This is a genomic window from Phaeobacter sp. CC-HEC084 (genome assembly GCF_059429255.1).
This window is the reverse complement of record NZ_JCAIJQ010000009.1, coordinates 673,560-731,230: the sequence shown is the minus strand read 5'-3', so window position 1 is coordinate 731,230 and position 57,671 is coordinate 673,560. Positions and strand designations below refer to the sequence as shown.

Sequence of the window (57,671 nt, the reverse complement as noted above, 5' to 3'; positions counted from 1 at the left end):
GCAGAACCTGTTGAAGAAAACCGGCCTCAAGGCGAGCGATTTCGACGTGATCGAATCCAACGAAGCCTTTGCCGCGCAGGCGCTGGCGGTGAACAAGGAGCTGGGCCTTGATCCGGCCAAGGTGAACCCCAACGGCGGTGCCATCGCACTGGGCCACCCGGTTGGCGCCACCGGCGCGCTGATCACCATCAAGACGCTGTATGAACTGGAGCGCACCGGCGGCAAGCTGGGCCTCATCACCATGTGCATCGGCGGCGGTCAGGGCATCGCCCTGGCGATCGAACGTCTCTGATAAGCGATAACTGGCGCGTGTGGCAGGTCCACGCGCGCCGGGTTTCAGGGGGCAGACCTCCAACAGGAGGGCAAATCCGCGCGGGAGACCTTGTTATTGCTTGCCGAGGTTTGCCTGCAAATACTGTTGTGCTGCTTTGGTCGTTTCTGCTGATATTGATTTACCTCAACTACAAAACCATGTGGCGCGCCTAGTCTCCGAGTCCGGTAGACGCGATGGAGCGGTGTTTTGATAGGTGCACTTTCGAACAGGGTTTTGAGGGCTTTATCGATGTTCGCGGCGTCCCTCTGTGTCGGTTGTGACCAAGAGACCGCTGGCGCAGCGGGATTGACCGCGTCAAATGTTCTGGTCACCCCCTTGGTCTACCCAGTAGCGGCTACAGCGCAGTTGGGTAGAAACCAAGAGAACACTGTTCAACCCGTTCTCGTCACGACTGGTGATGGAAAGGTTCTCTCGCCAAGTTTCGAAGGAACGCCTGAAGCTGAATTCCGGACTTCAAGAAGAACGGTTATTTGTTCAGGAGAGATCCCGTATTTTCGCGGTGCTGACGTCCACGATGGTTTTATCTCCTGCAGTGGCGGAAAAAGAGCGCAAGCGAAGCTTTTTTCTCACTACGGTAAGCAACTGGTTCTGGACATTGGTCCGGCGAATGTTGCTGTCAGGGAACTTAATAGACCTCAAGCCGCATATCCGATTTATGCGCTGGGGGAGGTCGAATTCCGTTGCAAAGGCAACTACTCCAGCTCATCTGGTCGCGCAGCGCCATTTATGGTCGGCTGCGGTTCTAGGTTCAGCGAGGGGGTGGGAGCCGTTTCGCTTCAGGCCAAGGACGGAAAGCGAAAACACTTGACGGTTTGGGTCGACGCCCCCCTCTGATCTTCGACCAGCTGCAGATTGTGGGCATCTTCACGGCCCTATGGTTTCGGCTTTTTGCGTGACTTGCCGGAGCCGACCGTGTTCAGAGAACAAGCGCCAACAGCCCCACACACAGACCACCTGCACCGGCCCCGATAATCGCCGGTGCAAGCCAGCCCCAGGAGCTGCGCGGGTGCGCCTCTGTGTCCTGCACCTGCGCGACAAGCGCTCGTTCCACCAGCGCGGGCAGGCGCGGTCCAAAGCGAGCCATCACCCGGGCAGTGCTGAGCAGATCCGACGCGACAGCGCGCGGGCCGATGGATTTCTTGATGTAATCCTCGACCACGGGACGGGCGGCTTCCCAGATGTTAATATGCGGATCCAGCGAACGGGCGACACCTTCAACAACGACCATGGTGCGTTGCAAAAGGATCAGCTCGGTTCGGGTTTCCATGCCGAACCGCTCGGTCACCTCGAACAGATAATTCAGCAGGCGGCCCATGGAGATATGGCTGGCATCCATGCCAAAGATCGGCTCGCCTACCGCGCGCAGTGCGCGGGCGAATTCATCCACGTCTCGGTCGGCGGGGACATAGCCGGCTTCGAAATGCACCTCGGCGACACGTTTGTAATCGCGCTTGATGAAGCCAAACAGGATTTCGGCGTAGACCCGGCGGGTGTATTCGTCGATATGCCCCATGATCCCGAAATCATAGGCGATGATATCGCCATTGGCGGCGACCTTCAGATTGCCCTGGTGCATGTCGGCGTGGAAGAAGCCATCGCGCAGGGCGTGTTGCAGGAACAGGGTCAGCACCCGTGCACCCAGCACCTGCCTGTCGTGGCCTGCCGCATCGATGGCGTCATTGTCGCCCAGCGGCACACCATCGGCCCAGCCCAGCGTCATCACCCGGCGCGCCGAGTGGTTCCATTGAACCGGCGGCAGGGTAAAGCCCTCGTCCTGTCCCGTGTTGGCGGCAAATTCCGAGGCGGCGGCGCTTTCCAGACGCAGGTCCAGCTCACCCTGTACCACGCCGTCGAAATGTTCGATCACATCCATGGGGCGCAGGCGCCGGGCGCCAGGGGCGAAAAGGTCGACGATGCGCGCGGCGAAATAGAAGGCGTCCACGTCTTTGCGGAAGGCGCGTTCAATTCCGGGGCGCAGCACCTTTACGGCGACGTATTCTCCGGTATCTGCCAGCCGCGCCCGATGTACCTGCGCGATCGAGGCGGCGGCAATCGGCTCGCTGAACTCGGAAAAGACCTCATCCACCGGTCGGCCCAGCTCTTTTGCCACTTCTGCCATCGCAACTTCGCGCGGGAAGGGGGGCAATTTGTCCTGGAGGACTCGCAGCTGCTGGGCCAGATCATCGCCCACCACATCGGGGCGGGTGGACAGGACCTGTCCGAACTTGATGTAGGCCGGTCCCAGCGCGGTCAGAGCGCGGGTCGCGGCGGGCATCTGTGGATCGCCCTTGTAGCCCAGCCATTTGAATGGCCAGCCAAGGGTATGCGCCAGGATGCGCAGCGGCTTTGGCGCTTCAAAGGCGTCCAGTACCACGTTCATGGCGCCGGTACGCTCCAACGTGGCGCCGGTGCGGATCAGGCGGATAATGTTGTGGGGACCGCGCATGGATCAGATCTTCCAGCCGGAGTGCAGCGCCGCGATGCCCAGCGACAGGTTGCGGTATTTGGCGTTTGCGAACCCGGCGTCCTTCACCATTTGCAGGAAGGTCTCTTGGTCGGGGAATTTGCGGATCGATTCGACCAGATACTGATAGCTGTCGTAGTCATTGGCGATCAGCTTGCCCATCCGGGGGATGACGTTGAAGCTGTATAGATCATAAAGCTTCTGCATGCCGTCATTCGGGAGCTGCGAGAATTCCAGCACCATCAGGCGGCCACCGGGTTTCAACACGCGGTAGGCCTCCTCCAGTGCCTTTTGCGGGCGGGTGACGTTCCGGATCCCGAAGGAGATCGTGTAGACGTCAAAGGTATTGTCCTTGAACGGCAGCGCCATGGCATCGCCTGTGACCCAATCCAGGCTGTCGGCCATCTGGGCGGCTTCTGCGCGCATACGGCCTTCCTCCAGCATTGGCTGGGTCAGGTCCAGCACGGTGGAATGCCCGTGCCCGGCGCGTTTCAGGAAGCGGAAGGAAATGTCGCCGGTGCCGCCTGCCACGTCCAGAAGACGCTGACCGGGGCGCGGCGCCAGCCAGTCCATCATCGCATCCTTCCAGATGCGGTGGATGCCGACGCTCATCACGTCGTTCATCACGTCGTATTTCGAGGCAACAGAGTTGAAGACGCCCTGCACGCGGCCCGCCTTTTCCCGCTCGGGAACGGTTTCAAAGCCGAAATGGGTTGTGGTGTCGTTTGTATCGCTCATGCGGCTTGCCGTTTTCCTAGGTTCGTCCCAGTTATAGGGCGCTTGCGGTCGGGCACAATGCGGCCCATGCATCTAAAGTGTCAGGAGCGATGTAATGCCAGAATTGCCAGAGGTCGAGACGGTGCGCCAAGGTTTGGCGCCTGCAATGGAAGGCGCGGTGATAACGCGGGCCGCAGTGAACCGCCCGGATCTGCGCTGGCCCTTCCCCGATCGCATGGCGGAGAGGTTGACCGGAGCCCGGGTCAATGCACTGAGACGCCGGTCGAAATACATCCTGGCCGACCTCGATACGGGGGAGACCCTGCTGGTGCATCTGGGCATGTCGGGCCGCATGACGGTGTCGGGGGATCCGCTGGGGCGTTTCGTGCATGAACATCCGCAGGCCCAGAAGCACGACCATGTGGTGCTGGACATGGACAATGGCGCGCGCATCACCTTCAACGACCCGCGCCGGTTTGGGGCGATGGATCTCTTGGAGACCTCCACGGCAGAGCAGCACAAGCTGCTGTCGGTGCTGGGGCCTGAGCCGCTTGGCAATGATTTCCACGAAGATCACCTGACCGCTGCCTTCAAAGGACGCAACACGCCGGTGAAATCGGCGCTTCTGGATCAGGGAATCATCGCCGGTCTGGGCAATATCTACGTCTGCGAAACGCTGTTCCGAGCCGGGATCTCGCCCAAAAGAAAGGCAGGGCAGATTGCCGCGCCGCGCGTGGCGGCGCTGGTGCCGATCATCCGCACCGTGTTGGAAGATGCCATTCGCGCCGGTGGCTCCTCGCTGAAAGATTTCCGACAAGCCAATGGAGAACTTGGATATTTTCAGCATACCTTTGATGTCTACGGCCGCGAGGGAGAGCCGTGTCGGCGGGAGGGATGCGGCGGAACCATTGCGAGAATCACCCAATCCGGGCGATCGTCTTTCTACTGTGGCAAGTGCCAAAGATAGCTTGAACGAGATATGTCTCGTGATAATGACTCGTTTCTGAACGGAACAATCGAAAGCGATACCCATGGCCTATGAGACGATCAACGTCGAAGTGAAGGACCACGTTTGCCTCATCAAGCTGAACCGACCCGAAGCGTTGAACGCGCTCAATCAAGAGCTGCTGACTGAACTCTGCGCCGCCCTGGAAGAGGCCGACGCCAGCGACAAGGTGCGCTGCATCGTTCTGACCGGTTCGGAAAAGGCATTCGCCGCAGGCGCCGACATCAAAGAGATGTCTTCGATGAGCTTCACCGAGGTGTTCTCAACCAATCTCTTTGCTTTTGTGAACGATCGCATCACGGCCGTGCGCAAGCCGATCATTGCCGCGGTATCCGGCTATGCGCTGGGCGGTGGCTGCGAGCTGGCGATGCTCTGCGATTTCATCATCGCGGCAGATTCGGCCAAGTTCGGTCAGCCCGAAATCAACCTCGGCGTCATCGCCGGTATCGGCGGTACCCAGCGTCTGACGCGTTTCGTGGGCAAATCCAAATCCATGGACATGAACCTGACTGGTCGTTTCATGACCGCCGAAGAAGCTGAGCGCGCCGGTCTGGTGTCGCGCGTTGTGCCCGGCAAGAAGCTGATCGAAGAAGCGATGGGCGCAGCCCAGAAGATCGCCGAGAAATCCCTGCTGACCGCGATGGCCGTCAAGGAAACCGTGAACCGCTCTTACGAGCTGCCGCTGAGCGAAGGCATGCTGTTCGAGCGCCGCGTCTTCCATTCGATGTTCGCCACCGAAGATCAGAAAGAAGGCATGGCGGCCTTCCTTGAAAAGCGCGAAGCGCAGTTCCGGGACAAGTAAGCCAGCCGTACCGATATGAATGCGAAAGGGCAGGCGCGGCCTGCCCTTTCTTTTTGAAAACCGGCCTCGTGTCTATTGGCCTTGCCAAGGTTCGGCAGCCTCTGTATAGACCTCCGCCATACATGCGCGTGCAGCCCGCCTAGGCTAGAATCACACCGGTGGTCGGATCCGGGTTCGGCTGGCATTGCGTCTATTGAAAAACACGAACTCGATACAAAGGTCAGACACCATGGCAAATTCGCCCCAGGCAAAGAAACGCGCCCGTCAGAACGAAAAGCGTTTTGCTGTAAACAAAGCCCGTCGTTCGCGCATCCGTACCTTCTTGCGTAAAGTTGAAGAAGCAATCGCATCCGGCGACAAAGAGGCAGCAACCGCAGCTCTGCGCGCAGCCCAGCCCGAACTGATGCGCGGCGTGACCAAAGGCGTCTACCACAAGAACACCGCCTCGCGGAAAGTGTCCCGCCTGGCCGCCCGCGTCAAAGCGCTGGGTTAAATCTTAAGAAATCTGAAATCTGCCATTGGTGGGTTTTTTACGGAAGGCATCGCGATTTGCGGTGCCTTTCTTTTTTGATCGCTTCTTAAGCCAGTGCTGCAGGCGCGAGAGATTCTTTGCGGCCAAAGCACGAGTCAACATCATAGTTTCGTTGCCGCTTCCCCCCACAAATTGCTACCACTAATACAGCGATTCACTCGCTGGGGGACAGGCTGCTCGCGGTGATCTTAACGGGCATTAAGATCACTTCCAGGGCTCAGATATATTGCGGTCATGCCAGATCGCAGTGGTCTGATACCAGAGCCGTGCCAGATGATCTGGCACATGGTCTTGTTTCGATTTTGGTGCATATCGACTCAACGCGTGTTGTGCGGCGGTCGAAGGATTTTGTGTGTGTTTCAGGATCCGTACCGCCCGACATGGGTACTGCGTCTGGTCTGACCGGCACGCACCGAATGTCCTGTGTGTGAACGCGCCTCCGGACGGGGAGGCTTGATGAAACGATAGGTCGAAAATGGCCGCTGCTTTTGGGGACGCGTGAGGCGTAGCATGACGGAAGAAAAATGGGGACAGCTCAGACAACGATTGCTCAAGACAGTCGGTCAAAACAATTTCACCACCTGGATCGAGCCGCTTGAATTCAGTTCGGTCGATGAAGGCGTCGCGGTCTTTCATGTGCCGACGAACTTCATGGGGAACTATGTCAGCCAGAACTTTGCAGATCTGATTCTGCACGAGCTCAGCATGTCCGGTGAATCGGTACAGCGGCTTGCGTTTAAGGTGGCTGCCAACTCACCTGCCCGCCCGGTGCGGCAGACGGAACGGGCCGCTGAACCCTTTGCCGAAATGGCCGAGGCGAGTACTGTTCAGGCGGGCGCTGCTGCGCGGACCGAGGATGCGGCTGCGTCGTCTTCGTTGTCGCGTGACGGGTTGGATGCCTTGCAGGCGGCACCGCTGGATCCGCGGTTTACCTTTGACAGCTTTGTTGTCGGCAAACCGAACGAGCTGGCCCATGCCGCTGCGCGCCGCGTGGCCGAGGGTGGTCCGGTGACCTTCAATCCGCTGGTGCTCTATGGCGGTGTTGGCCTGGGTAAAACCCACCTGATGCACGCCATCGCCTGGGAGCTGAAAGAACAGAATCCGCAGCTGAACGTGCTTTATCTGTCGGCGGAACAGTTCATGTACCGCTTTGTGCAGGCGCTGCGCGAACGCAAGATGATGGACTTCAAACACCTGTTCCGCTCGGTCGACGTGCTGATGGTGGATGACGTGCAATTCATCGCGGGCAAGGATTCCACGCAGGAAGAATTCTTCCATACCTTCAATGCGCTGGTGGACCAGAACAAGCAGATCATCATTTCGGCGGACCGTGCCCCGGGTGAGATCAAGGATCTTGAGGACCGCGTGAAATCGCGTCTGCAATGTGGTCTGGTGGTGGATCTGCACCCCACCGATTACGAACTGCGTCTCGGCATCCTTCAGACCAAGGTGCAGCAGCACCGCGAAACCTATCCGGGCCTTGAAATCGCTGATGGCGTGCTCGAATTCCTGGCGCATCGCATCTCGACCAACGTGCGTGTTCTCGAAGGCGCTCTGACCCGTCTCTTCGCCTTTGCCTCGCTCGTTGGGCGCGAGATCGACATGGATCTGACACAGGACTGTCTGGCCGATGTGCTGCGCGCCTCGGAGCGTAAAATCACCGTCGAAGAGATCCAGCGCAAGGTGTCGGAATACTACAACATCCGTATGTCGGACATCATCGGCCCCAAGCGCCTGCGTTCCTATGCGCGGCCGCGGCAGGTGGCGATGTATCTGTGCAAGCAGCTGACCAGCCGGTCGCTGCCGGAAATCGGCCGCCGTTTTGGCGGGCGCGACCACACAACCGTGATGCATGGTGTCAAACGGATTGAAGAGCTGAAGACGACCGACGGCCAGATCGCCGAAGACGTCGAAATGCTGCGCCGCTCCCTGGAGGCGTAAGCGCGATCCGACCGAGACGTGACAATGCGGCCCCGGAAATCCGGGGCCGTTTTTCCATGCAGGACCGGGATGCCATTTGTATGCCAGCGGGCAACGTTTGACGGTGTTCTGCGCCCTGCCGATCACAGGCCCCTTGACGCTGCCTCCTTTCCCTTGGAGAAGTCGATAAAAAGCCTTGTATGGCAGGGGTAAACCGCTAATTTGCTTATCCCGGCCACTGCCTGAGGCAAGACAAAAAGGACAAGGGACATGAAGATCAGCATCGAACGCGGCACGCTTCTCAAGGCTGTGGCCCAGGCACAATCGGTCGTAGAGCGGCGTAACACCATTCCGATCCTCGCCAATGTGCTGATCGAAGCCGAGGGCGATACCGCCCAGTTCCGCGCCACCGATCTGGACATCGAAGTGGTCGATAAGGCCCCCGCGCAGGTTGAGCGCGCCGGAGCGACCACCGTGGCTGCGACCACCCTGCATGAAATTGTGCGCAAACTGCCCGATGGCGCGCTCGTGACCCTGACTGCCGATGCCGCCACAGGCCGCCTGACGGTCGAGGCAGGCCGGTCGAACTTCTCGCTGGCGACTCTGCCGCGCGAAGATTTCCCGGTAATGGCCTCGTCCGAGTATCATTCGAATTTCACCGCCAACGCGGCCATGCTGCGTCGCCTGTTCGACAAGTCGAAATTTGCGATTTCGACCGAAGAGACGCGCTACTACCTGAACGGTGTCTACATGCATGTGGCCGACAGCTCCGAAGGCGGCAAGGCGCTGCGCTGCGTGGCGACCGATGGTCACCGTCTGGCGCGGATCGATGCGCCGCTGCCGATGGGCGCCGAGGATATGCCGGGCGTGATCGTGCCGCGTAAAACCGTAGGTGAGCTGCGCAAGCTGCTGGACGATGACGAGATGGACATCGCCGTTTCGGTCTCCGAAACCAAGGTCCGCTTTGCCACGCCGAACATCACCCTGACCTCTAAGGTAATCGACGGCACCTTCCCGGATTACACCCGCGTCATTCCGGTGGGGAACACCCGCCGTCTGGAAGTGGATGCAGCCGAATTCGCCAAGGCTGTGGACCGGGTCGCCACTGTCTCTTCGGAACGTTCCCGCGCGGTCAAGCTGCAGCTGGAAGAAGATCGCCTGATCCTGTCGGTCAACGCGCCCGACAGCGGCGCCGCCGAGGAAGAGCTGGCGGTTGCCTACAGCGACGAGCGCCTGGAAATCGGCTTTAACGCCAAGTATCTGTTGGAGATCGCCAGCCAGGTGGATCGGGAAAACGCGGTGTTCCTGTTCAACTCTTCCGGCGATCCGACCCTGATGCGCGAAGGCAATGACGAAAGCGCGGTTTACGTCGTCATGCCGATGCGCGTCTGACGGCACGGATCCGGCGCTACGGACCCGGCATAGGGTTCTCACTATCAGGAAAGGGGCGCCCTAAGTGCTTGCCCTGACAGAGTTGACAATGTCTCACTTCCGCTCGCATTTGCGGGCGGAACTGCATTTGGATGGGCGGCCCGTGGCGCTGTTCGGGCCGAATGGGGCGGGTAAGACCAATATCCTTGAGGCGGTATCGCTGTTTTCCCCGGGCCGCGGCCTGCGCCGCGCCAGCGCTGCGGAAATGACCCGCCGCCCCGAGGCGCTGGGGTGGAAATTGAAGGCGACTCTGCAGGCCCCCACACAGTCCTACGAGGTGGAAACCTGGTCCGAAGGCGGCAACGCCCGGCAGGTCAGGATCGACAACAAGGCCTCCAACCAGATCGCACTGGGGCAGATCTGCCGGGTGGTCTGGCTGATCCCTGCGATGGACCGCCTGTGGATTGAAGCCGCCGAGGGCCGTCGCCGGTTTCTGGATCGCATCGTGCTCAGTTTTGACCCCTCTCATGCCGAGGCGACGCTGGCCTACGAAAAGGCGATGCGCGAACGCAACCGCCTGCTGAAAGACCAGAACCGCGATCCGGCCTGGTACCGGGTGTTGGAAACGCAGATGGCCGAGACCGGCCACCGCATCAGCGCCGCGCGGATTGCGGCGGTGTCGCTGCTGCAAGAGGCGCAGGCGGCCGCCGAAACCGCCTTTCCCGTGGCTGAACTGGAGCTGATCCAGACCGAAGGCACCATGCCCGCAAGCGCAGAGGACCTGCGCGAGGCGCTGGCCGAAAGCCGGTTCCGTGATCTGGCGGCGGGGCGCACGCTGGTCGGCCCCCATCGTACCGATCTGATCGGAACCTATGCGGCCAAGGGCGTACCGGCCCGCGATTGTTCCACCGGAGAGCAGAAGGCGCTGCTGGTCTCGCTGATCCTTGCCAATGCCCGTGCGCTTGCGGGGCGCGAAGGGGCGCCGCCGATCGTGTTGTTGGACGAGGTCGCAGCGCATCTGGACGCGGCCCGCCGCGCCGCGCTTTATGATGAGATCTGTGCGCTGGGGGCGCAGGCCTGGATGACGGGGACCGAGGCAGAGCTGTTTGCAGAAATGGGTGGTCGCGCCCAGATGCTGGAAATCACCGAGGGCGCAGGCGGATCAAAGGTAGAGGTGCGGTCATGACCCTGTCGATCTGGGATCTGGTGCTTTATGCGGGCGGGCTGTTCGTTCTGTTCCTCACCCCGGGTCCGGTCTGGCTGGCGCTGCTGGCGCGGGCGGTGTCCGGCGGGTTTCATGCTGCCTGGCCGCTGGCGCTGGGAGTGGCTTGCGGCGATATCCTGTGGCCGCTGGTAGCGGTGGCGGGCATGTCCTGGCTGGTGTCCGAATTTGCAGGCATCATGACCGTCCTGCGCTGGGTCGCCTGCCTGATGTTCCTGTTCATGGGCATCACCCTGATCCGCCACGCGGGCGCGCGTATTCAGGAAAACAGCGCTTTACTCCGCCCCGGCACCTGGGCTGGGTTCATGGCCGGGATTGCCGTTATTCTGGGCAATCCCAAAGCGATCCTGTTCTACATGGGGCTGCTGCCGGGGTTCTTTGACCTTTCCGCAGTCACGAAGGTGGATGTGGCAGTGATCGTGACGCTGTCTTTTTTTGTGCCACTGATGGGCAACCTGATTCTGGCGGCGCTGGTGCACCGGTTGCGGGCGCTGCTGTCGTCGCCATCAGCCCTGAAGAAGGTCAATCTGGTGTCCGGCGGCCTCTTGATCTGCGTCGGGCTGATCATTCCCTTTTCCTGATAGCTTGTTGGCTCAGGGTGGTCAGGCTTGCGGCGCCAGCCAGGCCTCCAGAAATGGGCGCAGCGCGTCCAGTGGGGTCTGTTCGTTGGGACTGGACATGCAGAACCAGATCGCGATCACCTGATTGAGAAAGGCCTGAATGCCTTCGGCCAGGAATTGCGCCGGGTAATCGTCGCGCACCAGTCCTGCCTGTTGCAGCTGCGCGATCCAATCGCCCCAGATGGCGATCTGGCGGTAGAAGCCTTCGGTCACCACCTCATCCGTTTCGGTGCCGGTGGATCCTGAATAACGCAGCAGCAGATCAAAGATCACCCGGTCTCCGGCCACATACTCCAGCAGAGGTGCGATACGTTCCAGCAGGGCCTCGCGGCTGTCTGGCGCCTCCTTTTCCTCCATCTGGTCAAGATGGCGCATCACCTCGGCCCCGATCAGCACCGCGAGCAGTCCGTCCTTGTCTCGGAAGTGGGAAAACAGCGTGCCCTTGGCCACGCCTGCGCGGTTTACAACGTCTTCAACCTTGAGACCGCTGTAACCTTCGGTCGCAACAAGCTCGGCTGTGACCTCCAGCAGTTTGGCACGGGTTTCAAGTCGGCGTTTCTGGGGCTGTCGCGGCATCTGCGTCCTCATCAAGGAAATGTGACCCTGGTCAATTTAAATATTGACCAGGGTCATTTATTGAGTCAATAAACTGACCAAGGTCAATTTAGTTGTAGGAAGTGTCAGATGTCCACCAAGAAAATCATCGTCCTGAATGGTCACCCCGGTGAAACCTCGCTGTCGAAATCGCTGTGCGATACCTATGCCACCTCGGCCAAGGCCAAGGGTCACGCGGTGCGCTTTCACGATATCTCTGCCATGCAGTTCGACATGGATTACGGGCAGGGCGGTTATAAGAACCCCAAGCCGCTGGAGCCGGATCTGGAAGCCTTCCTTGCAGATCTGGAGTGGGCCGATCACGTGGTGGTGGCAACGCCGCTGTGGTGGGGTGCGATCCCGGCCAAGCTGAAAGGCGTCTTTGATCGCGCGCTACTGCCCGGTCGGACTTTCGACACGCGCAACCCGAACATGATGGGAGTTCCGGCACCGATGCTGACCGGCAAGACCGCCCGGGTGCTGCTGACATCGGACACGCCCCCACTGCTGCTGAAGCTGATTTACAGCAATGCGATCAAGAAAATCATCAGCCGTCAGATCCTTGGCTTTGTCGGTGTGAAGCCGACCCGGTTCTCCTCCTTTGCGCCTGCCACGGATGCCAAGGGCAAGAAGGTCGAGGGGTGGCTGCAAAAAGTCGCCGGTCTGGGGGCAAAAGCCGCTTGAATCCAAGAATAAAAGGGGCGCGTGCGCGTGACATTCCCCCCCGGACTGCGTATAAAATCTGAAAGCAAAAACAGGAACGCGCGAATGTCCGGAAACGAGCACGCCCCCGCCGAATACGGTGCGGATTCCATCAAAGTTCTCAAAGGCTTGGAGGCGGTTCGCAAACGCCCTGGCATGTATATCGGGGACACCGACGATGGATCGGGCCTGCACCATATGGTGTATGAGGTCGTCGACAATGGCATCGACGAGGCACTGGCGGGCCACGCGGACGCCGTGACGGTGAAAATTCACGCCGATTCCAGTGTTTCTGTCAGCGACAACGGTCGCGGCATTCCGGTGGATATCCACGCTGAAGAAGGGGTCTCGGCGGCTGAGGTCATCATGACCCAGCTGCACGCGGGCGGCAAATTCGATAGCAACTCCTACAAGGTCTCTGGCGGTCTGCACGGCGTGGGTGTTTCGGTTGTGAACGCCCTGTCCGACTGGCTGGAGCTGCGCATCTGGCGCAATGGCAAGGAGCACATCGCGCGGTTCGAGCGCGGCGACACGGCCAAGCACCTTGAGGTCGTGGGCGACTGCGGTGACCGTACCGGCACCGAGGTCCGCTTCCTGGCGTCGACCGACACGTTCTCGAACCTCGAATACTCCTTTGAAACGCTGGAAAAGCGTCTGCGGGAACTTGCCTTCCTCAACTCTGGTGTGCGGATCATCCTGATCGATGAACGCCCGGCCGAGCGGCTTGAGACAGAGCTGTTCTACGAAGGCGGTGTGAAGGAATTCGTCAAGTACCTCGACCGGTCGAAAAGCCCGGTCATGGATGCCCCGATCTATATCGTGGGTGAAAAGGACGACATCGGCGTCGAAGTGGCGATGTGGTGGAACGACAGCTACCATGAAACCGTGCTGCCCTTTACAAACAACATTCCACAGCGCGATGGCGGTACCCATGTGGCGGGCTTCCGCGGTGCGCTGACGCGGACCATCAACAACTACGCGCAATCTTCCGGGATCGCCAAGAAGGAGAAGGTCTCATTCACTGGTGACGACGCCCGCGAAGGTCTGACCTGTGTGTTGTCGGTCAAGGTGCCTGATCCCAAGTTCTCCTCTCAGACCAAAGACAAACTGGTCTCCTCCGAGGTTCGCCCGGTGGTGGAAAGCCTGGTGAACGAGAAACTGGCCGAGTGGTTCGAGGAAAACCCGACCCAGGCCAAGGAAATCGTCGGCAAGATCATCGAAGCCGCCCTGGCCCGCGAAGCCGCCCGCAAGGCGCGCGAACTGACCCGGCGCAAGACGGCGATGGATGTGAACTTCCTTGCCGGCAAGCTGAAGGACTGTTCCGAGAAAGACCCCTCGAAAACCGAAGTCTTCCTCGTCGAGGGTGACTCCGCTGGGGGTTCTGCTCAGACGGGTCGAGACCGCCAGACGCAGGCAATCCTGCCCCTGCGCGGTAAGATTCTGAACGTGGAGCGCGCGCGCTTCGACCGGATGCTGGGAAGCCAGGAAATCGGTAACCTTGTGATGGCGCTTGGCACCGGTATTGGCCGGGATGAGTTCGACATCTCCAAACTACGCTACCACAAGATCGTCATCATGACCGATGCGGACGTGGACGGCGCCCATATCCGGACGCTTCTGCTGACCTTCTTCTATCGCCAGATGCCCGAGCTGATCGAGGGCGGCTATCTCTATATCGCCCAGCCGCCGCTTTATAAGGTGGCCCGTGGCAAATCCGAGGTCTACCTGAAGGATCAGGCGGCGCTGGATGACTACCTGATCCACCAAGGCGTTGAAGGCGCTGTTCTGAAACTGGGATCGGGCGAGGAGATCGTCGGGCAGGATCTGGCCCGCGTGGTGGATGAGGCGCGTCAGCTGCGTCGTGTCATCGATGCCTTCCCGACCCATTACCCCCGCCATATTCTGGAGCAGGCTGCCGTTGCAGGTGCCTTTGTTCCCGGCGCGGTGGATGCCGACCTGCAGGGCGTTGCCGACAGGGTTGCTAAGCGGCTCGACCTGATTGCACTGGAGTATGAAAAGGGCTGGCAGGGGCGCATCACCCAGGATCACGGTATCCGTCTGGCCCGCATCCTGCGCGGCGTTGAGGAGGTCCGCACGCTGGATGGTCCGATGCTGCGTTCGGGTGAGGCGCGCAAGACCGGCAGCTTTACCCAAAGCCTGCAGGAGATCTACGGCCAGACCGCGACGCTGGTGCGCAAAGAGCGCAGCCAGCTGATCCACGGTCCGCTGGAGCTGTTGAAGGCGATTCTGGAAGAGGGTGAAAAAGGCCTGTCGCTGCAGCGCTACAAGGGACTGGGCGAGATGAACCCGGATCAGCTGTGGGAAACTACGCTGGACCCGGACGCCCGCACCCTGTTGCAGGTGCGCGTAGACGACATGGTCGAGGCCGACGATCTGTTCACCAAGCTGATGGGTGATGTGGTCGAACCGCGCCGCGAATTCATCCAGAAAAACGCGCTGAGCGTGGAAAACTTGGATTTCTGATCCACAGAATTGCGTTCCGTCAGCCGGTCTATATGTCGGCTGACGAAGCCCGCGTGTCGCAGGGTGGGCGATCAGCTGATTTCGATCAGCTGGTTTGTCGCTTTTTCGATGCTCAGCTGCTGGGCAATCCAGGCCGCAAACATCTTGATCAGCTCCAGATCGCTGCTCTCAAAGGGCGTGCGCGGTTCTGATGAGGTGAAGTTGACCGTGCCGAACCGTTCGCCATCGACCACTAACGGTACCCCGATATAGGTTTCAAGAACAAACAGACTGTAACAGGGGTGGGGTGCGTCTCCGACCTCCTGCGCCGAGCTGCAGGCAATCGGGCCATTGGCCTCCATCGCGCGTGCGCAGCAGCAATCGGCGATCTTGAACCGGCTGCCGCGTTCGATTTCCGCGATCTGGGAATAGCTGTAGAGCACGGTGTAGTCTTCGCCGTGAACCCAGCTAACCAAAGCCGAATCCGTTTGAAAATGGGCGCAACCCATTTTGAGAATTTCACGGATCTTTTCATTGGTCTCAAGCTCTTGATCCGAAGAAACCCGATAGAGCCTAGCGAGCAATTCGTCAAAAGCGCGCGGTTTTGAAATGTCGCGGGTAATACCGAAATACCCCAAAACGACGCCACGGGAATCGCGAATTGGGCCGCCTGTTGTTTCGCCTAAAAAGGTTTTTCCATTTGATCGCAAATAGTTGCTTTCGTAATTATGTTGCTCTGCGGATCCGGATGGATTGAAATGTGCCGCGCCTGCGGACAGGTAGCCTTCTTCAGTTGGGTAAAGAATGGTGGTGCTGTGGCCGACCATCTGATCGATGGTGTGGCCAAACATGCTTAACGCGGCATTGTTGGCCCAGACGATGCGGCGGTTTTCATCCGCTACGATGACGGCTTCGGGCAGGTCGCGGAACAGGCTGGGGATCGATACTTTTCCAAGTTTAATATTGGCCGCTTCCTCTGGACGGTGCAGCAGCTCGGCTGAGCAATTGATCATCGAAATCACCTCATCTCAACATTTCTAAAATTGACTGTGCAAAATGGCACAAGCACCAGCGATCGAGCTTTGAAATACGCAAGCCTTGATAGGAGTCGCTGGCTACAATTAAATAAAATGAAAAAGTCGTGAAGAGAATGCAAGATTAAAATTCCACCAAGAGCGGTATCGTGGAGGAAACTATTCTGCTTTAAGGCTTATTTCTGAAGGTTTACAGAACGGTCCACCTTAAAGGGCAATCGTGCCCAGATGATCCGCCCCGCGCGCCCGGGCCAGTTGCATTTGCTTCTGCCGCTCCCGGAACCGGGCTTTGTCGGCCTCGCTGGTCTCATTGATGCACATATGACAGGAGACCCCGGCCTCGTACTCGGGGCGCGACTTGTCCTCGGGCAGCAGCGGGCGACGACAGCCGTGGCACAGCTCATGCGGACCTTCCTTCAGCCCGTGCCCGACAGAGACACGGTTGTCGAAGACAAAGCACTCCCCCTGCCAGCTGCTGTCCTGTTCCGGAACCTCTTCCAGATAGCGCAGGATGCCGCCTTTCAGGTGGTAGACATCCTCTACGCCCTGACCCAGCAGGAAATTGGTGGACTTCTCGCAGCGGATCCCGCCGGTGCAGAACATCGCAACCCGCTTGTTGTGGAAACGGTCCTTGTTGGCCTCCCACCAGGCGGGGAATTCCCGGAAACTGCTGGTTTCGGGGTCGATCGCGCCTTCGAAGGTGCCGATCGCCACCTCGTAGTCATTGCGGGTGTCGATCACCACCACATCGTCTGAGCGGATCAGATCGTTCCAGTCTTCCGGCTCGACGTAGTTGCCGACGCGGGCCTTGGGGTCCACATCGGGCTGGCCCATGGTCACGATCTCTTTTTTCAGACGGACTTTCATCCGTCCAAAGGGCGCATCGGTGGCGGTCGCTTCTTTCCACTCCAGATCGCTGCATCCGGGCAGGGCGCGGATATGCGCCAGCACGGCGTCGATCCCGGCGCGCGGACCGGCAATGGTGCCGTTGATCCCCTCACGCGCCAGCAACAGAGAGCCTTTGACCTCCTGTGCGAGGCAGAGATCCAGCAACGGCCCCCGCAAAGCGTCGGGGTCGGAAAAGCGGGTGAAGTGATACAGGGCAGCGATGGTGTACATAGCCAGCCCTTTACACCAGAGTCTGAAAATCCTGCAAGATGGGCTGTCGTGACGGCCCGGCTTTTCAGCGTGGTAATTGGTCGCGTTGCCGATCAGGCAGCATGTCGGAATGCTTCGTCCCGCAGTGGGCGCGGGGATTGACGCAACAGATGCTGCGCCCTACGCCTTGTGAAACGAGACAGGATAGTTTCATGCCCAGTGCTTTGATCGTTATAGATGTTCAGAATGACTTTTGCTCTGGTGGTGCGCTTGCAGTGGCCGGCGGCGAAGAGGTCACCGCCCCGATCAACGCCATGATGGATCGCTATGATGCGGTCATCCTGACCCAGGACTGGCACCCGGCGGGACACTCCTCCTTTGCCTCCAGCCATCCGGGCGAAGCTGCCTTCGGCGTGGTCGAGATGCCTTATGGACCGCAGGTTCTGTGGCCCGATCACTGTGTGCAGGGTACCCCCGGCGCTGCCTTTCACAAGGATCTGCGGCAGGACGGGGATCTGATCATCCGTAAAGGGTTTCGTGCGGCAGTGGACAGCTATTCGGCCTTTTTCGAGAACGACAAGACCACGCCGACCGGGCTTGAAGGATACCTGCGCAATCGGGACTTGATGGATCTGACGCTGGTAGGCCTGGCAACGGATTTCTGCGTTGCCTTCTCGGCGCTGGATGCCGCGCGGCTGGGATTTGATGTCCGGGTTGATCTCTCGGCCTGCCGGGCCATCGATCTGGAGGGATCGCTCAATACAGCCTTGAAGGACATGCAGGAGGCGGGTGTCCATTTGGGCCAGGGACCTGCTTAGTGTTTCTTAAAGGGAGTTTCGTTAATTCAAAGAGCGGATTGACACGCGCAAGGATAGACGATGAATGAGCAGCGCATGTCTGGTAATGGACCGCTGACAAGCCACTACCAGAAGTATAGCTCGGCCGGCTTGTTTGATCGCTATTCCAGAGGGCGCATCAAGGGTTTCAAGTCGCGCCTTGTGTTTGCGGTGCTGGTGTCCCTTGCGCTGGCCTATCTCATCTTGCCTGCCGTTGCTCTTCTCAGCTTTCTGGCGTCGATGCTCCCCGACCTTTTGGACTGCTGGTATCTGCATCAGGCCCGCAATCGCCTGCGCCGGGATGCCGCCGCTGAAAAACGGGTGCGGAGCGTCAGTTCCGCGACCGCAGCCCTTCACGGGATTGGCGTTGCCATCGCTGCCACGGCGCCGCTCTGGTCCGTTTATGTGGATGCAGGGTCGCCGGAGTTTTCGGAGCGGCATGACCAGCTGTTTTCCATTGCCCTGCTGACCAGTGCGGCGATCAACGCAGGCTTGCTGTTTCCCTTCCACCGGATCGCGGTGTTCTTCCGTCTGGCGATCTATACGGCGACGCCTATCCTTATACTTATCGTGCGGGGGCCGGTGCTGCGCGGTAGCAGCACGGACACGCAGCTTCATTTCGCCGGGCTTTTGGTATTCTTTGGCTCGCTGATTTGGCTGCTGACCTTTACCACGCGCGGTTTCCACCGCACCCGCAGCAGCCTGCTGGCCCAGGCCCTTCAGCGGCAGGAGTTGGAGACCGCCTATCAGCGCCTTTATGCGCAGCAACTTGAGACCCAGCGGCTGGCGCTGGTGGCCCGTCACGCCAATGACAGTGTCATGCTGATGGACAAGACCGGCAATATCATCTGGGTCAACGATGCCTTCACGCGGATCACGGGATGGCGCGCGGAAGAGGCGATCGGCCGTCAGCCCGGCGATCTTCTGAACCACCCGGACACCGACCCGGCGAGCCTTGACGTCATTGTCGAAGGGCGCAAGAGGGAGGAGCCCTTCAGGGTACAGGTGCTGAACCAGCGGCGGGACGGGAAAACGCTTTGGCTGGAGACCAATCAGGTGCCGATGCGGGACGATACCGGCGCCGTCACCACCTATATCGCGGTAGAACGCGATATCACCGAGTCCAAGGAATACGCCGCCAAGCTGGAAAAGGCCCGCCTCGCCGCCGAGGAAGGCGCGCGGGCAAAATCCGAATTCCTTGCCACCATGAGCCACGAAATCCGCACCCCCATGAACGGGGTGATCGGCATGGCGCAGCTGCTCGAAGACACCGACCTGGATGAAGATCAGAAGCTCTATGCGGATACCATCCTTAGCTCGGCCCGGACGTTGCTGGATCTGATCAACGATGTCCTTGACCTGTCCAAGCTGAACTCGGGCGAGGTGTCCCTTGATGCCGTGGATTTCAATGCCCGCCGCTGCTGCGAAAACACCCTGCGCCTGCTGAAGTCGCAGGCCGATGCCAAGGGGTTGAAGCTGGTCTTTGAATGCGAGGACACTGTCCCGGCATTGCTGAATGGTGATGACCGCAAGCTCGGCCAGATCCTGACGAACCTCATCGGCAACGCCATCAAGTTCACCGAGACCGGTCAGGTCAAGGTCACGCTGCTGGCGGAGAACAGTGATACCGGCCGGGATGTGACCATCCATGTCGCCGATACCGGGATCGGGATCAGCAAGGACATGCTGAGCAAGATCTTCGAACGGTTTTCCCAGGCTGACGCCGCCATCAGCCGCCGCTTTGGCGGCACCGGCCTCGGGCTTGCCATCTCGCGTCGCCTCGCAGTGGCCATGGGCGGGGAAATCACCGTCGCGTCTGAGCCGGGGCAGGGATCCTGTTTCACCGTGCGCCTGCCCTTCCAGGAAGCGAAAGATCCTGCCGCCGCTGCCCAGCAGGCCTGTGGCGCCTCCGTTGTTGACGAAGAGGTGCCCGCGGCGCTGAACGGATTGCGTCTGCTGGTGGCGGAGGACAACAAGGTCAATCAGATCCTGGTCCAGAAGTTCCTCAAGGATTTCCCGGTGGAGATCGAACTGGCCGAGGATGGCGCCAGAGCGCTGGAACTGACCCAGTCTTTTCAGCCCGATATCATCCTGATGGATATGAGCATGCCGGTCATGGACGGTCTCGAAGCGACCCGGGCAATCCGGGCGTTGCAGATCCGCCAGCCGGTGATCATCGCCCTGACGGCCAACGCCTTTGACACCGACAAGGCCGATTGCCTGGCGGCGGGCATGGACGAATTCCTCACCAAACCGATCAACCGCAAACAATTGATCGATGTCCTGCTGACCCACGGGGGCCACAGACACAACCTGCGCGCAGGCTGATTTCCTTGCTCCGGGCGTGGGCCTGCCCTATCACGTTGTGAAACAACGGAGCGAGGCCGCCGGTGGATATTGCAACCCGCGTCTACAATCACAAATGGAAGATCGATCCGATCATCCGGTCATTGATTGATACTGATTTTTACAAGCTGCTGATGTGCCAGTCGGTGTTCCGCAGCAAGCCGGACACCCAAGTCACCTTTTCGCTGATCAACCGGTCTTCGCAGGTGCCGCTGGCCCGGCTCATCGACGAGGGCGAGCTGCGCGAACAACTGGATCACATCCGGTCGCTGTCGCTGTCCCGCGGCGAAAGCACCTTCCTGCGCGGCAACACCTTCTACGGCAAACGCCAGATGTTCCGCCCCGATTTCATGGAGTGGTTCGAAGGCCTGCGTCTGCCGCCCTATCATCTGGAGCGCAAGGGTGATCAGTACGAGCTGACCTTCGAAGGCAAATGGCACGAGGTCATGCTGTGGGAGATCCCGGCGCTGGCGGTGCTGATGGAGCTGCGTTCGCGCGCGGTTCTGAACGACATGGGCCGGTTCGAATTGCAGGTCCTTTATGCCCGCGCCATGACCCGCGTCTGGGAAAAGATCGAAGCCCTGCGCAAGATCGACGGGCTGTCGATTGCCGATTTCGGCACCCGGCGGCGGCACGGCTTCCTGTGGCAGGACTGGTGCGTGCAGGCGATGATGGAGGGGCTGGGACCGAAGTTCACCGGGACCTCCAATTGCCTCATCGCCATGCGTCGCGAGGTTGAGGCGATCGGCACCAATGCGCATGAGCTGCCGATGGTCTATTCCGCCCTCGCCGAAACGGATGAGGATCTGGCCCGCGCGCCCTATGATGTGCTGTCGGATTGGCATGATGAACACGACGGCAACCTGCGCATCATCCTGCCCGACACCTATGGCACCAAGGGGTTCCTGGAGCACGCGCCGGACTGGCTGGCGGGTTGGACCGGGATCCGCATCGACAGCGGCGATCCCGCTGCGGGCGCCGAGGTCGCGATCAAATGGTGGCAGGACCGCGGGGAGGATCCGAAACAGAAACGGGTGATCTTCTCGGATGGTCTCGACGTGGACAAGATCGCCGAGCTGCACGGGCAGTTCGCGGGCCGGGTCAAGGTGTCCTTCGGCTGGGGCACCTTGCTGACCAATGATTTCCGCGGGCTGGTGCCGGATGACGCGTTGGCGCCGTTCTCGCTGGTGTGCAAGGCGGTCAGCGCCAATGGCCGCCCCACGGTGAAACTGTCGGACAATCCCGAAAAGGCGATGGGACCGGCGGATGAAGTTGCCCGTTACAAGCGGGTATTCGGCGTGGGCGAACAGGAACGCATCGACGTCATCGTCTGAAGCGCTTCTAACGGAGGCGGTGGCTCCCGCGCGGAAGGCTCGCATGGAACATGCAAGTCTTCCCCTTGGGCCCCGCAGGCCGCGCCGAAGGCGCGGCCTGCGGCCTCGCGATGCGCAAAGCGCAGCGCAAAACCTCTTCAGTTGGGCTGTGTCAGCCGTGATAGGCAGCGACGGTTTTCAGCTGGGAGAAGCCATAAAGCGCTTCAAAGCCTTTCTCTCGGCCATGGCCGGATTTGCCGACACCGCCAAAGGGCAGCTCCACACCGCCCCCGGCGCCATAGTTGTTGAGGAAGACCTGACCCGCACGCAGCTTCTTTGCCAGCCGCATCTGGCGGGCGCCATCGCTGCTCCAGACGCTGGCCACGAGGCCGTAGTCGGTGGAATTTGCGATCTCTACGGCTTCCTCTTCGGTGTCAAAGGGGATCATCACCTGCACCGGGCCAAAGATTTCATCCCGCGCCAGCGCGTGATCGGCGGGCACATCGGCAAACAGGGTCGGGCGCACATAGGCACCGTCCTCGGGCGCGCCGTCCACGATCACCCCCTGCGCGGCCACTGTCAGATCCGCGCCCTTGGCCAGGAAGCCTTCGACGATTTCCTTCTGCCGGGCCGAGATCAGCGGCCCCAAACGCAGGTCTTCGGGGGCCGGTCCTACGGTCAGCTCTGCATAGGCGGCGGACATGCGGGTCTTGACCTCTTCATAGACGCCGCGCTGCACCAGAATGCGCGAGGAGGCAGAACAGGTCTGGCCGGCGTTCTGAATGCCCGCGTTGACCAGAAACGGCAACGCTGCATCCAGATCAGCATCGTCAAACACCAGCTGCGGGGATTTCCCGCCAAGCTCCAGCGTCACCGGCACGACGTTCTTGCCCGCGGCCTGCTGCACCAGGGCGCCGGTGGCCACCGAGCCGGTGAAAGAGATGTGATGCACGCCGGGGTGCGCGGTGAGAGCCGCGCCGGCCTCGGCGCCCAGTCCCGGCACCACGTTCAGCGCCCCGTCGGGCAGGCCCGCATCCAGCGCCAGCTGGGCAAAGGCCAGCGCGGTCAGGCAGGCTTCCTCGGCCGGTTTCAGAACGCAGGCATTGCCCATCGCCAGCGCTGCGCCAACCGAGCGGCCGATGATCTGCATCGGGTAGTTCCAGGGCACGATATGGCCGGTGACCCCATGCGGTTCGCGCAGCGTATAGACGGTGTAGCCGTCCAGATAGGGAATGGTCTCCCCGTGTACCTTGTCCGCAGCGCCGCCGTAGAATTCGCAGTAGCGCGCCAGCGCCACCGCATCGGCACGGGCCTGGGTCAGGGGTTTGCCGACATCCATTGCTTCCAGCGCCGCCAGCTCATCCACCCGCTCCAGCACCAGCTGGCCGATGCGGCACAGGATACGGCCACGCTCCAATGCGGGCATCTGGCCCCAACCGCTGTCTAGCGCCGCTTCGGCAGCCCGCACGGCGGCGTCGATGTCCTCGGCGCCGCCACGGGCGATCCGGCACAGTTCGTTGCCGTTCGACGGATTGATCAACGGCAGGGTCTCCCCGCTTGCCGAGGCCTGCCAGCTGCCGCCGATCAGGCAGAAACTGGGATCGAACCAGATATTGTTTTTTTCAGTCATGAGTGGGTCCTGTAATCTGGAAGGAATAGCTTTTGCTTTGCAACTCGGTAAAGGGTGCGCCCTCGCGCAGCTCGGTAACCCCGGGCAGGACGCTCAGACAGGTGCCCCAGAAGGCCAGGGCCGACGGGGACTGGGCCGAAATGCCCATCCGCCAGCGCCCCGGAAACTCCTGAAACAGGATCTCTGCCGCTGCCCGGCCAAAGCCATGGCGGCGATGCGGGGCAAAGATCGAAAACTCGGACAGCTCGCGCCGGTCGTCGGGCAGGTTCAGAACCAGGGCAAAGCCGATGCGTTTCCCGGCATTCAGCACCCAGAAGGCGGTGACATCCTTGCGGTGCAGCATCTGCCGTGCCCTGTCGCCCGGATCGATCCGGGCCTGGCTTGCGGTTTCTTCGAAATACCCCGCCAGAACACTGGTCAGAACCGCATGCTCCTTTGGCAGGATCAGGGACAGTGTCAGGCTCATGCCGCTCCCTGCGTCAGATCGGGCAGAACAGGGGCGGCGGCAATCAGGGCCTGCGTATAGGGATGCCGGGGCGCCGACAGCACTTCTTCGGTGGCGCCTTCCTCGACGATCTGGCCTTTCTGCATCACCAGGCAGCGATCGGTGATTGTGCGCACCACCGAAAGATCGTGACTGATGAACAGGTAGGTGAGCTCATAAGCCTCACACAGCTCGGCCAGTAGGTCGAGGATTTGCGCACGGACAGAGACATCAAGGGCCGAAACCGCTTCGTCGAACAGGATCAGCTCGGGCCGGGTGATCAGAGCGCGGGCAATGGCGATGCGCTGGCGCTGACCGCCGGAGAACTGGTGAATGTATTTGTTCGCATCCTGCGGCCCCAGGCCGACGGCGGTCAGGGTCTCCGCGATCAGATCGGTGCGGGCGCTGCCGGTGGGGGCATTGGGCTGGCTGTAGAAGGGTTCGGTGATCAGCCGGTCGACCCGGTGACGCGGGTTGAAGCTGCCAAAGGGATCCTGAAACACCACCTGCATCTTACGGCGCGCCTCGGCCGCGTGACCGGCCGAAATCGGCTTCCCGTCAAGCAGGATTTCACCACTCTGAAGTGGCTCCAGCCCCAGAATTGCCCGTGTCAGGGTCGATTTCCCGCAGCCTGACTCGCCCACAAGGCCCAGCCGCTCGCCGCGGTTCAGGGTAAAGGAGACCTCGTTCACGGCGCGGAAATGCTGCTGCGGGACAAAGGGTGATTTGCGCGGCAGGCGGTAGTCACGTACGGCGCCCTTGACCTCCAGCAGCGGTTTCGGTTCCGGGGCCGTTGGCAGGGTGACCTGATGCGAGGAGGCGGCGAAGAGCATCCGCGTATAGGGGTGGCTCATGTTGTGCAGCAGCCAATCGGTTTCCCCGGTTTCGACCACTTCGCCGTGGCGCATGACGACGATCCGGTCGGCCAGATCCGCCACCACGGCCAGATCATGGGTGATGATCAGAAGCCCCATGCCGAATTCCTGCACCAGATCCTTCAGCAGGTCTAGGATCTGGGCCTGAGTGGTCACGTCCAGCGCAGTTGTCGGTTCATCCGCGATCAGCAGTTTCGGGCGCAGGGCGATGGCCATGGCGATGACGACCCGCTGGCGCTGACCTCCGGACAGCTCGTGCGGGAAGCGGCTGAGCGGGAAGCGATCCGCAGGCAGACCGACCCGGTCGAGCATGTCGCGGGCGCGTTGTTCGGCCTCTTGTTTCGTCATGGCGCCGTGGATCAGGATGGTCTCCATCACCTGATCGCCAATCGTCCTGACCGGGTTGAGCGCGGTCATAGGCTCCTGAAAGACCATGCCAATAGATTGACCGCGTAGGGCGCACATCTGCGCTTCGCTTTGCCGGGTCAGATCGGTGTTTTCCAGCAGGATCTGGCCCTGGATCGTGGTCCTCTCGGGCAGCAGTTGCATGACGGAAAAGGCGGTCATGGATTTGCCGGAGCCGCTTTCGCCGGTGACGGCGACGATCTCTCCGGCAGCGACCGAAAGGGTCACGTTCTTCAGGATCGGATGGCTGCCGATGGAGAGCGACAGGTCGGTGATATTCAGCAGGCTCACGTCTGGCGTCCTTCCATAAGATCACACCAAGGGGAGCGCCCGAGCCTGGATGGGCGCAATGCGCCCTCCCGGGGGGAGGGTCGGGCGCGGCCCGGCTGTGCCAGGCACATGGCCATTGCGGAGATGTGGGAAAGCGGTGTCATGTGCGGGCCTCCCGCAGTTTGGGGTCCAGCCAGTCGCGCAGCCCGTCGCCCATCAGGTTGAGGCCAAGCACGGTCAGCACGATGGCCGATCCGGGAATGATGGCCAGATGCGGGGCAAAGCTGACCATGGTCTGCGCATCCGCCAGCATGCGTCCCCAGCTGGGAGTTGGCGGCTGCGCGCCAAGGCCGACATAGCTGAGGCCCGCTTCGGCCAGAATGCCAAGGCTGAACTGGATGGTGCCCTGCACGATCAGCAGGTTCGCCACGTTGGGCAGAATATGCTCGGCTGAAATCCGCGCTGCGCCCTTGCCCGCGACCTGCGCCGCGAGAATGAATTCCCGCTGCCAGAGCGACAAGGCCGCCCCCCGGGTGATGCGGGCGAAGACCGGGATGTTGAAGATGCCAATGGCGATGATCGCGTTTATGGCGCCGGGGCCAAAGATGGCGGTGATCAGGATCGCGATCACAAGCGACGGGAAGGCAAAGACCAGATCGTTGCCGCGCATGATCAGCTCGTCCAGAACGGAGCCCTTGCGCGCCGCCGCCGTTAGCCCCAGCGGAATGCCGATGGCCATGCCGATACCGACGGCCACCAGCGCCACCGCCAGCGAGGTGCGCGCGCCCACCATGATCATCGAAAAGATGTCGCGTCCGAAGTGATCGGTACCCAGCCAGTGCACGGCGTTCGGCCGCTGCAACTTGTCCGGGATGGCCATCGCCGTGTGGTCAAAGGGCGTCCAGACAAAGGACAGCAACGCCGCCAGCAGCACCAGCGAGGACAGGAATATGCCAAGGATCAGACTGCGGCTCATGTGCGGCTCCTCAGCCGGGGATCGACCAGCGCATAGGCCAGATCGACCAGAAAGTTCACGGTGATCACGGCAAAGACCAGCAGCATCACCACTGATTCCACCACGATCAGATCGCGCGAGGAAATCGCCTGGAACACCAACCGACCAAGGCCGGGCAGGTAGAACACCTGCTCGATGATGATCGCCCCGGCCAGCAGAAAGGAAAACTGCAGACCGATGATGGTCAGCACCGGGATCATCGCGTTGCGCAGCCCATGCCGCCACAGCGCCTGCCTGCGGGTCAGACCCTTGGCACGAGCGGTGCGCATGAAGTCCTCACCCAAGATATCCAGCAGGGCGGAGCGCATCACCCGCGCCAGAATGGCCGCCTGCGGCAGGGCCAGCGCGATGGCGGGCAGGGTCAGGGATTTCATCCCGGCCCAGATGCCGTTTTCCCAGCCGCCAAAGCCCCCGGCGCTGAACCAGCGCAGGTTGATGGCAAAGACAAGCACAAGCAGCATCGCAAACCAGAAGTTCGGAATGGCGACGCCCAACTGGGTCGCGCCCATCACCGCCATGTCCCCGGGTTTCCCACGCCGCGCGGCGGCATAGATCCCGGCGGGAAAGGCGATCAGCGTCGACAGCGCCAGCGCATAAAGCGCCAGCGGCAGCGATACCCACAGCCGGTCGGCGATCATCTCGGCCACCGGGGTGCGGTAGGTATAAGAGGTGCCGAAATCGCCGGTCAGCATGCCGCCGATCCAGGTCAGGTAACGGTGAAGCTTCGATTCATCGAGCCCCAGCTCACTGCGCAGGGCCGCCACGGTGTCAGGCTGGGCGTTGATGCCCAGCATGAAGGACGCCGGATCGCCGGGCGCGATTTCGATCACCGCGAAGATCACGATAGAGGCCACAGCCAGGCTGAGGCACAGCGAAAGCAGTCGTTTGAAAGAATATTGTATCATTGTGACACAGGCTAGAATCAGCAGAGGGATCGGTCCAGAGCAAGCAGCGCAGAGGGTGAAACTGGCGCTATTATTTTTGTGATCTGGCCGTGAAAAATTGCCAATTCGGTCATCTTTTGTGCGGCTAACGCGCAGCCGTCGTGAAGCGTGCGAAATCCGAGCTAAGCAGCAGACATCAAAGCCATTTTTTCTTCAGGGCATTCACGATTCGATATGCGATTCCGTCTGGTCCGAGCCGCTGGCCGACGGAGAGGTAAAAGTACGGAGCGGGCATGAAAAAGGGCGCGCCGTAGCGCGCCCTTTGTTGGGGTAGATTGGCAGGGCTTATTCGGACCAGCTGACAGCAGTCAGGTCGGTCGCCTGTGTCGGCGCATTGGCCCAAAGACCCTGAAGATCAGCCTTTGCCACGCTGAGAGAAGCCAGCTGGAACAGGTACCCGTTGACGTAGTCGTCGGCGATGATCTTTTGCGCCTGCTGCAGCATCGCGGTCCGCTGATCGGGATCGGTGGTGCCGTTCAGGTCGGTCATCAGCTGCTGGAAGTCCGGATTGTCATACTGGAAGTAGTATTCCGGGCGGGCATAGATCCCGATGTCCATCGGCTCGGTATGGCTGACGATGGTCAGGCCAAAGTTCTTGCCGCGGAAGACGGTTTCCAGCCACTGCGCCCATTCTACGTTGATGATCTCGGCCTTGATGCCGACATTTGCCAGCTGGGCGGCGATGATCTCACCGCCACGGCGGGCATAAGAGGGCGGAGGCAGGTGCAGGGTGGTTTCAAATCCGTCCGGCAGACCGGCCTCGGCCAGCAGCGCCTTGGCCTTTTCCGGATCAAAGGCGGACTGACCGGTCAGATCCACATAGGCCGGGTTGTGCGGCGCGAAATGGGTGCCGATCGGAGTGCCATAGCCGAACATGGCGCCATCGATGATAGCCTGACGGTCGATGGCATGGGCCAGCGCCTCGCGCACCTTCACATTGTCAAAGGGCGCCTGTTTGTTGTTGGTCGAAAGGATGGTTTCCCCCTCGGTTGAACCGACCAGAACCTGGAACCGCGGATCGGCGTCGAACTGCGGCAGGTTCTCGGGCGCGGGGAAGCCGGAAAAAGCATCCACATCCTCGGCCATCACGGCTGCAAAGGCGGCGGTGGGGTCCGAGATGAACTTGAAGGTGGCCTTGTCCAGTTTCGCGGGGGCGCCCCAGTAATCGGCGTTCTTTTCCAGATCGATGCGGTCGCCCTGCACCCAGCCTGCGAATTTGAAGGCACCGGTGCCCATCGGCGCGGTCTTGATGTCCTCGATGCTTTCCGGCGCCACGATCACGGCATCGCCCCAGGCCAGATTGAACAGCAGGCTGCCGTTAGGCTGGCTCAGCGTGACTTTGACGGTCATCGGGTCAACCACGGTAACATCTGCGATGTCCGAGAACAGTGCCTTTTGCGCATTGGCGCTGTCTTCGGCGCGGGCGCGGTCCAGGCTGAATTTCACGTCTTCGGCGTCCATGGTGGTGCCGTCATGGAAGGTGACGCCGTCGTGCAGGTGGAATGTATAGGTCAGACCGTCCTCGGAAATGTCCCAGCTTTTGGCGAGACCCGGCACAACCGAGCCATCCCCCATAAAGCGGGTCAGACCTTCGAAGACGTTGGAGTAGAGGACCTGATCGATGGCCCCGGCAGCGGCGCTGGTCGGGTCCAGATGCGGCGGTTCCAGCTGCAGACCGATGGTGACGCTGTCTTTGGCCCAGGCGGCTGCGGTGCTCAGCGCCAGCGCGGAACCGGCGGCAAAGAGGATGGATCTGAATGTCACTTTGAAACTCCCTGATGTTGGAAACACGCCCTTGTTGGCGGGCTTGCCAGAAGTCTGTCCTGATTTTGCAGTGTTAATCAAGAGCCTGTCGCGTTTTGGCGTTGCGGCAGAAAGAGACAAGGGGGGAGACATTTCGCGCACTGGATGCTGCGGGTGCGAAATGATACCCCTCCGCAACCCAAAACCAACGTGGGAAGAAGATGAGCGCGAACCTCCAGACCAAGGCCATCACGGCCGAAGATATCCGCGCCCGAAAGGGCCAGGATCCCATCGTCAGCCTTACAGCCTATACCACCCCGATGGCGGGGCTGATGGATGACACATGCGATTTCGTTCTGGTGGGGGATAGTGTCGGCATGGTGCTGCATGGGCTGCCCTCGACTCTGGGCGTCACCATGGAGATGATGGTCCTGCACGGTCAGGCGGTGGCGCGGGGGCTGAAACGGGCGCTGATGGTGATCGACATGCCTTTTGGCAGCTACGAGGAAGGTCCGGCACAGGCCTTTGGCAATGCGGCGCGGCTGATGCGCGAAACCGGTGCTGGCGCGGTCAAGCTGGAAGGCGGGATCGAGATGGCCGAGACCATCCGGTTCCTGGTCAAACGCGGCATCCCGGTGATGGCGCATATCGGTCTGACGCCGCAGTCGATCAACACGCTGGGCGGTTACAAGGTGCAGGGCCGCAATGAGCAGGCAGAGGCGGTGATTGCCGATGCCCACGCCGTGGCCGAGGCTGGCGCCTTTGCCGTTGTGCTGGAAAAGGTGCCACAGGTCCTGGCCGACCAGATCACCGCAGAGATCGTCATTCCGACTATTGGTATCGGCGCCTCGGCAGGCTGCGACGGGCAGGTTCTGGTGCTGGATGACATGCTGGGCATGTTCGCCGCCTTCAAACCGAAGTTTGTCAAACGCTACGCTGATCTTGGCCCCATGGCCGAGGCCGCGATCAAGGAATACGCGACCGAGGTGCGCAGCCGTAGCTTTCCGGCGGTTGAACATGTTTTCGCGGATGCGGCGCCCGGCGCCAAGAAGGGCTGACCAATACGATGACTGCTCCTATTTTGCGCCGCCTTGCGGATCTGCGCGAACAACATGCCACCTGGATCCGCGCTGGTGAACTGGTCGGTGTCGTACCCACGATGGGCGCCTTGCACGCCGGTCACCTGTCGCTGGTCGAGGCGGCCAAGGCAGCCTGCGACCGGGTCATCGTGACCATTTTCGTGAACCCGAGGCAATTCAACAGCCCCGAGGATCTGGCCAAATACCCGCGCACCGAACAGGCGGACGCCGAAAAACTCGCGCCGTTTGATGTCGATGTGGTCTATGTACCGGACCCCGATCAGATCTATCCCGATGGCTATGCCACCTCGGTCTCGGTCGAAGGTATCACAGACGTTCTGGAGGGCACCTTCCGGCCCGGACATTTCGATGGTGTTGCCACCGTTGTGGCCAAGCTTTTCCTGCAGACCGGCGCCCACAAGGCGTTTTTCGGCGAAAAGGATTTCCAGCAGCTGATGGTGGTGCGCCGCATGGCGCGGGATCTCGATATCCCGATCGAAGTCGTAGGCTGCCCCACCGTACGCGAAGACTCTGGTCTTGCCATGTCCTCGCGCAATATGCGCCTGTCGGCGGAGGCTTTGGACAAGGCCGGTCGGCTTTATCCCATCATGACGGGCTGCGCGGATCGACTGGCTGCTGGGGAAACCTTCGACCAGATCGAGCCAGAGGCGCGCGCCGCCCTGAAGGCCGCGGGTTTTGGTGAGGTCGAGTATCTGGACCTGCGCTGCGCTGACACTCTGGCACCGCTGCAAACCCCAACCCGGCCCGCGCGGCTCCTGGTGGCGGCATGGCTCGATGGGGTGCGGCTGATCGACAATATCGCGGTTCCGCAACTAAGTGATTAGTCGGGTCTGGTCGCGCTAACACTTTTGCGTCTAAAGTCTGCCCTCAGAAGACAGGAGAGAGGGCAGGAGATGAGTTTTATTCTGGCGATCGACCAGGGCACGACCTCGACGCGGGCGATTTTGTTCGACGGGGAGATGCAGGTCGCCCATACCGCGCAGCAGGAGTTCCCGCAGTATTTCCCGCAGGCCGGCTGGGTGGAACACGACCCCGAAGAAATCTGGTCCTCCACGCTGGAGGTCTGCCGCCGGGTGATCGCGGAACAGGGCATTTCGGCATCTGATATCACCGCCATCGGCATCACCAACCAGCGCGAAACCACGGTGGTCTGGGACCGGGAAACCGGTCAGGCCATCCACAAGGCCATCGTCTGGCAGGACCGCCGCACCTCGGCGATCTGCGAAGAGCTGCGGGCCGCCGGGCATGGCGATCTGGTACACAAGACGACGGGTCTGCTGCTCGATCCCTATTTTTCCGGCACCAAGGTCAAGTGGATCCTCGACAGCGTGCCCGGCGCCCGCAGCCGCGCGGCCGAGGGCAAGCTGATGTTCGGCACCGTGGACAGTTTCCTGATCTGGCGGCTGACTGGCGGCGCCGCCCATGTGACCGATGCCACCAATGCCGCGCGCACGCTGATGTACGACATTCGCAAAGGCGGCTGGAGCGCCGAGATCTGCGAGGTTCTGGATGTGCCGATGCAGATGCTGCCCGAGGTCAAGGACTGCGCCGCAGACTTCGGCATCGCTGCGGCCGAGCATCTCGGCGCTGAAATCCCGATCCTCGGCGTGGCGGGGGATCAGCAGGCGGCCACCATCGGTCAGGCCTGTTTCCAACCCGGCATGATGAAATCCACCTATGGCACCGGTTGTTTTGCATTGCTCAATACCGGCGCGACGCCGGTTGAATCCCGCAACCGGATGCTGACCACCATCGCCTATCAGCTGGATGGCCAGCCGACCTATGCGCTGGAAGGATCGATCTTTATCGCGGGCGCAGCGGTGCAATGGCTGCGCGACGGGTTGGGCATCATCGGCTCGGCGCAGGAAACCGGCGGTCTGGCAGCCTCGGCAGACCCCGGGCAGGACGTGATCCTGGTGCCGGCCTTCACTGGCCTCGGCGCGCCCTATTGGGAACCGGATTGCCGTGGTGGCATGTTTGGTCTCACCCGCAATTCCGGCCCGGCGGAATTCGCCCGTGCCGCATTGCAAAGCGTCGCCTATCAGACCCGCGATCTGTGGGAGGCGATGCGCGCCGACTGGCAGGAGGCTGCCGAGGACAGCGTCACCCTGCGCGTCGATGGCGGGATGAGCGCCAGCGACTGGACCATGCAAAGCCTGTCGGACATCCTCGGGGCCCCGGTCGACCGGCCGGTAATGCAGGAAACCACGGCGCTGGGCGCGGCCTGGCTGGCGGGCATGAAGGCCGGTCTTTATCCCGACCAGAGCGGCTTTGCCGCAACCTGGGCCCGGGATCGCCAGTTTACACCCGCTATGGAGGCGGACCAGAGAGAGGCCGCCTACGGTCGCTGGAAACGGGCGGTGCAGGCGGTGATCGGCGTCTGATCCTGCGGGTCAAACCCGCGCCGATTCGGGTCAAGGGCCGCTCGAGCGGCCCCGCCGCAGGCGGGGGCACCCTTGAGGCGACTCGGCGCAGTCCCAAACTGGAACAGGCGCTTTCAGGGCAGACCTGCCCCTGAAACGCTTCTCAGCAAAACCTGTCGCGGCGCACATCGTGCGCCGCCGGGCCCAACGCAGACCGCGTCATCTTTGATGACACGGGAAAGCGGCGGGAGCGCCCCTGTAGCAGCCGAGGTGGTTCAGTCCAGCTGAGCGCCTTCGGCAATCGTGCGGGGACGGGCGTTCAGCTCTTCGATGCTGAAGCCGGCGATGGATTTGTACTTCGCCGCATGGGCGGCCAGATCCTCCATGGGGATCACATCCTCGACGGTCTCGAAATCGCCGCCACAGAGATCCTCGACCATCTGCAGCACCGCATCCGGTCCGCCGGCGCTGCGGTTGGCGAGGCCGACGTTGGTGGTCAGCGGGCGCACCGCCGCCTCATAGGCTTCTAGCGCGGCAGTGGTCAGCCCGTGCCGCAGCAGTTCGGCGCCGATCAGGCGGGCATCAAGAATGGCCTGGCTCGCCCCATTCGAGCCGACAGGATAGGTCGGATGCGCTGCATCGCCCATCAACGTCACTGATCCGTCGGTCCATTTCGGCAACGGATCGCGGTCCACCATCGGGTATTCATAAACCACATCAGCGCCGCGGATCAGGCCGGGTACGTCGATCCAGTCGAATGTCCAGTCCTCGAAGTCGCCGACAAAATCCTCGATATCCGCCGCGCGGTTCCAGTCTTCCTTCTTCCAGGCGGCACTCGGATCAAAGCTTTTCTCGGCGATCCAGTTGATCGTTGCCAGACCGTCGCTGCCGGGGTCCGAAATCGGATAGGCCACCATGCGCAGGGCGTTGTGGCCGATCATCACCATGGCGCCGCCACCGCTCCAGACCGGGGCCTGCGTCGTGGCGCGCCACAGGATCCGGCCGTTCCAGATCGGCTCGCCTTCGTTCGGGTACATCTGTTTGCGCAGGGCCGAGTGGATGCCGTCGGCCGCAATCAGCAACCGTCCCCCAAGACGCCGCCCATCGTCGAGCAAAAGCACGGCGCCCTCGGGTGTGGCTTCAAAGCCGGTGGCGCGGGCATCGGTCGAAATGCATTCTGCCCCGGCGCGGGCCACCAGCGCCTCATAAAGCATCATCTGTAGGGCGCCGCGATGCACCGAATACTGCGGCCAGGCATAGCCTGCATCCATGCCGCGCGGTTCTTCCCAGATCGTCTTGCCCAGCTTGGTGTAGAACCCCAGCTGCCGGGTGCGTACGCCGATGGCGTCCAGTTCTTTTTCCAGCCCCAGATCCAAGAGTTCCCGCACCGCATTGGGTTGCAAGTTGATGCCAACCCCCATCGGTTTCAGCTCGGGCGCGGCTTCGCAGATGTGAAAGGGCACACCGATCTGGTGTAGCGTCAATCCAAGTGTCAGGCCGGCAATGCCGCCACCTGCGATGAGAAGGGTCATTCCGCGTTTCTCCTGTTCGGTCTGGTGCCCTAGAAAACATGCTTCATCTGATCAGAGCAAGTGCGCGCTGACTCACCCCGAAGGCACAGACCCGGGCCCCGGTCGGTGCAGGCTCAATCCTGAGCGGCGATGATCAGATCGGGGCCAAAGATGACATCGGCGTAGTTGCCAAGATAGATCTTCAGCCAAGGGGTAAACCGGTCGGGGTGGCGCTGCACCTCTGCGATCAGGTCGTGATAGTCGATCCAGCGCGTGTCCATCACCTCGTCCGGATTGGGTTCCAGATTCAGCGGCCGATGGGCGTGGGCCAGAAAGACATCGACCACCTCGTGTTCGATCATGCTGTGTCCGACATCGGCGCGGTATTCCAGCTGGTGGCGGAATTCGGGATAAAGGCCGGTGATGCCCAGCTCTTCGCCCATGCGACGCACGGCGCAGGCAGAGGAGGCCTCATCCCACATCGGATGGGTGCAGCAGGTGTTCGCCCACAGCCCGGGGGTGTGATACTTGCCCATGGCGCGGCGCTGCATCAGGATTTCGGTGCCTTTGACCACGAAGACCGACACGGCCTTGTGCTTCAGCCCTTGTTCATGGGCCGCAAGCTTTTCAACCGGTGTCAGTTCGCCGTTCACCCAGGCCGGGATCGGATGAGTCATCGCGGGTTCAGGTCCGTTTCAATTCCCGTCAGCGGCTTTGGACAAGGGTCCGCTCACCGCATCTTCAATTCGTTATTCGCAAACACGATCAAGCGCAATTACGCGAAAGGCCGCGCCCCTTGGGCCGCGGCCTGTAGTGATTAAATCCGCGCCTATCGCTTATTCAGAGGCGGCGGGTCCGTGCGAGGCCAGGAAGGCATAGATGTCTTCGCCGCCTTTTTTCAGCTTGAAGGACATTTTCGATTTCGCGCCGCTGTCGTCCAGATATTCGCGCAGGAAGGCACGGGGATCGTGGGTGAAGGCGACAAAGTTCTCTTCGGTCCAGACCAGGCCTGCTTCACCGGCGGCGGTCATGTCGCTACCGTATTTGAAACCTTCGTAGCTGCCTGCCGGACGACCAGCGACACCCCAGAGGTTCGGACCGGTCTTGCCGCCCTTGACGATGGTTTCGCCGCTGTCCGAGACGACCATGTGGCAGGATTTGCATTTCTTGAATCCCTTTTCGCCCTTGGCGGCATCGCCTTCGGCGAAGGCGGGGACGGCGAGAAGGCCAATTACGGCGGCGGACATCAGACGTTTCATATGCTTGCTCCAATTTGAGTTGGCTGTAGGGAATACGAGGTCTTTGGGGCGTATAGTCAATGGACGTTTTGACGCGCCGCCCCAAGTTCGCGTGATCTTGCTACTGCGACGGGGTGCCGGATGCCCCGCTCCAGCAGGGTAAAAGGTCGCCGTCGGCGGGCTCAGCGTTATAGATCGCACGGCCGATGGCCCGGCTGAGGCACAGCGCCGCAGCATGGCCGATCTGGCCCAGCTCGGCCTCGGGCGATGCCAGAGGGCGGGCGCCTGTGGTGGCGGCAAAGACCAGATCGCCATCGCCCGGCGCATGGGCGGGAACGGTGGCACGGCCAATGCCATCGTGGGCGGCGGTGGCCATGCGCTGGCACTGCGCCTTGGTCAGATCGGCGTCGGTGGCGACGATGGCAATGGTGGTATTGCCGCGCTCCTCGGGGATTGGTTCGGCCCCGGCCTGCGCCCGCATGGTCTGCATCTTGCGGCTGTTCAGCGCCTGGCCCAATCCGCCCCGTGGATCCGGACCAAGGCCGCCGAACTCGCCATCCACCTCAAACGGGGCGGCCCAGAAATGGCGATCCCCCGGTGTGGTCACGGCGCCCATCGGGTTGGCGGCGACAAGGGCGCCAACGGTGACCCCGCTGTCCAGCACGAAGGAGGCCGAGCCAAGCCCGCCCTTGACCATGGCGGTCAGTGCGCCGGTGCCTGCCCCGGCGGTGCCGATGGCAAACTCCTCACTTGCGGCCTCGAACGCGGCGCGGCCAAGGGCGCGATAGGGGTTGTCCTGCCAGTCCTTGTTGCCGCCGTTCAGCAGGTCAAAGATGATGGCGCCGGGCACCAGCGGGATCACCGCCGGTCCCAGCCGGAATCCCCGGCCCGCGACGCGCAGCGCATCCACCACGCCGGAACAGGCATCGAGGCCAAAGGCAGAGCCGCCCGACAGCACCAGCGCATCGATCTTGGCGACCGATTTGTCGGGCGCCAGAAGATCGGTTTCCCGCGTCCCCGGGGCCCCGCCCATGACGTGAACCGAGGCCGTCAGGCCGTCCTTGGCCGTCAGCACCGTGGTGCCTGATTTCAGGTCATCATCCGCTGCATTGCCGACCAGCAGGCCGGGCACGTCGGTGATCAGGTTGCGGGGTCCGGGACGCATGGGGGCTCTCCTGACGTGTCGTTTCCGAGTGGTGATTGCGCGGGGTCAGATGCAGCGACCGCCGTCCACTTCCATGGCGACACCGGTGACCATGCTGGCCTCGTCCGAGCACAGGAAACAGGCGGCATTACCCATGTCCTCGGGCGTGGAGAACCGGCCCAGCGGGATGGTCGACAGGAACTTGGCGCGCACCTCGGGGGTGTCCTCGCCCATGAAGGATTTCAGCAGCGGTGTTTCACCGGCCACCGGGTTGATCGCGTTGACGCGTACGCCGCTGGGCGCCAGCTCCACCGCCATGGTACGGGTCGCGGTGATCATCCAGCCCTTTGAGGCATTGTACCAGTTGAGGTTGGGGCGCGGCGACACGCCAGCCGTGGAGGCGACATTGAGGATGGCGCCGGTTTTGCGGCTCTTCATGTGCGGCACCAGGGCGCGGGCGGTCAGGTAGACCGATTTCATGTTCACGTTGAACACCCGGTCAAAATCTTCCTCTGACACCTCATCCAGTGGGGTTGGCAGGTGTGTTACACCGGCATTGTTGACCAGAATGTCCACCTGGCCAAAGGCGGTCAGCGCAGCCTCTGCCATGGTGTTGACCGATGCACCATTCGCAACGTCGACCGCCTGCGCGATGGCATGCGGGCCCAGATCCGCCGCCATGGCGGCTGCGGCATCCCCGTTGATGTCCGCAATCATCACCTTGGCCCCTTCGGCCAGAAACTTTTCTACAATGCCCGCGCCAAATCCCGAGGCACCACCCGTGACAATCGCTGTTTTTCCTGCAAGCCGCATATTCGTTATCTCCCAAATCTCGTTTTGATAGCTTTAACAGCGATTTGGGCAGGTGCAATGCGAGATCAGTCCGGGTCGATCTTGCCACGGCCGGCCTTGATCTGGCCGCGCTGTTTCTTGGCCTCCAGGCGGCGGCGCACCGAGCCGCGCGTCGGTTTGGTGGCAATCCGCCGTTTCGGGGCCACCAGCGCCTGGCGCACCAGATCAGCGAGCCTATCGCGCACGATATCGCGGTTGCGCTGCTGCGAGCGGGTTTCGTCGCAATGCAGGATAATGGCGCCTTCCTTGGTCCAGCGCCGCCCGGCCAGACGTTTCAGGCGCGCCTTGACCGCCGGTGTCAGCGAGGGCGAGCGCGCGGCTTCGAAGCGCAGTTCGACGGCGGTGGCCACCTTGTTCACGTTCTGCCCACCCGGCCCAGAGGCGCGGATGAAGCTTTCGGTGATTTCCCAGTCCTGCAGGGCGATATCGTTGTCGATCCGTATCATAACGGCCAAAGCCTACAGCGGCTTGCAGCAAGGTAAAAGGCGTCAAGGTAAAAGGGCCGCCCCTTGCGGGACGGCCCTTCGAAAGTTTTCAGGAGGTCGGGTCGGTTAGATCTGCATCTTGCAGGCCAGCCGATAGGACCACACAGCAAAGGGCTGCCTCAGCAGGCGGACCCTCCGGTTGTTCCAACACCTTGCTCCAATACCTTTCTTGACACTGGATCACCTCCTTTACATTTCTGTTTCCGTTACCAATGAGCGTTGCACGGAATTTCCGATCTGCCAAACAAAAATTGCGGCAATCGGGAAAAGGCGGCGAAGCGTGTCTGATTTCTTGGCAGGTGGCCCTTTTGGGCGATCCCTACAGGGTGGGGACCGCAGTGAGCCGTTTGACGATCAGCCGGAAGGGGATCAGCGCCAGCAGCGCCAGCGCCAGTTTCACCATCCAGTCTGCCAGGGCAAGCGAGACCCAGAGCGGCGCCACCGGACCGCTGCCCAGCAGCGGCAGCATTTCACCGGCCCAGGAGACGTCATTGGCCGGTTCGATCCAGCTGAGCGTGCCGGAAAAGGCCACGGAAAAGAAGAGCGCGGTATCGACGCTGGAGCCAACCAGGGTCGAGGCCAGCGGCGCACGCCACCATTTGCCACCCCGCAGGGCGGAAAAGACCGAGATATCCAGCAATTGTGCGGTGAGGAAGGCAAGGCCCGAGCCAATCGCGATGCGCAGGGTCACCAGCGGGCCGAATTCGCCCATGATCTGAGTGCCGATCAGGGAGCAGATCACCCCGACGACGAAACCGGCCAGAACCACCCGGCGCGCCGGACCCTTGCCGTAGACGCGGTTCATCACATCGGTGACGAGAAAGGCGACAGGATAGGTGAAGGCGCCCCAGGTCAGCCATTGGCCGAACAGGAATTGCACCAGGATGTTGGAGGCCACAACGACGGCGGCCATGGCAAGAATGCCGGGAAAATAGGAACGTGTCATGTAACTGGTCCGTTTTGACAAGGTAGCGGAGACTTGTGGAATGTACCCGGCGCAGGGCGATTGCGCTAAGTATCGGGCCAGTTAGTCCTTTTTGACGCTATTGGCAAGACAGGGGAGGCTCCCGCCCGCCGGTGAGACATCACAGATGTCCCCCCGCCCGTTGGGCCGGGCAGCGTGCAGGGCACGCTGCGGGCGCGTCCTGTCGCGCAGTGGCATGCGGCAGCAGCCGGGGTCAATCGGGTAGGCTGTATTCCACCAGTTCCGTGCGCTGCACTGACAGGAAGTTATCGTCAGAGACCATCGTTGCGCGCAAGATCCCCGCTGCGTCGCGCCAGATTGACACCCCTTCGAGATTATCGTGGGTGCCGAGCGCGGTCTGCAGCAGGGTGGTTTCGTTCTGCGGCCCGTCCTCGGTGATATCCCAGCGCCGCAGGCGGCTGCGGAAGCCGAAGAACAGGAAGTTCCGCTCCAGCAGGTAGAACCGCCCGTCGGGGCCGAAATCCGCCCCCACCGGCATGAACCTTCCACGCCGGGGCAGGCTGAAGGGCTGGCTCCATTCACTGCCGTCCCACTTCCAGACCGGCAGGTTTCCGTCCTTGTCCGGGGCGTTTTCCGGCAGGGTGTAAAGGTGACCGGCGCCGTCTATGGCCAGCGCCTCCAGCGCCTTGTTGGCGGGCATCTGCCGGAAAGCGTTGGGGCGGGGCAGGACCTCCGCCCGGCTGCCACCGCGCTGGTGATGCGCCACGCGCGACACCCCTTCGAAGGAGATATAAAGGCTGCCATCGGGGGCAACGGCCAGCCCTTCGCTGTCGACGATGCGCCCTTGCAGGATACGCCCGGTCGAGGCTCGCAGGCTGCGTCTTTTGGTGACGCGCGCCGAGGTGATCCTGCCCTCTGTACGATTGATCCGGGCCCTCACCAGATGCGCCCGGTCGCTGAGCAGGATCATGGAGCGGCCATCCTTGCCCATCTCAATGCCTGAAAAGCCGCCGAACCATGGTTTTTCGGGCTGCGCCGGGGGCGCCCAGGTATAGCTGCCGATCAGCCGCGCCTCAGCCGACACCCGCCCGGCGCGGGCGCCTGCGTAGGTCGCCACGGCCAGCGCAGCTGCAGCCATGAGGGCAAGGCTTAATCTGATTGCAGGACTGCGGCGCATTGCCGGGGCAGATCCTTCATCGTGTAGTCGCGGCGCGGCTTGGGCTTTGGCGCATTGGGATCGCGCGGCTTGGGCGGCGGCGGGTTCAGGATGTCATCGACCCATTTCTGCGCATCGGCGCAGCCATCGCCGCGCGGGGGCGGGTTCTGATCGACGCAGCCGCGTGCGCCGCGTGGACAGTTGAGCCGCACGTGGAAATGATAGTGATGGCCCCACCAGGGGCGGATCTTGCGCAACCAGCGCCGGTCGCCCTTGGCATCCTTGCACATCTGAACCTTGGCGCCGGGAAAGACAAAGATCCGCGCCACGCGTTTGTCGCTGGCGGCGGCCTTGAGGATCTCGTGATGCTGACGGGTCCAGTCACTGTTCACAAAGGCGCCCTTGGCCCGGCGCATGGAGATCGAGGAGACCTTTTCGCGCTGGGCGCGGCTGAGGTTCAGCCGGTCCGGCGGACGCATCCAGATGTCGATATCAAGGCCAATCTGGTGGCTGCGGTGGCCGGACAGCATCGGGCCGCCGCGCGGCTGACTGATGTCACCGATATAAAGCCCCTTCCAGCCCGGTTGCCGGGCCGCGAATGTGCTAAGGTCACGGATGAAATCAACCGTTTCGGGATGGCCCCAGTTGCGGTTGCGCGACAGGCGCATGGCCTGCCAGGTCGGGCCGGTTTCCGGCAGTTGCACGGCCCCCGCGACGCAGCCCTTGGCATAAGAGCCAAGCGGTGCAGGCCGTTGCTGGGATCCGACCGCCTTGGCGCCGAACAGTTGCTTGGCCGGGGTTTCCGCCGCAACTGGCCCAATCAGCCCGGCAATCGCGACAAGCGTTGCAAACAGCAGTCTCACGTCTGGTCTCCCTCGGCCTCAACCCATTTCAACAGAATCAAGCCTAGAACAAAAAGTCCGATGACGGGAGTGATACCAAGTCGGGCGCTGCCGGTGAGTGTGGTTGCAATGCCGATCAGCGCGGGCGCGAGGAAAGCGGTCGCGCGCCCGGAAAGCCCATAAAGTCCAAAGCTTTCCGTGGCTTTGGCGAGATCCGTGTGGCGCACCATCAGGCTGCGGCTGGCGGATTGCAGGATTCCGCCGAAACCGCCGATCAGAACGCCGCAGCCAAAAAATACGGCATCGGGCAGGGTGGAACCTTCGGATAGTGCGACGCCAAAGAACTGCTCCCGCGACATGGAGACCACGGTAATGCAGACCAGCGTCAGCACCAGAATGGCGACGATGATCACCGGCTTGGGGCCATGGCGTTTGTCCGCCTTGCCGCCCAGCCAACTGAACAGGGCCGCCGAGATCGCGGCGATGATACCGAAGATACCGATATTGGTGATCGACCAGTCCAGAACCAGGCTCGCATAGACACCGCCAAAGGCATAAAGCCCATTGAGCGCATCCCGGTAAAGCATCGAGGAGACGAGGTAACTGGTCAGGCTGGCGCGGTGGCGCAGCCCGGCCACCAGATTGATTACCATCCGAACCGCCCGGCCCATGCTGCCACGCTGACCAGTGGCGTGGTTGTCATGCACCCACAGGAAATAGGGAACCATGAAGACGGCGAACCAGATGGCGGTCACCGGGCCGACGGCGCGGGTCCCCTCTTTTGCTTCGGCATCAAGCCCCAGAATGGGATCAAACCCGATCAGCGTCTTGCCGTTGCCTTGCTCCACGAAGAGCAGCAGCATGATAAAGAGCGCGATCACCCCGCCAAGATAGCCAAAGGCGAAACCGGAGCCGGAGATGGCGCCGACCTCTTCCTTGCTGCCCATCGACGGCAATTGCGCGTTGACGAAGATCAGGGCGAATTCAGCGCCGATAAAGCCAAAGCCGAAGCTGATCAGCATCCACCACAGGTTGCTGCCTGCCGGATCCATGTACCAAAGTCCCCAGGCGCCGATCAGGTACATGATGGAAAACACCATGATCCAGGGCATCTTGCGCCCCGAAATATCCGCCAGTGCGCCCAGAAACGGCGCACCAAAGCCGATGAGCAGCCCGGTCACGGTCATGCCGATGGACCAGATGGTCTGTGCCTGCGCCTTGGCGGCTTCCTCGGCCAGCCCCTGGCCCAGAAAATGCTGCGCGGCAACGGCCGCAAAGAAGGGGCCAAAGACAAAGGTTACAAGCAGCGTGTGATAGGGCTGGCTGGCCCAATCAAAGAACCACCACCCCCAGATCCGCTTTTTCTGTGACACTTCAGCCATGTCGCCCATCCCCCCGACCTTTTGTTGTTGCCGATAAGACAGGTGCTGGCATTACGAAGCAAGCCCATCCTGCGTCTCTGCCATCGGTGGCCAGGGGCGTGTGGCATCAGCCTGACACCAGGCTGCGATCCACTCGGGCATTGTCGGGGTTTCGGCGTCCCCCTGACCGACGGCCGCCAGCACCTTTGCCGGGGGGACGATGCCCTTTGCATCCGTGACGGCGGTGCGCAGCATCACGTGGCTGGCGCATTCGCCGTTCTTTTTCCACATGGATTGCTCCAGATAGATGAACTTGTCGTCCCAGGCCACCGCGCGGCTGCGCATCTCGAAGCGTTCAAAGCCCCGGATACGGCGGCGGAAGCGCACCGAGGTGCCCGCCACGGTCATCCCCCAACGGTTCTGGCGCAGCGCGCCGATCAGCCCGACGCGCTGCGCCAGCATGGTGCGCCCCAGATCATAAAGCGTCATGGCACGGCCGTTGTTCAGCTCCAGCCAGATATCCAGATCCCAGGGCCAGCAGATATGGCTGGAGCGGTGCACGGCCGTGAGCGGCAGGGGGTTCATGCGACTGGCGACAAACAGATCTTTCAGCAGGCGGACGATGGGAAACATGGGTGGTCTTTCCTTTGCGATGTGCCCGTGTTGCCACCCATTTACCGCCCGTCAACCGCAACCTCGCGGAAGCCTTGCGCATCTGCACCCGGCTGCTTACCTGTTACGCTGGCTAACATAGGGGAATAGGATGTTATCGCTGTTTCAAATTCTGCTTTTGATCCTGGACATCGTCTGGTTCTTCATCATCGCGCATGTGATCATGAGCTGGCTGATCAATTTCCAGGTCTTGAACCTGAACCAGCAGTTCGTGGCGCAGATCTGGTATGGTCTCAACCGCATCCTTGAACCTCTTTACGCGCCGATCCGCCGCCTGCTGCCCAATATGCAGGGGATCGATTTGGCGCCGCTTCTGGTGCTGATCGCGGTCTATGCGCTGCGGATTATCATCCAGAACAACATGATGATGTTCTACTGATACGGTCTGGCCTGGCCGTGAGGCCGGGCAGCGCCCGTTCGGCGCGCCGTGTTCGCGGAATAGACCGGTGATTTAACTGGGCGGCCTCTTGCCGCCCGATTCCTCCTGTGGGATTGTGTGCCAAATCCGAGCAGACACTCCCTTGAGGCCCTTCCTTTGATGACGCAGACGACAGACCTGCCACAGGCGACCCCGCTGCTGCGCGATATCTTCGGTTTTGATGCCTTCCGCCCCGGCCAGGAAGAGATCGTCGATGCGGTGACCGCAGGCGAAAACGTTCTGGCCATCATGCCGACGGGTGGCGGTAAATCCCTGTGCTTCCAATTGCCTGCCCTGATGCGCGATGGGGTCACGGTGGTGATCTCGCCGCTGATCGCCCTGATGCGTGATCAGGTGCGCGCCTTGCAGGAAGCTGGGGTTGCCGCCGGTGCGCTCACCTCGGGCAATACCGAAGAAGAGACCGAGGCCGTCTGGGAGGCGATCGAGGCGGGGCGGCTGAAGCTTTTGTACATGGCGCCGGAACGGCTCGCTTCGGGGGCGGCGATGGGGATGCTGCGGCGTATCGGTGTTTCGTTGATCGCGGTGGATGAGGCGCATTGCGTCAGCCAGTGGGGCCATGATTTCCGTCCCGATTACCTGCGCATCGGCGAGCTGCGCCAGGCGCTGGGCGTGCCACTGGCGGCTTTTACCGCGACGGCGGATCAGGAAACCCAGGAAGAGATCGTTCAGAAGCTGTTCGATGGACAGGCGCCGCGCGCCTTCCTGCGCGGCTTTAACCGGCCCAATATCCATCTGGCCTTTGGCACCAAGGACAGCCCGCGCCGTCAGATCCTCGGCTTTGCTGCCGCCCGCAAGGGGCAGTCCGGCATCGTCTATTGCGGCACAAGGGCCAAGACCGAGGCGCTGGCCGCCGCGCTGCGCGAAGAGGGCCACGTGGCCTGTCACTACCACGGTGGCATGGAGGCCGAGGACCGGCGCATCGTGGAAACCCGCTTTGCCCGCGAGGACGGGTTGATCGTGGTGGCGACGGTGGCCTTTGGCATGGGCATCGACAAGCCCGACATCCGCTGGGTTGCCCATGCGGATCTGCCCAAAAGCATCGAGGCCTATTATCAGGAAATCGGCCGCGCGGGCCGCGATGGCGCGCCTGCGGAAACCCTGACCCTGTTCGGGCCCGAGGACATCCGCCTGCGCCGCAGCCAGATCGACGAAGGCATGGCGCCGCCGGAACGCCGCGCTGCGGATCATGCGCGGCTGAACGCCCTGCTGGGGCTGGCCGAGGCGCTGAAATGCCGCCGTCAAAACCTTCTGTCCTATTTCGGCGAAGCGGCAGAGCCCTGTGGCAACTGCGATCTTTGCGACAACCCGGTGGAGGTCTTTGACGGCACCACGGCGGTGCGCAAGGCGCTGTCGGCGATCCTGCGCACGCAGGAAACCTATGGCGCTGGGCATCTGATCGACATCCTGCGCGGGACCGAAACCGACCGGGTGCGGGCCAAACGCCATGATGAGCTGTCGGTCTTTGGCTGCGGCAAGGAATACGCCAAGGGCCAGTGGCAGGCGGTGTTCCGGCAGATGATGGGGCACGATCTGGTGCGCCCGGACCCCGAGCGCCACGGCGCGCTGCGTATGACCGATGCGGCCCTGCCGGTGCTGCGCGGCGAGGCCGGGATCGAGTTGCGCAAGGATACCATCAAGACCGCTGACAGGCGCCCGGCAGTGAAGGCGCTGGTCTCGGATGAGGACGCACCGCTCTTGTCGGCGCTGAAGGCAAAGCGCCGGGCGCTGGCCGAGGCGCAGAAGGTGCCTGCCTATGTGATTTTCCCGGATCGCACCCTGATCGAGATGGCCGAGCAGCGGCCCGAAACGCTGGATCAGATGGCACGCATCAGCGGCGTCGGCGCCAAAAAACTGGACCGATATGGCGATGAATTCCTGAGCGTGATCACCGGCGCAGTGGAACAGATGCACCCGCAGCGGCGCAAACTGGCGACACGGGACGGGGCGGGGTCTTTGTACGATGCATTGCTGGAGGCGCAGGGGCAGCTGGCGCGGGGGACCTGTGGCACGCTGAAACCGCTCAGTTGCTCGGCCTCGCTGTTGGCCAAGGTGGCCCAGATGCGCCCGGGCGATGAGGCGGGGCTGGAGCGGCTTCTGGGGGAGCGCCGCGCGGAACGTTTCGCGGCGGCGTTTCTGGACGTCTTGCGCGGCGCGGGCTAAGTCTGGCCCAGAACAGAGCGAGGATGACAGATGCTGGTAGTGGTTTCCCCTGCGAAAAAACTGGACTGGGAAGAGCGCGACATGGAAATGACCGCGCCTGCCTTTCAGGAGGACGCGGTGCGTCTCAACGCCGTGGCGCGGGAGCTGTCGGTGGCCGAGCTGATGAAGCTGATGCATATCAGCGAGGATCTGGCCAAGCTGAACTACGACCGCTTCCGTAGCTTTGAGGAAAAGCCAGCCACCGATAGCCTGCGCCCCGCCGCGCTGGCTTTTGCTGGCGATACCTATCAGGGGCTTGAGGCCGCCTCGCTCGATGCCGAGGAAATGGCCTGGGCCCAGGATCATTTCCGCATTCTGTCGGGGCTGTACGGGGTGCTGCGGCCGATGGACGGGATGCAGCCCTACCGGTTAGAGATGGGATCGCGGCTGAAAAACGAACGCGGCAAGAACCTTTATGAATACTGGGGCAGCCAGATCGCCGAAGCCCTGAACCGCCAGGCCGAAGAAACAGGCAGCGATATTCTGGTGAACTGCGCCAGCCAGGAGTATTTCGGCGCAGTGGATCTGAAAGCGCTGAAGCCGAAGGTGATCACGCCTGTCTTCATGGAGATGAAGAACGACACGCCAAAGGTCGTCAGCTTTTATGCCAAACGGGCTCGCGGCGCGATGGCGCGCTATATCATCCAGCACCGTTTGAACGATGCCGAGGCGCTGAAGGATTTCGACACCGGAGGTTACGTCTACAAACCGGAGCTGTCGGAGCCGGACAAGCCAGTGTTCCTGCGCGGCTGAGCTCCGCCCGCCCCATTTGTGCCGCCCCAGAGCCGTTCGCAGCTACAAGGTATCTGCACATGGCGCTGTCGTGGAGGTGGATCAGGCGGCTGGGCTTAGATCGATCGGCTGGGCATCCTGCGGGGCGTATTCACCGATACGTTCGAGGATCAGCGCCTTGCGCAGAGGTTTGGTCAGATAATGATCCAGGCCCGCCGCCAGGATGCCTTCGGAATCGCCAGCCATGGCATGCGCGGTCAGGGCGACGATGGGCACGTGACGGCCTGTTTCCTCTTCGATCTTGCGGATTTCCATGGTGGCCTGCTTGCCATCCATCACCGGCATGGAAATGTCCATAAAGATCAGATCCGGTTCGAAGTCCTGATAGGCCGCAACGGCCTCGACCCCGTTATTGGCAAAGCGCAGGTCGATATTGATATGTTTGACCATCTTGCGGAACACCAGCTGGTTGGTCTTGTTGTCCTCGGCTGCCAGAACCCGCATCTGCCGGGGGGCCGAGGCCAGATCTTCGGATTGGTCCAGAACAGCACCTTCACCGTCGGGGGACACCACCTTGGCGTTGTCGGCGGCATAGGCCTCTTCCAGGGTCAACTCCCCGGGGGCGGCACCCGGTTCCGCGTCCGGCGCTGCAGGCTGCGCTCCAGGCAGGGCGGCCGCGATCTCGTTTAGCTTTTCAAACAGCTCATCCCGCGGCGTGGGCTTTTGCAGAATATATAGCTTCAGCTCTTCTACGTCGGCGTCCTGCACCGTGTGCGGGTTGGAGCTGAGCAGTAGGAGGGGCACGTCGTTCCATTTGCCGTTGCGCAGATCACGGGCCAGTTGCACGCCGCCACCGCCAGGCAGGCCATGTTCACAGATCACCAGATCGATGTCCGCGGCCATCGCATCCATGGCGTCAGCGATGGTATGGGCGGTGGTCACATCGATGCCGCGCAGTTTCAGCTGGCGTTGCAGAATTTCGCAGTTGAGCTGCAGATCGTCGACCAGCAGGATCCGCTTCAGGCCGGGTGTCATCTCGGGAACCGAGGTATGCGCCCCTTGCGGAATCGGAAGCGGCAGGCGGAAACCGAAACAGGATCCCTGCCCCTCCTCGCTTTCGACCCAGATCTCGCCGCGCATCATGCCGATCAGGCGTTTGGAGATGGCAAGGCCCAGACCGGTGCCTTCGAATTTGCGGTTGCGCTCATCCTCGACCTGGTTGAACTCGCCAAAGATGTGCTCGATCTTCTCTGCAGGAATGCCGATGCCGGTGTCTTCGATGGTGACATGAATCCAGCACAGGTTCTCGTCCGGGTTGGTTACACCGGTGACCCGGAGGGTGACATGACCTTCCTTGGTGAACTTGAGCGCATTGCCGGCCAGGTTGGTCAGAACCTGACGAATACGGCCGGGATCGCCCACGAAACGGGTCGGCAGGAAGATGTCGTAATCCACCAGCATCGCCAGGCCTTTATCCCGGGCCGTGGGTTGCAGCAGCATGACCACCTCGTGGATGCTGCGCTCCAGGTCAAAGGCCTCGGGGTGCAGTGCCAACTTGTCCGCTTCGATCTTGGAGTAATCGAGCACGTCGTTGATGATGACCAACAGCGCTTCGCCTGAGTTCTTGATCGTATTGGCGTAAAGACGCTGCTCCTCGCTCAGCTCGGTGTCGCTGAGAAGTTCGGCCATGCCGATGACGCCATTCATCGGCGTGCGGATCTCGTGGGACATATTGGCGAGGAAGGCGGATTTGGCGCGGTTGGCGGATTCGGCGCGTTCGCGGGCGGCCCGCAGCTCTTCCTCGTAACGGACCGAGGAGGTGATATCCAGCGCAAGGCTGACCACATCGCCGCCCTGTCCGCGCTGATCGAACAGCCGCAGATAACGGTCGTCCCACATCCGGATCACGATGGGTTCTGGTTTCAGGGACATCCAGCGATCGGTCATCATCGAGCGCCAGTGATCCGGCTTGAGCTCTTCGGTATTGACCAGGCCTTCGTCTGTTAGGATCTGAAGGATCCGCACATAGGAGACTCCGGGGGTGATTTCCTCCAGCCCGTCAAAGATGTTCAGATAGGCAGTGTTGGCGCCGATCAGCTTGCTGTCGGAATCAAAGAAAGCAAAGCCGTCCTGAAAGGCCTGGATCGAATGCCACAGACGACGTTCGGCCTTTTCGATTTTTTCGTTGGCCATGCTGAGGTCGGATTTCACCTTGGCGTTTTCGTCGCGCACGTTGGCGACTTCGGCCTGGGTCACGCCGATCTGCCGGGTCAGAGCCAGCGCGTGACGCCCGAGTTTGCGATTCGCTGCGGTCAGCTCGGCCTGCTTCAGTTCAAGCAGCCGCTCTGCCGCCAGGCGTGCCCGGCGTTCCTCAGCGAGTTTCTCGGCAAGGTTCATCCCTGCTAGCTCCATCCTCAATTAAATGGCGTGTTTACTCCGAGCCTGAACTCGGGCGGCAAATTGGCCATGATTGGTGTTACGACGGGAAACCTTGCTATGGCGTTAAGTGCGTGCAAGCTTAACCTCAGTTCGGAGGGTGCCATGTTGGATCGGTTTCTTATTGTTTTGCTTTCATTTCTCGGTTTTCTTGCTGCGTCGGTGCAGGCGGGGCCGGATCCCGTTTTGCCACAGGTGCGGTACCAGTCCTTTGCGGATACTGACTATTACGGATCCGATCTGCAGGCCCTTTTCGATACGGATCTGAACGCCTGCCAAAGGGCCTGCAGCGCGCAGCAGGCCTGTGCCGGATTTTCTTATAACAAAAAGGCAAACGCCTGTTTTCCAAAGTCCGAAATGAAAGAGGCCACGCCCTACACCGGTGCGATTTCGGCGCTGAAACGCCCAATATCTGCGGCGCAGCAGGCGGTGGCCTCCCAACGGGCAGGGCGGCTGGATCGTCTGCACCCCGCCGATCTGCAGGCGGCATTGCGGCAGGCCCGGGAGATTGGTCTGCGCTACCCATCCCGCGGTGAAACCCTGGAGGATATGATCCGCGCCGGGCGCGGTCAGGCGCGGTCAGGCGGGGTGCAAAGCGCGCTTGGCTGGCTCAGCGCGGCAGTCGCTGTGAACGATGATCCGGCCCTGTGGACCGAGGTTTCCGCCCTGTGGCTGCGAATCGCAGACCAGAGCAAGCAGAACAAGAACGCCAAACGTCAGCAGGCGCTGGCTGCGGCCTTGAACGGATACCTGCGGGCCGAGGCTGCGCCTTCGCAGGCCGAGGCTTTGGTGACGGCCGGGCGGGCGCTGGAAAGTCTGGGGCGTGGCCGCGACATGATTTCGGTGCTGCGGCTGGCGCAGGATCTTGCGCCCCGTGCCGACACTGCGGCGCTGCTGGATGAGGCTATCGGAAAATATGGCTTCCGCGTCACCGACAGCACGGTAGAAAGCGACAGCGCCACGCCGCGTATCTGCGTGGAGTTCTCCGAAGATCTGGCTCGCAGCGGTGTGGATTATGGCGATTACGTCAAAGGGGCCGGGGCCGAACTGGCTGCCGAGGCAAATGGCCGCCAGCTTTGCCTTGATGGCGCCGAACATGGCGAGCGTTACCGAATCGCTTTGCGGCGCGGTCTGCCTGCGGCCAGTGGTGAGGTCCTGAGCAAAGAGGTCGAACTGACCCATTACGTGCGCGACCGCACCCCATCGGTCCGTTTCCCGGGCCGGGCCTATGTACTGGCGAAATCTGATCAGGTGGCGCTGCCGGTGGAGACCGTGAACCTGCGCGAAGTCGCGCTGCAACTGCGGCAGGTCAGCGACCGCAACCTGCTGCGCACCTTGCAGGAAGGTTATTTCGGCCGCCCGCTGTCCCATTGGCAGGATGAATACTTTGCCTCGGACATCGGGCAGGAGGTCTGGACCGGTACGGCCAGCGTTCAGGATGTGCTGAACCAGGATATGACCACCCGGATTCCGCTCGCTGATGTTCTAGCTGACCGACCGGTAGGGATTTATGCGCTGACGGCCCGTGTGCCCGGCGTCGACCCGTATGAGGACCCCGGCGCGACCCAATGGTTCGTGCTGACGGACTTGGGCCTCAGCACCATGTCCGGCGCGGACGGGCTGCATGTTCAGGTGCAGGGTCTCACCGACGCCAAGCCGCGTGCGGATGTCGAAGTGACGCTGATTTCAAATGCAAACGCGGTGCTGGCCACGGCGCGGACCGATGCCACTGGCTATGTCCGGTTTGATCCAGGCCTGTCGCGCGGGCGCGGCGCCGCTGCCCCGGCAATGGTCATGGCGCAGCAGGGGGAAGAAGATTTTTCCTTTCTATCTCTGAAGGATGCAGCGTTCGATCTGTCGGATCGCGGGGTCGAAGGTCGTCCCGCGCCGGGGCCGGTGGATGTCTTCCTGGCAACGGATCGCGGTGCCTACAGGGCCGGGGAGGTGATCCATGTCACCGCCCTGACGCGCGATAGTGGTGCCCGCGCCATTACCGACCTGCCGCTGACCGCAATCCTGCACCGTCCCGATGGGGTCGAGTACAGCCGTCAGGTATCAGACGGCGGACAGGCCGGGGGGCATGTGTTCAACTTACCGATCGGTCAGTCCGCGCCGCGCGGCACCTGGCGTCTGGACCTGAAAACGGATCCCAAGGCCCCTGCGCTGGCCACCCGGCAGCTCCTGGTTGAGGATTTCCTGCCCGAACGGATCGACTTCACACAGACTGTCGCGAATGCTGCGGCACTGGTGCCGGGCGAGGCGGCGCAGCTTGATATTTCGGCCCGCTATCTGTTTGGCGCGCCGGGGTCGGGGCTGACCATCGACGGCGATCTGCGGCTCAGCGCCAGCGACACGGTTGCGGCTTGGCCGGGGTATCGCTTTGGCCGCTATGATGCGCCCGGCAGCCCGCAGCGCTCTTACTTTGGCGGCGATAAAACGGATGCGGCGGGGCAGGCCTCGGTCGTGGTGTCGCTGCCAGCGGCGGCGACGATGGGCAAACCGATGCAGGCGACCATCGTGACCCGCGTCATGGATGGCGCCGCCCGCCCGGTCGAGCGCGAGCTGACCTTGCCGGTGCGGCCCGCAACCCCGGTGATCGGCATTCGTCCCCTGTTCGATGATGTGGTGGGCGAGGGCAGCGAAGCCGGGTTCGAGGTGATCGCCCTCAACCCTGACCTCACCCCCCTGCCGATGCAGGTGAAATGGACCCTGAACCGGGTCGAAACGCGCTATCAGTGGTATCAGCTTTACGGCAACTGGAACTGGGAGCCGACCACCCGCCGCACCCGCATCGCCACCGGCGAGACAACGCTGGGGCAGGAACCGGTGAACCTGTCCGAGCCGGTGGAGTGGGGCCGTTATGAGCTGGTCATCGAACGTCTGGATGGCACGCCGGTGACGGCGGCGCTTGATTTCTATGCAGGTTGGTATGCCCCGGCGGATAGCGCCGCGACCCCGGACCGGCTGGAACTGTCGCTGGATGCGGAAAGCTATCAGCCCGGCGATACTGCCCGTCTGCGTATCGTACCCCGGGCTGGGGGCACCGCGCTGATCTCGGTGGTGTCCAACCATCTGATTGACCGCATGGCCGTCGAAGTGCCCGCAGGCGAAAGCACGATCCCCCTCACGGTGACCGAAGCCTGGGGCAGCGGCGCCTATGTGACGGCAACCGTGCTGCAGCCCGTCACCGGCAAGGCCAGCCGGACACCGGCGCGGGCGCTGGGTCTGGCGCATGCCAGTGTGAGCCAGCCGGGGCAGGAGCTGTCGGTTGCTATCAATGTGCCTGAGGTCGCCCGTCCGCGCGGCACCGAAATGGCCCGGGTCCGGGTCGATGGGGCCGCAGCGGGGGAAGAGGTCTGGCTAACGGTTGCCGCTGTTGATCTCGGCATTCTCAACCTCACCGGTTTCAAAAGCCCCGATCCCTCTGCGCATTACCACGGCCAGCGGCGGCTGGGGATGGAGCTGCGCGATCTTTACGGGCGGCTGATTGATCCCGGAAATGGCGCGATGGGGCAGGTGCGTTCGGGCGGTGATGCGGATAACGGCAGGCGCATGCAATCGCCACCGCCGACGCAGGATCTGGTGGCGGTCTTCTCTGGCCCCTTGCAGCTGGACGCCAATGGCGAGGCGCTGTTCCCAATCGATCTGCCTGCCTTCAACGGCACCGTGCGGCTGATGGCAGTGGCCTGGTCAAAGCGCGCGGTCGGGCAGGCCGAGGCAGACATGCTGGTGCGCGATCCGGTGGTGGTGACCGCGACCGTGCCGCGTTTCCTTGCGCCGGGCGACAGCAGTCGCGCCCGGATCGAGATCGTGCATGCGGATGGACCGGCGGGCGAGATGGCCCTGTCGGCGCGTGCCATCGGCACGGAGCTGGCGCTTGGCCCCCTGCCGGGCGCGGTGACGCTGGCCGAGCAGGGCAAGGCGGTGCTTGAATTGCCGCTGACGGCGCAGGCGGTGGGCGATCCCGAGATCGAGCTGACCCTGACGACGCCCGCTGGGCTGCCATTGGTGCAGCGGCTACGAATGCCGGTGCGGGCCAATGATCCCGTCGTGGCGCAGACCCGACGCTTCCGGCTATCGGGCGGCGACAGTTTCCAGTTCAGCGCCGATGTCTTTGCCGGACTGCGGCCCGGCTCGGCGCGGGCGGTGCTTTCTGCCGGACCTTTGGCCAAGTTCGACGTGCCAGGTCTTCTGGCGCAGCTGGATCGCTACCCCTATGGCTGCACCGAGCAGGTGACCTCGACGGCGATGCCGCTGCTCTATCTCTCTTCGGTGGCCGAGGCGGCGGGTCTGGGCAATGGACCGGCTGTGAAGGCGCGCATTGATGCGGCGATCCGCAAGGTGCTGACGCGGCAGGCCAGCAACGGGGCCTTTGGCCTGTGGCGCGCCGAAAGCGGTGATTTCTGGCTTGATGCCTATGCCAGCGATTTCCTGTCGCGCGCCCGGGCGCAGGGCTATGCGGTGCCCGATCAGGCCTTTGCCCAGGCGATGGACAACCTGCGCAACCGGATCAACTACGCCCCCGATTTCGACAATGGAGGCGAGGACATTGCCTATGCGCTGATGGTGCTGGCCCGCGAAGGGGCCGCCGCTATGGGCGATCTGCGCTACTATGCGGATGTGAAGGCAGGCGATTTCGCCACCCCGCTGGCGGCGGCGCAGCTGGGCGCAGCGCTGGCGGCCTATGGCGATCAACCCCGCGCCGACCGCATGTTCGGGCGGGCGGCGCAGATGCTGGGCCGCAGCGGCGCAGAAACCCCGGTCTGGCGGGTCGACTACGGCACCCATCGCCGTGATGCCGCCGCGGTCCTGGCGCTGGCAAGTGAGGCCGGAAGCGCAGCGGTCAGTCAGGAATACCTGATGGCCCGGGTGACCGAGGATGGCAGCCGAATGTCCACGCAGGAGGCCGCATGGACCCTGCTGGCGGCGCAGGCGCTGGTCTCCAGCCCCGAAGACAGCGGTCTGCTGGTCAACGGTCAAAGCGTTGCCGGGCCTTTTGTCGAGGTGCTGGATGGCAGCGCGGCAGGCATGGGGAAATCCATTTCAGCAGCTTCGGGACGCAGCACCGAGATCACCCTGACAACCCTTGGCGTGCCCGTAGTCGCTCCCGAGGCGGGCGGCTATGGCTACACGCTGAACCGCAGCTATTACACGCTGGAGGGCGAACCGATCGCGGAGCTGAGCTTTGAAACCGGGGCGCGTTTCGTGACCGTGCTGAGCGTGGTGCCGCATGAAGGCACCGGTGCCCGGCTGATGGTGGATGATCCGCTTCCGGCGGGGTTTGAGATCGACAATCCGAACCTGTTGCGCTCGGGCGATCTGCGCGATCTCGATTGGCTGAAGCTGGATCAGGCAACCCATGCAGAGTTCCGCTCTGACCGCTTCTTGGCAGCGGTAGATATCGGCGGCACCGAAACCGTGAAGCTGGCCTATGTCACGCGGGCTGTGACGCCGGGCAGCTTCCATCACCCGGCAGCCTCGGTCGAGGATATGTATCGTCCGGCCTACCGCGCCCGCACCGCCGCAGGCCGCGTGCAGGTCCGGTGACCGGCGGCTGGCGGAGATATTTGCGCGCGCTTACCAAACGGTCAGTGCGCGTTGTCTCTGTCCGTCCTGGTTCCTTTTGGCGCGGCAGCCTGTGGGCTGTGGCGGTCCTGGCGTTGCTGCTGGGCATCGGCTGGCGTCTGTTCGACGACTGGGTCGCCGATACCGAGTTGCCGCTGACCCTTGCCGAAACCTCGGTCGAGGTTATGGATCGCGAGGACCGCCTGTTGCGGGTCTACCCGGTTGGGGATGGCATCTGGCGCATGGCGCTGCAACTGGATCGGGTCGATCCCCGGTTCACCGAGATGCTGATCGCCTATGAGGATCGCCGGTTCTGGTCGCATCCGGGGGTGGATGTTCTGGCACTGATGCGCGCGGGTGGGCAGGCGGTGTGGCATGGCCGGGTGGTATCGGGAGGCTCGACGCTGACGATGCAGCTGGCGCGTCTGCTGGAGGATGGCTCGACCGGGCGCTGGTCCGGCAAGTTGCGGCAGATCCGGGTGGCCTTGGCGCTGGAGCGACGCCTCAGCAAGGCAGAGATCCTGAGGCTCTACCTCACCCATGCGCCCTATGGCGGCAATATCGAAGGGCTGCGGGCCGCCAGTTACGTCTGGCTGGGCAAGGAACCGCGAAGGTTGACGGCTGCAGAGGCGGCGTTGCTGGTGGCGCTGCCGCAATCCCCGGAAAGCCGCCGCCCGGATCGGGCGCCCGAGGCCGCGCGACAAGCACGCGCGCAGGTGCTGTCGCGGATGGTTGCTGATGGTGTTCTGGACAGCGAAAGCGCCAAGATCGCAACCAAGGCGCGCCTGCCCCGGCAGATGGCTGCGATGCCCCGGCTGGCGCCGCATCTGGCCGACCGCGCCCTGTCCGTAAATCCCGGCGCCCGGCGCCTGTCTCTGACGGTGCAGGCCGATCTGCAACAGCGGATGGAGCAGCTGGTACAGGCGGCGGCGCGGCGCAGTGGCGCGCGGCTCTCGGCGGCGCTGATGGTCGTGGATCACCGGAGCGGAGAGGTGCTCGCCTCGGTCGGATCCCCCGGGTACGCCGATCAGGGGAGGCAGGGATTTGTCGATATGACACAGGCGCTGCGCTCTCCGGGCTCGACGCTGAAACCGCTGGTCTACGGGCTGGCCTTTGATCGCGGGCTGGTGCACCCCGAGACGCTGATCCATGACGGTCCGGTGGATTTCGACGGCTACGCGCCGCAGAATTTTGATGGAGTCTTTCGTGGCGATCTGCGGGTGCGCGAGGCGTTGCAGCTGTCCCTGAATATCCCGGTGGTAAAGCTCACGCGCGAGCTGGGGGCGGCGCATCTGATGGCGGCCCTGCGCCGGGGCGGTGCCAGCCCCCGATTGCCCGGCGGTGGCAAACCGGGGCTGGCGATCAGCCTTGGCGGGCTTGGCACCTCGCTGCAGGATTTGGTGCAGATCTATACCGGGCTGGCCGCGGGCGGGCAGGGACCGCCGCTGCGGGTGCTGCGGGGGGCGTCGCAGCAGGATCGCCCCCGGATGATATCGGACGTTGCGGCCTGGCAGCTGGGCGATGTGCTGCGCGGGCTGGCGCCGCCACCCGGGGCACGGGCCGGTGTTCTGGCCTATAAGACCGGCACGTCCTATGGCCACCGCGATGCCTGGGCGCTGGGCTGGGACGGGCGCCATGTGATCGGCGTCTGGATGGGCCGGGCGGATGGCACGCCGGTGCCGGGGGCCTTTGGCGGTGATCTGGCAGCGCCGGTGCTGTTCGAGGCCTTTGGTCTGCTGAAACCCGATTTTGACGCGCTGCCACCGCCGCCCGCCTCGACCCTGATCCTGTCGGCGGCGGAATTGCCCGCGCCGCTGCGCCGCTTCCGGGCACGGGACGCGGTATTCGAACCGGCAGAGAATGCGCCGCAGATGCTGTTCCCCCCGAATGGCGCCCGGCTGGCGCTGGAGGGCGCCGGGCTGCCGGTCAAATTGCGCGGCGGCACTGCGCCTTTCGTGGTACTGGCGGATGGAAAACCGGTGCTGCAGGGGCAGCAGGCGCGGGAGTTCGAAATCCCCAGTCCCGGCCTTGGTTTTTCCGATCTGGTGGTGGTCGATGCGGCGGGCCGCTCGGCCCGGGCCGCGATCGAAATCGACTGATAGCAGATCTGCGGCCGGGGTCAGCCGCGTCCTTCGCGCAGCCAGCCTGCGGTGATCAGCGCGGCAATAACCAGCAGCACCAGCCAGGCAGGCAGCAGCGGATGCTGTGACACCGACAGGGTTTCATAGGCCTCGCGCGGGGTCAGACCGATCCAGCCACGTCCGGCGGCCGGGCGCCCCTCGCGCACATCGCGCAGACGCGGAAGACCGTCCTCCAGCCGCAGGATACCGCCCCGCGCCGCAGCGACCACCGGGCGCAGCACCTCGCCGGTGGCGACGGTTTCGCCGAACTCCCGGGGCGCCGCCGGACCCAGTCCGATGACGGCAGAGGCGTCGCCTTCGCTGAGGTGGTACAGGCCGATCTCGGCGCCCGTATAGCTGCCCTGCCAGACACCGGGGGCCCGTTCCTGCAGGTCCAGCACCGTCTCGGACCCATCCGGCGCGGTGATGGTGACGGCGCCGATGCTGTCCTGCAGCGTGCGCCGGGTGATCTGCATCTTCTGTCCGGTGGCCTCGGCGGTCAGAACCTCTTCCTCCAGCTCCGGCTCTTTCATCATCCAGTGGGCAAGGCGGCGCAGCAGTTCCAGCTGCGGCCCGCCGCCTTCGTAGCCCCGGCTCCAGAGCCAGGCATGATCCGAGGCCAACAGCGCCACGCGTCCCTCGCCTTCGCGGTTCAACACCAGCAGCGGCCGGTCCTCGACACCCTCCATCAGAACATGTCCCTGCGGTTCCTGCAGATCGATCTGGCGCAGCCAGCGGCCCCACGTCCCGTCTGTGCTTTCCCGTTTCAGTCCCGAGGTGACAGGGTGGCGGGCGCCAAGATCGGTGACCTGGGGCAGATAGGGCTGTTCAAAGACCCGCGCCGTGGGGCTGGCGGGCAGGACCGCCGACAGGGGGCTGCGGTAGATGCTGGCGGCGCTGGCGAAATCCGGCCCCGCCGCGATCAGCACGGCGCCGCCCTTGGCCACGTAATCGGCGACGTTGTCGAGATAGATCGCAGGCAGAATCCCACGCCGTTTGTAGCGGTCAAATATGATCAGGTCGAAATCGTCGATCTTCTCCAGAAACAATTCGCGCGTGGGAAAGGCGATGAGGCTCAGCTCATCCACCGGCACCCCGTCCTGTTTTTCCGGCGGGCGCAGAATGGTGAAATGCACCAGGTCCACCGAGCTATCCGATTTCAGCAGGTTGCGCCATGTGCGCCCGCCGGGGTGCGGTTCTCCGGACACCAGCAACACGCGCAGGCGGTCCCGCACGCCGTTGATCTGGATCAGCGCCGTGTTGTTGCGGGCAGTCAGCTCTCCGGCAGCTTCGGGTACCGAGAATTCGATCACGTTGCGCCCGCCATGCGGCAGGGCGATGGGCAGTTCGAAATCGACACCGACCGGCAGGGTGAACCGTTTCGGCTCGGCGCCATCGATCGCAATTTCCAGCGGCGCGGTTGCGGCGGCGTCGGGCGCGGCGCCCTGATCCTCGATCCGCAGCGTCAGGGTGACGGGTTCTCCGATGATGCCAAAGGCGGGCGCGTTGCGCACCACAAGGCGGCGGTCCCAGTCGCTGTCTTTGCCGGTCAGCAACAGGTGCAGCGGCGCAGGCAGCTCGGGGGCCTGATCGGCATCGTGGATCTGACCGTCCGACAGGGCGATGATCCCGGCGATCCGGCCACGCGGCGCATCGGCCAGCGCATCGGAAACCGCCTGCATCAGGGCGGTGCCGCTGTCATCGGCGGCATCCGGCAGGGTGACCCAGCGCGTTTCGGTATTGGGGCGGGCCTCTAGCGCCTGACTCAGCTCTTCTTCGGCCTCGGCCATC

General features: G+C 62.5%; 46 protein-coding genes (2 of these 46 cut by a window edge). 22 read left to right on the top strand and 24 right to left on the bottom strand.

The window, feature by feature from the left end; translation table 11 throughout:
* Together AC5SSZ_RS20690 and AC5SSZ_RS20685 are read left to right on the top strand one after the other, a co-directional pair.
* Nucleotides 1-292 carry the 3' portion of an acetyl-CoA C-acyltransferase family protein gene (locus AC5SSZ_RS20690; RefSeq protein WP_495439838.1) on the top strand. 884 nt of this gene lie to the left of the window's left edge, so the window shows 292 of its 1,176 coding nt (coding positions 885-1,176); its start codon lies off the left edge, out of view; it ends in the stop codon at nt 290-292.
* Between the two features lie 327 nt (nt 293-619).
* Nucleotides 620-1,168, top strand: a complete 549-nt coding sequence (locus tag AC5SSZ_RS20685) for a hypothetical protein (RefSeq protein WP_495439836.1) — start codon at nt 620-622, stop codon at nt 1,166-1,168.
* A gap of 82 nt (nt 1,169-1,250) precedes the next feature.
* Here AC5SSZ_RS20685 and ubiB read toward each other — a convergent pair whose 3' ends face one another.
* Nucleotides 1,251-2,780 carry a 2-polyprenylphenol 6-hydroxylase gene (gene ubiB / locus AC5SSZ_RS20680; protein WP_495439835.1) on the bottom strand — a complete coding sequence of 510 codons (1,530 nt, stop codon included), beginning with the start codon at nt 2,778-2,780 and terminating at the stop codon, nt 1,251-1,253.
* 3 nt (nt 2,781-2,783) lie between these two features.
* On the bottom strand, nt 2,784-3,536 hold the full coding sequence (gene ubiE / locus AC5SSZ_RS20675) for a bifunctional demethylmenaquinone methyltransferase/2-methoxy-6-polyprenyl-1,4-benzoquinol methylase UbiE (RefSeq protein WP_065272196.1): 753 nt from the start codon (nt 3,534-3,536) through the stop codon (nt 2,784-2,786).
* Nucleotides 3,537-3,630: 94 nt separating this feature from the next.
* Between ubiE and mutM the strand changes: the two genes are divergently transcribed.
* The 7 genes from mutM (at nt 3,631) to AC5SSZ_RS20640 (ending at nt 10,949) form a co-directional block, all read left to right on the top strand.
* Nucleotides 3,631-4,482 (top strand): bifunctional DNA-formamidopyrimidine glycosylase/DNA-(apurinic or apyrimidinic site) lyase, encoded by an 852-nt coding sequence (mutM, locus tag AC5SSZ_RS20670; protein ID WP_065272197.1) that lies wholly within the window; start codon nt 3,631-3,633, stop codon nt 4,480-4,482.
* Nucleotides 4,483-4,546: 64 nt separating this feature from the next.
* Entirely contained in the window at nt 4,547-5,323 is a 777-nt protein-coding gene (gene acuK, locus AC5SSZ_RS20665; RefSeq protein ID WP_065272198.1) for an acryloyl-CoA hydratase, read from the top strand.
* 229 nt (nt 5,324-5,552) lie between these two features.
* Nucleotides 5,553-5,816 (top strand): 30S ribosomal protein S20, encoded by a 264-nt coding sequence (gene rpsT, locus AC5SSZ_RS20660; RefSeq protein WP_065272199.1) that lies wholly within the window; start codon nt 5,553-5,555, stop codon nt 5,814-5,816.
* A 549-nt stretch (nt 5,817-6,365) separates the two neighbouring features.
* Nucleotides 6,366-7,796 carry a chromosomal replication initiator protein DnaA gene (gene dnaA, locus AC5SSZ_RS20655; protein WP_274837920.1) on the top strand — a complete coding sequence of 477 codons (1,431 nt, stop codon included), beginning with the start codon at nt 6,366-6,368 and terminating at the stop codon, nt 7,794-7,796.
* A 249-nt stretch (nt 7,797-8,045) separates the two neighbouring features.
* On the top strand, nt 8,046-9,167 hold the full coding sequence (dnaN, locus tag AC5SSZ_RS20650; RefSeq protein WP_065272201.1) for a DNA polymerase III subunit beta: 1,122 nt from the start codon (nt 8,046-8,048) through the stop codon (nt 9,165-9,167).
* A gap of 64 nt (nt 9,168-9,231) precedes the next feature.
* Nucleotides 9,232-10,332 carry a DNA replication/repair protein RecF gene (gene recF / locus AC5SSZ_RS20645; RefSeq protein ID WP_495439831.1) on the top strand — a complete coding sequence of 367 codons (1,101 nt, stop codon included), beginning with the start codon at nt 9,232-9,234 and terminating at the stop codon, nt 10,330-10,332.
* Nucleotides 10,329-10,949: a LysE family translocator gene (locus AC5SSZ_RS20640; protein ID WP_274835438.1), complete on the top strand. Its 621-nt coding sequence runs from the start codon at nt 10,329-10,331 to the stop codon at nt 10,947-10,949. Before recF ends, AC5SSZ_RS20640 begins: the two co-directional genes overlap by 4 nt.
* 21 nt (nt 10,950-10,970) lie before the next feature.
* On the opposite strand, the gene AC5SSZ_RS20635 is transcribed toward AC5SSZ_RS20640, so the two are convergent.
* On the bottom strand, nt 10,971-11,564 hold the full coding sequence (locus AC5SSZ_RS20635) for a TetR/AcrR family transcriptional regulator (protein ID WP_495439830.1): 594 nt from the start codon (nt 11,562-11,564) through the stop codon (nt 10,971-10,973).
* 108 nt (nt 11,565-11,672) lie between these two features.
* Between AC5SSZ_RS20635 and AC5SSZ_RS20630 the strand changes: the two genes are divergently transcribed.
* Entirely contained in the window at nt 11,673-12,266 is a 594-nt protein-coding gene (locus AC5SSZ_RS20630) for an NAD(P)H-dependent oxidoreductase (RefSeq protein ID WP_495439829.1), read from the top strand.
* 84 nt (nt 12,267-12,350) lie between these two features.
* The gene (gene gyrB / locus AC5SSZ_RS20625; protein ID WP_065272206.1) at nt 12,351-14,768 is read left to right on the top strand and encodes a DNA topoisomerase (ATP-hydrolyzing) subunit B; all 2,418 of its coding nucleotides are present in this window, start codon (nt 12,351-12,353) and stop codon (nt 14,766-14,768) included.
* A 71-nt stretch (nt 14,769-14,839) separates the two neighbouring features.
* On the opposite strand, the gene AC5SSZ_RS20620 is transcribed toward gyrB, so the two are convergent.
* On the bottom strand, nt 14,840-15,760 hold the full coding sequence (locus AC5SSZ_RS20620) for a GAF domain-containing protein (RefSeq protein ID WP_495439827.1): 921 nt from the start codon (nt 15,758-15,760) through the stop codon (nt 14,840-14,842).
* A gap of 228 nt (nt 15,761-15,988) precedes the next feature.
* Nucleotides 15,989-16,900 carry an oxygen-dependent tRNA uridine(34) hydroxylase TrhO gene (gene trhO / locus AC5SSZ_RS20615; protein ID WP_274835436.1) on the bottom strand — a complete coding sequence of 304 codons (912 nt, stop codon included), beginning with the start codon at nt 16,898-16,900 and terminating at the stop codon, nt 15,989-15,991.
* A 191-nt stretch (nt 16,901-17,091) separates the two neighbouring features.
* On the opposite strand from trhO, the gene pncA reads away from it, so the two are divergent.
* The 3 genes from pncA (at nt 17,092) to pncB (ending at nt 21,395) form a co-directional block, all read left to right on the top strand.
* Nucleotides 17,092-17,697, top strand: coding sequence for a bifunctional nicotinamidase/pyrazinamidase (pncA, locus tag AC5SSZ_RS20610; RefSeq protein ID WP_495439825.1), 606 nt, complete (start codon nt 17,092-17,094; stop codon nt 17,695-17,697).
* A 75-nt stretch (nt 17,698-17,772) separates the two neighbouring features.
* Nucleotides 17,773-20,043, top strand: a complete 2,271-nt coding sequence (locus tag AC5SSZ_RS20605; RefSeq protein ID WP_495439823.1) for a PAS domain-containing hybrid sensor histidine kinase/response regulator — start codon at nt 17,773-17,775, stop codon at nt 20,041-20,043.
* Nucleotides 20,044-20,105: 62 nt separating this feature from the next.
* The gene (gene pncB / locus AC5SSZ_RS20600; protein WP_495439822.1) at nt 20,106-21,395 is read left to right on the top strand and encodes a nicotinate phosphoribosyltransferase; all 1,290 of its coding nucleotides are present in this window, start codon (nt 20,106-20,108) and stop codon (nt 21,393-21,395) included.
* Between the two features lie 151 nt (nt 21,396-21,546).
* Here pncB and AC5SSZ_RS20595 read toward each other — a convergent pair whose 3' ends face one another.
* The 6 genes from AC5SSZ_RS20595 to AC5SSZ_RS20570 all read right to left on the bottom strand — a co-directional run bounded on the left by AC5SSZ_RS20595 (nt 21,547) and on the right by AC5SSZ_RS20570 (nt 28,761).
* On the bottom strand, nt 21,547-23,004 hold the full coding sequence (locus tag AC5SSZ_RS20595) for an aldehyde dehydrogenase family protein (protein WP_495439821.1): 1,458 nt from the start codon (nt 23,002-23,004) through the stop codon (nt 21,547-21,549).
* Nucleotides 22,997-23,470 (bottom strand): GNAT family N-acetyltransferase, encoded by a 474-nt coding sequence (locus AC5SSZ_RS20590; RefSeq protein ID WP_347508168.1) that lies wholly within the window; start codon nt 23,468-23,470, stop codon nt 22,997-22,999. Before AC5SSZ_RS20590 ends, AC5SSZ_RS20595 begins: the two co-directional genes overlap by 8 nt.
* The gene (locus AC5SSZ_RS20585) at nt 23,467-25,059 is read right to left on the bottom strand and encodes an ABC transporter ATP-binding protein (RefSeq protein WP_495439820.1); all 1,593 of its coding nucleotides are present in this window, start codon (nt 25,057-25,059) and stop codon (nt 23,467-23,469) included. Before AC5SSZ_RS20585 ends, AC5SSZ_RS20590 begins: the two co-directional genes overlap by 4 nt.
* A gap of 139 nt (nt 25,060-25,198) precedes the next feature.
* Entirely contained in the window at nt 25,199-26,014 is an 816-nt protein-coding gene (locus AC5SSZ_RS20580) for an ABC transporter permease (protein ID WP_274835430.1), read from the bottom strand.
* Nucleotides 26,011-26,958 carry an ABC transporter permease gene (locus AC5SSZ_RS20575; RefSeq protein WP_065272216.1) on the bottom strand — a complete coding sequence of 316 codons (948 nt, stop codon included), beginning with the start codon at nt 26,956-26,958 and terminating at the stop codon, nt 26,011-26,013. Before AC5SSZ_RS20575 ends, AC5SSZ_RS20580 begins: the two co-directional genes overlap by 4 nt.
* Nucleotides 26,959-27,282: 324 nt before the next feature.
* Nucleotides 27,283-28,761: an ABC transporter substrate-binding protein gene (locus AC5SSZ_RS20570; RefSeq protein ID WP_495439818.1), complete on the bottom strand. Its 1,479-nt coding sequence runs from the start codon at nt 28,759-28,761 to the stop codon at nt 27,283-27,285.
* Between the two features lie 200 nt (nt 28,762-28,961).
* Between AC5SSZ_RS20570 and panB the strand changes: the two genes are divergently transcribed.
* From panB to glpK, 3 genes are all read left to right on the top strand, one after another.
* Nucleotides 28,962-29,798, top strand: coding sequence for a 3-methyl-2-oxobutanoate hydroxymethyltransferase (gene panB, locus AC5SSZ_RS20565; RefSeq protein WP_495439815.1), 837 nt, complete (start codon nt 28,962-28,964; stop codon nt 29,796-29,798).
* Between the two features lie 8 nt (nt 29,799-29,806).
* Nucleotides 29,807-30,664: a pantoate--beta-alanine ligase gene (gene panC / locus AC5SSZ_RS20560; RefSeq protein ID WP_495439813.1), complete on the top strand. Its 858-nt coding sequence runs from the start codon at nt 29,807-29,809 to the stop codon at nt 30,662-30,664.
* Between the two features lie 69 nt (nt 30,665-30,733).
* On the top strand, nt 30,734-32,224 hold the full coding sequence (glpK, locus tag AC5SSZ_RS20555; RefSeq protein ID WP_495439811.1) for a glycerol kinase GlpK: 1,491 nt from the start codon (nt 30,734-30,736) through the stop codon (nt 32,222-32,224).
* 254 nt (nt 32,225-32,478) lie between these two features.
* Here the strand turns inward: glpK and AC5SSZ_RS20550 are convergent, their stop codons facing one another.
* From AC5SSZ_RS20550 to AC5SSZ_RS20500, 11 genes are all read right to left on the bottom strand, one after another.
* Nucleotides 32,479-33,735, bottom strand: coding sequence for a flavin-dependent oxidoreductase (locus tag AC5SSZ_RS20550; RefSeq protein WP_495439809.1), 1,257 nt, complete (start codon nt 33,733-33,735; stop codon nt 32,479-32,481).
* Between the two features lie 113 nt (nt 33,736-33,848).
* Nucleotides 33,849-34,391 carry an isopentenyl-diphosphate Delta-isomerase gene (idi, locus tag AC5SSZ_RS20545; RefSeq protein WP_065272222.1) on the bottom strand — a complete coding sequence of 181 codons (543 nt, stop codon included), beginning with the start codon at nt 34,389-34,391 and terminating at the stop codon, nt 33,849-33,851.
* 159 nt (nt 34,392-34,550) lie between these two features.
* Nucleotides 34,551-34,973 carry a c-type cytochrome gene (locus tag AC5SSZ_RS20540; RefSeq protein WP_274829449.1) on the bottom strand — a complete coding sequence of 141 codons (423 nt, stop codon included), beginning with the start codon at nt 34,971-34,973 and terminating at the stop codon, nt 34,551-34,553.
* Nucleotides 34,974-35,073: 100 nt separating this feature from the next.
* Complete coding sequence (locus tag AC5SSZ_RS20535) at nt 35,074-36,117, bottom strand: P1 family peptidase (RefSeq protein WP_495439806.1); 1,044 nt, start codon at nt 36,115-36,117, stop codon at nt 35,074-35,076.
* 45 nt (nt 36,118-36,162) lie between these two features.
* Nucleotides 36,163-36,909 carry an SDR family oxidoreductase gene (locus tag AC5SSZ_RS20530; RefSeq protein ID WP_495439804.1) on the bottom strand — a complete coding sequence of 249 codons (747 nt, stop codon included), beginning with the start codon at nt 36,907-36,909 and terminating at the stop codon, nt 36,163-36,165.
* A gap of 65 nt (nt 36,910-36,974) precedes the next feature.
* Nucleotides 36,975-37,394 carry an alternative ribosome rescue aminoacyl-tRNA hydrolase ArfB gene (arfB, locus tag AC5SSZ_RS20525; protein ID WP_065272226.1) on the bottom strand — a complete coding sequence of 140 codons (420 nt, stop codon included), beginning with the start codon at nt 37,392-37,394 and terminating at the stop codon, nt 36,975-36,977.
* A gap of 358 nt (nt 37,395-37,752) precedes the next feature.
* Entirely contained in the window at nt 37,753-38,379 is a 627-nt protein-coding gene (locus tag AC5SSZ_RS20520) for a queuosine precursor transporter (RefSeq protein ID WP_065272227.1), read from the bottom strand.
* A 232-nt stretch (nt 38,380-38,611) separates the two neighbouring features.
* Nucleotides 38,612-39,535 carry an esterase-like activity of phytase family protein gene (locus AC5SSZ_RS20515; protein ID WP_495439801.1) on the bottom strand — a complete coding sequence of 308 codons (924 nt, stop codon included), beginning with the start codon at nt 39,533-39,535 and terminating at the stop codon, nt 38,612-38,614.
* Nucleotides 39,508-40,368 (bottom strand): penicillin-insensitive murein endopeptidase, encoded by an 861-nt coding sequence (gene mepA, locus AC5SSZ_RS20510; RefSeq protein ID WP_274831758.1) that lies wholly within the window; start codon nt 40,366-40,368, stop codon nt 39,508-39,510. The genes AC5SSZ_RS20515 and mepA overlap by 28 nt, the downstream gene beginning before the upstream one ends.
* Before the next feature lie 5 nt (nt 40,369-40,373).
* Entirely contained in the window at nt 40,374-41,738 is a 1,365-nt protein-coding gene (locus AC5SSZ_RS20505; RefSeq protein WP_495439799.1) for an MFS transporter, read from the bottom strand.
* Nucleotides 41,739-41,789: 51 nt separating this feature from the next.
* Nucleotides 41,790-42,350, bottom strand: a complete 561-nt coding sequence (locus tag AC5SSZ_RS20500) for an acyl-CoA thioesterase (protein ID WP_274835420.1) — start codon at nt 42,348-42,350, stop codon at nt 41,790-41,792.
* A 130-nt stretch (nt 42,351-42,480) separates the two neighbouring features.
* Here AC5SSZ_RS20500 and AC5SSZ_RS20495 point away from each other — a divergent pair, with 130 nt between their 5' ends.
* From AC5SSZ_RS20495 to yaaA, 3 genes are all read left to right on the top strand, one after another.
* Entirely contained in the window at nt 42,481-42,768 is a 288-nt protein-coding gene (locus tag AC5SSZ_RS20495) for a YggT family protein (protein WP_065272230.1), read from the top strand.
* Nucleotides 42,769-42,927: 159 nt separating this feature from the next.
* A complete protein-coding gene (gene recQ / locus AC5SSZ_RS20490) occupies nt 42,928-44,988 on the top strand; it encodes a DNA helicase RecQ (RefSeq protein ID WP_495439798.1) in 2,061 nt (686 codons plus the stop codon).
* A 30-nt stretch (nt 44,989-45,018) separates the two neighbouring features.
* Nucleotides 45,019-45,780, top strand: coding sequence for a peroxide stress protein YaaA (gene yaaA, locus AC5SSZ_RS20485; RefSeq protein WP_274831616.1), 762 nt, complete (start codon nt 45,019-45,021; stop codon nt 45,778-45,780).
* Nucleotides 45,781-45,861: 81 nt separating this feature from the next.
* Here the strand turns inward: yaaA and AC5SSZ_RS20480 are convergent, their stop codons facing one another.
* The gene (locus AC5SSZ_RS20480; protein WP_065272233.1) at nt 45,862-48,156 is read right to left on the bottom strand and encodes a response regulator; all 2,295 of its coding nucleotides are present in this window, start codon (nt 48,154-48,156) and stop codon (nt 45,862-45,864) included.
* A 144-nt stretch (nt 48,157-48,300) separates the two neighbouring features.
* Here AC5SSZ_RS20480 and AC5SSZ_RS20475 point away from each other — a divergent pair, with 144 nt between their 5' ends.
* Nucleotides 48,301-53,742, top strand: coding sequence for an alpha-2-macroglobulin family protein (locus tag AC5SSZ_RS20475; RefSeq protein ID WP_495439797.1), 5,442 nt, complete (start codon nt 48,301-48,303; stop codon nt 53,740-53,742).
* A 98-nt stretch (nt 53,743-53,840) separates the two neighbouring features.
* Nucleotides 53,841-55,859, top strand: coding sequence for a penicillin-binding protein 1C (gene pbpC / locus AC5SSZ_RS20470; RefSeq protein ID WP_495439795.1), 2,019 nt, complete (start codon nt 53,841-53,843; stop codon nt 55,857-55,859).
* Nucleotides 55,860-55,879: 20 nt separating this feature from the next.
* Here the strand turns inward: pbpC and AC5SSZ_RS20465 are convergent, their stop codons facing one another.
* Nucleotides 55,880-57,671, bottom strand: partial view of a hypothetical protein gene (locus AC5SSZ_RS20465; protein WP_495439794.1) — the 3' portion only. Its footprint extends 260 nt past the window's final position; only the last 1,792 of its 2,052 coding nucleotides appear in the window; its start codon lies off the right edge, out of view; its stop codon occupies nt 55,880-55,882.

Bases quoted from the DNA above. Each gene is read 5' to 3' on its own strand.
- ubiB (WP_495439835.1), bottom strand. From the start codon at position 2,780: ATGCGCGGTCCCCACAACATTATCCGCCTGATCCGCACCGGCGCCACG.
- ubiE (WP_065272196.1), bottom strand. From the start codon at position 3,536: ATGAGCGATACAAACGACACCACAACCCATTTCGGCTTTGAAACCGTT.
- mutM (WP_065272197.1), top strand. From the start codon at position 3,631: ATGCCAGAATTGCCAGAGGTCGAGACGGTGCGCCAAGGTTTGGCGCCT.
- acuK (WP_065272198.1), top strand. From the start codon at position 4,547: ATGGCCTATGAGACGATCAACGTCGAAGTGAAGGACCACGTTTGCCTC.
- rpsT (WP_065272199.1), top strand. From the start codon at position 5,553: ATGGCAAATTCGCCCCAGGCAAAGAAACGCGCCCGTCAGAACGAAAAG.
- dnaA (WP_274837920.1), top strand. From the start codon at position 6,366: ATGACGGAAGAAAAATGGGGACAGCTCAGACAACGATTGCTCAAGACA.
- dnaN (WP_065272201.1), top strand. From the start codon at position 8,046: ATGAAGATCAGCATCGAACGCGGCACGCTTCTCAAGGCTGTGGCCCAG.
- AC5SSZ_RS20640 (WP_274835438.1), top strand. From the start codon at position 10,329: ATGACCCTGTCGATCTGGGATCTGGTGCTTTATGCGGGCGGGCTGTTC.
- AC5SSZ_RS20635 (WP_495439830.1), bottom strand. From the start codon at position 11,564: ATGCCGCGACAGCCCCAGAAACGCCGACTTGAAACCCGTGCCAAACTG.
- AC5SSZ_RS20630 (WP_495439829.1), top strand. From the start codon at position 11,673: ATGTCCACCAAGAAAATCATCGTCCTGAATGGTCACCCCGGTGAAACC.
- gyrB (WP_065272206.1), top strand. From the start codon at position 12,351: ATGTCCGGAAACGAGCACGCCCCCGCCGAATACGGTGCGGATTCCATC.
- AC5SSZ_RS20620 (WP_495439827.1), bottom strand. From the start codon at position 15,760: ATGATCAATTGCTCAGCCGAGCTGCTGCACCGTCCAGAGGAAGCGGCC.
- trhO (WP_274835436.1), bottom strand. From the start codon at position 16,900: ATGTACACCATCGCTGCCCTGTATCACTTCACCCGCTTTTCCGACCCC.
- pncA (WP_495439825.1), top strand. From the start codon at position 17,092: ATGCCCAGTGCTTTGATCGTTATAGATGTTCAGAATGACTTTTGCTCT.
- AC5SSZ_RS20605 (WP_495439823.1), top strand. From the start codon at position 17,773: ATGTCTGGTAATGGACCGCTGACAAGCCACTACCAGAAGTATAGCTCG.
- AC5SSZ_RS20595 (WP_495439821.1), bottom strand. From the start codon at position 23,004: ATGACTGAAAAAAACAATATCTGGTTCGATCCCAGTTTCTGCCTGATC.
- AC5SSZ_RS20590 (WP_347508168.1), bottom strand. From the start codon at position 23,470: ATGAGCCTGACACTGTCCCTGATCCTGCCAAAGGAGCATGCGGTTCTG.
- AC5SSZ_RS20580 (WP_274835430.1), bottom strand. From the start codon at position 26,014: ATGAGCCGCAGTCTGATCCTTGGCATATTCCTGTCCTCGCTGGTGCTG.
- AC5SSZ_RS20575 (WP_065272216.1), bottom strand. From the start codon at position 26,958: ATGATACAATATTCTTTCAAACGACTGCTTTCGCTGTGCCTCAGCCTG.
- panB (WP_495439815.1), top strand. From the start codon at position 28,962: ATGAGCGCGAACCTCCAGACCAAGGCCATCACGGCCGAAGATATCCGC.
- panC (WP_495439813.1), top strand. From the start codon at position 29,807: ATGACTGCTCCTATTTTGCGCCGCCTTGCGGATCTGCGCGAACAACAT.
- glpK (WP_495439811.1), top strand. From the start codon at position 30,734: ATGAGTTTTATTCTGGCGATCGACCAGGGCACGACCTCGACGCGGGCG.
- AC5SSZ_RS20550 (WP_495439809.1), bottom strand. From the start codon at position 33,735: ATGACCCTTCTCATCGCAGGTGGCGGCATTGCCGGCCTGACACTTGGA.
- idi (WP_065272222.1), bottom strand. From the start codon at position 34,391: ATGACTCATCCGATCCCGGCCTGGGTGAACGGCGAACTGACACCGGTT.
- AC5SSZ_RS20540 (WP_274829449.1), bottom strand. From the start codon at position 34,973: ATGAAACGTCTGATGTCCGCCGCCGTAATTGGCCTTCTCGCCGTCCCC.
- AC5SSZ_RS20535 (WP_495439806.1), bottom strand. From the start codon at position 36,117: ATGCGTCCCGGACCCCGCAACCTGATCACCGACGTGCCCGGCCTGCTG.
- AC5SSZ_RS20530 (WP_495439804.1), bottom strand. From the start codon at position 36,909: ATGCGGCTTGCAGGAAAAACAGCGATTGTCACGGGTGGTGCCTCGGGA.
- arfB (WP_065272226.1), bottom strand. From the start codon at position 37,394: ATGATACGGATCGACAACGATATCGCCCTGCAGGACTGGGAAATCACC.
- AC5SSZ_RS20520 (WP_065272227.1), bottom strand. From the start codon at position 38,379: ATGACACGTTCCTATTTTCCCGGCATTCTTGCCATGGCCGCCGTCGTT.
- AC5SSZ_RS20515 (WP_495439801.1), bottom strand. From the start codon at position 39,535: ATGCGCCGCAGTCCTGCAATCAGATTAAGCCTTGCCCTCATGGCTGCA.
- AC5SSZ_RS20505 (WP_495439799.1), bottom strand. From the start codon at position 41,738: ATGGCTGAAGTGTCACAGAAAAAGCGGATCTGGGGGTGGTGGTTCTTT.
- AC5SSZ_RS20500 (WP_274835420.1), bottom strand. From the start codon at position 42,350: ATGTTTCCCATCGTCCGCCTGCTGAAAGATCTGTTTGTCGCCAGTCGC.
- AC5SSZ_RS20495 (WP_065272230.1), top strand. From the start codon at position 42,481: ATGTTATCGCTGTTTCAAATTCTGCTTTTGATCCTGGACATCGTCTGG.
- recQ (WP_495439798.1), top strand. From the start codon at position 42,928: ATGACGCAGACGACAGACCTGCCACAGGCGACCCCGCTGCTGCGCGAT.
- yaaA (WP_274831616.1), top strand. From the start codon at position 45,019: ATGCTGGTAGTGGTTTCCCCTGCGAAAAAACTGGACTGGGAAGAGCGC.
- AC5SSZ_RS20480 (WP_065272233.1), bottom strand. From the start codon at position 48,156: ATGAACCTTGCCGAGAAACTCGCTGAGGAACGCCGGGCACGCCTGGCG.
- AC5SSZ_RS20475 (WP_495439797.1), top strand. From the start codon at position 48,301: ATGTTGGATCGGTTTCTTATTGTTTTGCTTTCATTTCTCGGTTTTCTT.